Origin of the sequence: Sphingobium salicis subsp. salicis, from assembly GCF_049472635.1 — a bacterium.
Taxonomy (GTDB): Bacteria; Pseudomonadota; Alphaproteobacteria; order Sphingomonadales; family Sphingomonadaceae; genus Sphingobium; species Sphingobium yanoikuyae_A.
Map to the genome: position 1 here is coordinate 4027774 of NZ_JAYRCS010000001.1, position 57165 is coordinate 4084938.

Annotated in this window: 51 protein-coding genes (2 of these 51 cut by a window edge); 19 read left to right on the plus strand and 32 right to left on the minus strand. The window is 65.9% G+C overall.

Annotated elements, in window-relative coordinates; genetic code table 11:
* The 11 genes from VHN57_RS19505 to VHN57_RS19555 form a co-directional block, all read right to left on the minus strand.
* Nucleotides 1–1177, minus strand: the 5' portion of a protein-coding gene (locus VHN57_RS19505) for an aldehyde dehydrogenase family protein (protein ID WP_278986877.1). 239 nt of this gene lie to the left of the window's left edge; the window shows 1177 of its 1416 coding nt (coding positions 1–1177); the start codon lies at nucleotides 1175–1177; its stop codon lies off the left edge, out of view.
* 144 nt (nucleotides 1178–1321) lie between these two features.
* Nucleotides 1322–3106, minus strand: a complete 1785-nt coding sequence (locus VHN57_RS19510; RefSeq protein ID WP_004209074.1) for a thiamine pyrophosphate-binding protein — start codon at nucleotides 3104–3106, stop codon at nucleotides 1322–1324.
* Nucleotides 3103–4479 (minus strand): aromatic ring-hydroxylating oxygenase subunit alpha, encoded by a 1377-nt coding sequence (locus VHN57_RS19515; protein WP_278985748.1) that lies wholly within the window; start codon nucleotides 4477–4479, stop codon nucleotides 3103–3105. Before VHN57_RS19515 ends, VHN57_RS19510 begins: the two co-directional genes overlap by 4 nt.
* 167 nt (nucleotides 4480–4646) lie before the next feature.
* The gene (locus tag VHN57_RS19520) at nucleotides 4647–6476 is read right to left on the minus strand and encodes a flavin-containing monooxygenase (protein ID WP_278985747.1); all 1830 of its coding nucleotides are present in this window, start codon (nucleotides 6474–6476) and stop codon (nucleotides 4647–4649) included.
* A gap of 185 nt (nucleotides 6477–6661) precedes the next feature.
* On the minus strand, nucleotides 6662–6832 hold the full coding sequence (locus tag VHN57_RS19525; protein WP_155276487.1) for a hypothetical protein: 171 nt from the start codon (nucleotides 6830–6832) through the stop codon (nucleotides 6662–6664).
* A gap of 137 nt (nucleotides 6833–6969) precedes the next feature.
* A complete protein-coding gene (locus VHN57_RS19530; protein ID WP_278985746.1) occupies nucleotides 6970–7647 on the minus strand; it encodes an SDR family NAD(P)-dependent oxidoreductase in 678 nt (225 codons plus the stop codon).
* Between the two features lie 19 nt (nucleotides 7648–7666).
* Nucleotides 7667–9115 (minus strand): NAD-dependent succinate-semialdehyde dehydrogenase, encoded by a 1449-nt coding sequence (locus VHN57_RS19535; protein ID WP_278985745.1) that lies wholly within the window; start codon nucleotides 9113–9115, stop codon nucleotides 7667–7669.
* Between the two features lie 163 nt (nucleotides 9116–9278).
* A complete protein-coding gene (locus VHN57_RS19540) occupies nucleotides 9279–9827 on the minus strand; it encodes a nuclear transport factor 2 family protein (RefSeq protein ID WP_423284969.1) in 549 nt (182 codons plus the stop codon).
* A gap of 1 nt (nucleotide 9828) precedes the next feature.
* Nucleotides 9829–10707, minus strand: coding sequence for an SDR family NAD(P)-dependent oxidoreductase (locus VHN57_RS19545; RefSeq protein WP_278985742.1), 879 nt, complete (start codon nucleotides 10705–10707; stop codon nucleotides 9829–9831).
* Between the two features lie 11 nt (nucleotides 10708–10718).
* Nucleotides 10719–11258 carry a nuclear transport factor 2 family protein gene (locus tag VHN57_RS19550; RefSeq protein WP_278985741.1) on the minus strand — a complete coding sequence of 180 codons (540 nt, stop codon included), beginning with the start codon at nucleotides 11256–11258 and terminating at the stop codon, nucleotides 10719–10721.
* A gap of 112 nt (nucleotides 11259–11370) precedes the next feature.
* Nucleotides 11371–12006, minus strand: a complete 636-nt coding sequence (locus tag VHN57_RS19555; protein WP_278985740.1) for a TetR/AcrR family transcriptional regulator — start codon at nucleotides 12004–12006, stop codon at nucleotides 11371–11373.
* 83 nt (nucleotides 12007–12089) lie between these two features.
* Here VHN57_RS19555 and VHN57_RS19560 point away from each other — a divergent pair, with 83 nt between their 5' ends.
* Genes VHN57_RS19560 through VHN57_RS19585 form a run of 6 tightly spaced genes read left to right on the plus strand, consistent with a single transcriptional unit; the run spans nucleotide 12090 to nucleotide 18154 of the window.
* Nucleotides 12090–13214, plus strand: a complete 1125-nt coding sequence (locus VHN57_RS19560; RefSeq protein ID WP_278985739.1) for an acyl-CoA dehydrogenase family protein — start codon at nucleotides 12090–12092, stop codon at nucleotides 13212–13214.
* A 12-nt stretch (nucleotides 13215–13226) separates the two neighbouring features.
* A complete protein-coding gene (locus VHN57_RS19565; protein WP_010336219.1) occupies nucleotides 13227–14411 on the plus strand; it encodes an acetyl-CoA C-acyltransferase in 1185 nt (394 codons plus the stop codon).
* A 22-nt stretch (nucleotides 14412–14433) separates the two neighbouring features.
* Nucleotides 14434–15195: a 3-hydroxyacyl-CoA dehydrogenase gene (locus VHN57_RS19570; RefSeq protein ID WP_004209087.1), complete on the plus strand. Its 762-nt coding sequence runs from the start codon at nucleotides 14434–14436 to the stop codon at nucleotides 15193–15195.
* Nucleotides 15195–15989, plus strand: a complete 795-nt coding sequence (locus VHN57_RS19575) for an enoyl-CoA hydratase/isomerase family protein (RefSeq protein WP_278985738.1) — start codon at nucleotides 15195–15197, stop codon at nucleotides 15987–15989. Before VHN57_RS19570 ends, VHN57_RS19575 begins: the two co-directional genes overlap by 1 nt.
* Nucleotides 15990–15992: 3 nt before the next feature.
* A complete protein-coding gene (locus VHN57_RS19580) occupies nucleotides 15993–17156 on the plus strand; it encodes an acetyl-CoA C-acetyltransferase (RefSeq protein ID WP_278985737.1) in 1164 nt (387 codons plus the stop codon).
* The gene (locus VHN57_RS19585; protein ID WP_278985736.1) at nucleotides 17156–18154 is read left to right on the plus strand and encodes an NAD(P)H-dependent flavin oxidoreductase; all 999 of its coding nucleotides are present in this window, start codon (nucleotides 17156–17158) and stop codon (nucleotides 18152–18154) included. Before VHN57_RS19580 ends, VHN57_RS19585 begins: the two co-directional genes overlap by 1 nt.
* Nucleotides 18155–18187: 33 nt before the next feature.
* Here VHN57_RS19585 and VHN57_RS19590 read toward each other — a convergent pair whose 3' ends face one another.
* From VHN57_RS19590 to VHN57_RS19610, 5 genes are all read right to left on the minus strand, one after another.
* Nucleotides 18188–18535: a hypothetical protein gene (locus VHN57_RS19590; RefSeq protein ID WP_278985735.1), complete on the minus strand. Its 348-nt coding sequence runs from the start codon at nucleotides 18533–18535 to the stop codon at nucleotides 18188–18190.
* A 203-nt stretch (nucleotides 18536–18738) separates the two neighbouring features.
* Nucleotides 18739–20355 (minus strand): alpha-amylase family glycosyl hydrolase, encoded by a 1617-nt coding sequence (locus VHN57_RS19595; RefSeq protein WP_423284974.1) that lies wholly within the window; start codon nucleotides 20353–20355, stop codon nucleotides 18739–18741.
* A gap of 302 nt (nucleotides 20356–20657) precedes the next feature.
* Nucleotides 20658–22028: an efflux transporter outer membrane subunit gene (locus tag VHN57_RS19600; RefSeq protein WP_278986102.1), complete on the minus strand. Its 1371-nt coding sequence runs from the start codon at nucleotides 22026–22028 to the stop codon at nucleotides 20658–20660.
* Entirely contained in the window at nucleotides 22025–25186 is a 3162-nt protein-coding gene (locus VHN57_RS19605; RefSeq protein ID WP_423284976.1) for an efflux RND transporter permease subunit, read from the minus strand. The genes VHN57_RS19600 and VHN57_RS19605 overlap by 4 nt, the downstream gene beginning before the upstream one ends.
* A 10-nt stretch (nucleotides 25187–25196) precedes the next feature.
* Complete coding sequence (locus VHN57_RS19610; RefSeq protein WP_026109107.1) at nucleotides 25197–26330, minus strand: efflux RND transporter periplasmic adaptor subunit; 1134 nt, start codon at nucleotides 26328–26330, stop codon at nucleotides 25197–25199.
* A 197-nt stretch (nucleotides 26331–26527) separates the two neighbouring features.
* On the opposite strand from VHN57_RS19610, the gene VHN57_RS19615 reads away from it, so the two are divergent.
* Together VHN57_RS19615 and VHN57_RS19620 are read left to right on the plus strand one after the other, a co-directional pair.
* Nucleotides 26528–27256: a response regulator gene (locus tag VHN57_RS19615; protein ID WP_004209098.1), complete on the plus strand. Its 729-nt coding sequence runs from the start codon at nucleotides 26528–26530 to the stop codon at nucleotides 27254–27256.
* Nucleotides 27253–28623 carry an ATP-binding protein gene (locus tag VHN57_RS19620; RefSeq protein WP_017500811.1) on the plus strand — a complete coding sequence of 457 codons (1371 nt, stop codon included), beginning with the start codon at nucleotides 27253–27255 and terminating at the stop codon, nucleotides 28621–28623. The genes VHN57_RS19615 and VHN57_RS19620 overlap by 4 nt, the downstream gene beginning before the upstream one ends.
* Here VHN57_RS19620 and VHN57_RS19625 read toward each other — a convergent pair.
* Genes VHN57_RS19625 through VHN57_RS19640 form a run of 4 tightly spaced genes read right to left on the minus strand, consistent with a single transcriptional unit; the run spans nucleotide 28620 to nucleotide 32870 of the window.
* A complete protein-coding gene (locus tag VHN57_RS19625) occupies nucleotides 28620–28934 on the minus strand; it encodes a DUF3325 family protein (protein ID WP_017500810.1) in 315 nt (104 codons plus the stop codon). The two genes, VHN57_RS19620 and VHN57_RS19625, sit on opposite strands and share 4 nt — an antisense overlap.
* On the minus strand, nucleotides 28931–30445 hold the full coding sequence (locus VHN57_RS19630) for a PepSY-associated TM helix domain-containing protein (RefSeq protein ID WP_278986105.1): 1515 nt from the start codon (nucleotides 30443–30445) through the stop codon (nucleotides 28931–28933). The genes VHN57_RS19625 and VHN57_RS19630 overlap by 4 nt, the downstream gene beginning before the upstream one ends.
* Nucleotides 30442–30750: a ketohydroxyglutarate aldolase gene (locus VHN57_RS19635; protein ID WP_125989445.1), complete on the minus strand. Its 309-nt coding sequence runs from the start codon at nucleotides 30748–30750 to the stop codon at nucleotides 30442–30444. Before VHN57_RS19635 ends, VHN57_RS19630 begins: the two co-directional genes overlap by 4 nt.
* On the minus strand, nucleotides 30747–32870 hold the full coding sequence (locus tag VHN57_RS19640; protein ID WP_278986106.1) for a TonB-dependent siderophore receptor: 2124 nt from the start codon (nucleotides 32868–32870) through the stop codon (nucleotides 30747–30749). Before VHN57_RS19640 ends, VHN57_RS19635 begins: the two co-directional genes overlap by 4 nt.
* A 197-nt stretch (nucleotides 32871–33067) precedes the next feature.
* Between VHN57_RS19640 and VHN57_RS19645 the strand changes: the two genes are divergently transcribed.
* Nucleotides 33068–35461 (plus strand): membrane-bound PQQ-dependent dehydrogenase, glucose/quinate/shikimate family, encoded by a 2394-nt coding sequence (locus VHN57_RS19645; protein ID WP_278986107.1) that lies wholly within the window; start codon nucleotides 33068–33070, stop codon nucleotides 35459–35461.
* Between the two features lie 22 nt (nucleotides 35462–35483).
* On the opposite strand, the gene VHN57_RS19650 is transcribed toward VHN57_RS19645, so the two are convergent.
* Entirely contained in the window at nucleotides 35484–36653 is a 1170-nt protein-coding gene (locus VHN57_RS19650) for a TonB-dependent receptor domain-containing protein (RefSeq protein ID WP_278986109.1), read from the minus strand.
* A complete protein-coding gene (locus VHN57_RS19655; protein WP_423284981.1) occupies nucleotides 36650–37735 on the minus strand; it encodes an endonuclease/exonuclease/phosphatase family protein in 1086 nt (361 codons plus the stop codon). The genes VHN57_RS19650 and VHN57_RS19655 overlap by 4 nt, the downstream gene beginning before the upstream one ends.
* A gap of 198 nt (nucleotides 37736–37933) precedes the next feature.
* Here VHN57_RS19655 and VHN57_RS19660 point away from each other — a divergent pair, with 198 nt between their 5' ends.
* Nucleotides 37934–38704: a thioesterase family protein gene (locus VHN57_RS19660; RefSeq protein WP_278984709.1), complete on the plus strand. Its 771-nt coding sequence runs from the start codon at nucleotides 37934–37936 to the stop codon at nucleotides 38702–38704.
* On the opposite strand, the gene VHN57_RS19665 is transcribed toward VHN57_RS19660, so the two are convergent.
* Together VHN57_RS19665 and VHN57_RS19670 are read right to left on the minus strand one after the other, a co-directional pair.
* Nucleotides 38705–40039: an acetyl-CoA hydrolase/transferase family protein gene (locus tag VHN57_RS19665; RefSeq protein ID WP_278984712.1), complete on the minus strand. Its 1335-nt coding sequence runs from the start codon at nucleotides 40037–40039 to the stop codon at nucleotides 38705–38707.
* Nucleotides 40040–40168: 129 nt separating this feature from the next.
* A complete protein-coding gene (locus VHN57_RS19670; protein ID WP_423284984.1) occupies nucleotides 40169–41668 on the minus strand; it encodes a CoA-acylating methylmalonate-semialdehyde dehydrogenase in 1500 nt (499 codons plus the stop codon).
* Between the two features lie 154 nt (nucleotides 41669–41822).
* Here VHN57_RS19670 and VHN57_RS19675 point away from each other — a divergent pair, with 154 nt between their 5' ends.
* The 3 genes from VHN57_RS19675 to VHN57_RS19685 all read left to right on the plus strand — a co-directional run bounded on the left by VHN57_RS19675 (nucleotide 41823) and on the right by VHN57_RS19685 (nucleotide 44783).
* A complete protein-coding gene (locus VHN57_RS19675; RefSeq protein ID WP_278984716.1) occupies nucleotides 41823–43451 on the plus strand; it encodes an AMP-binding protein in 1629 nt (542 codons plus the stop codon).
* A 49-nt stretch (nucleotides 43452–43500) separates the two neighbouring features.
* Nucleotides 43501–43938: a c-type cytochrome gene (locus VHN57_RS19680; RefSeq protein ID WP_004209113.1), complete on the plus strand. Its 438-nt coding sequence runs from the start codon at nucleotides 43501–43503 to the stop codon at nucleotides 43936–43938.
* A 68-nt stretch (nucleotides 43939–44006) separates the two neighbouring features.
* Nucleotides 44007–44783 (plus strand): helix-turn-helix domain-containing protein, encoded by a 777-nt coding sequence (locus tag VHN57_RS19685; protein ID WP_423284986.1) that lies wholly within the window; start codon nucleotides 44007–44009, stop codon nucleotides 44781–44783.
* 30 nt (nucleotides 44784–44813) lie between these two features.
* Here VHN57_RS19685 and VHN57_RS19690 read toward each other — a convergent pair whose 3' ends face one another.
* Both VHN57_RS19690 and VHN57_RS19695 read right to left on the minus strand, forming a co-directional pair.
* Nucleotides 44814–45206: a group III truncated hemoglobin gene (locus VHN57_RS19690; RefSeq protein WP_278984721.1), complete on the minus strand. Its 393-nt coding sequence runs from the start codon at nucleotides 45204–45206 to the stop codon at nucleotides 44814–44816.
* A gap of 86 nt (nucleotides 45207–45292) precedes the next feature.
* Nucleotides 45293–46201: an SDR family NAD(P)-dependent oxidoreductase gene (locus VHN57_RS19695; protein ID WP_278984723.1), complete on the minus strand. Its 909-nt coding sequence runs from the start codon at nucleotides 46199–46201 to the stop codon at nucleotides 45293–45295.
* Between the two features lie 157 nt (nucleotides 46202–46358).
* Between VHN57_RS19695 and VHN57_RS19700 the strand changes: the two genes are divergently transcribed.
* On the plus strand, nucleotides 46359–47135 hold the full coding sequence (locus VHN57_RS19700) for an SDR family NAD(P)-dependent oxidoreductase (RefSeq protein WP_278984725.1): 777 nt from the start codon (nucleotides 46359–46361) through the stop codon (nucleotides 47133–47135).
* Nucleotides 47136–47172: 37 nt separating this feature from the next.
* Nucleotides 47173–47787 carry a glutathione S-transferase gene (locus VHN57_RS19705; protein ID WP_278984727.1) on the plus strand — a complete coding sequence of 205 codons (615 nt, stop codon included), beginning with the start codon at nucleotides 47173–47175 and terminating at the stop codon, nucleotides 47785–47787.
* On the opposite strand, the gene VHN57_RS19710 is transcribed toward VHN57_RS19705, so the two are convergent.
* Nucleotides 47784–48239 (minus strand): MarR family winged helix-turn-helix transcriptional regulator, encoded by a 456-nt coding sequence (locus VHN57_RS19710; RefSeq protein ID WP_278984729.1) that lies wholly within the window; start codon nucleotides 48237–48239, stop codon nucleotides 47784–47786. The genes VHN57_RS19705 and VHN57_RS19710 overlap by 4 nt on opposite strands.
* 82 nt (nucleotides 48240–48321) lie before the next feature.
* On the opposite strand from VHN57_RS19710, the gene VHN57_RS19715 reads away from it, so the two are divergent.
* The gene (locus tag VHN57_RS19715) at nucleotides 48322–49407 is read left to right on the plus strand and encodes an alpha/beta hydrolase fold domain-containing protein (protein ID WP_278984730.1); all 1086 of its coding nucleotides are present in this window, start codon (nucleotides 48322–48324) and stop codon (nucleotides 49405–49407) included.
* Here VHN57_RS19715 and VHN57_RS19720 read toward each other — a convergent pair.
* Entirely contained in the window at nucleotides 49404–50048 is a 645-nt protein-coding gene (locus VHN57_RS19720) for a TetR/AcrR family transcriptional regulator (protein WP_004209121.1), read from the minus strand. The genes VHN57_RS19715 and VHN57_RS19720 overlap by 4 nt on opposite strands.
* Nucleotides 50049–50154: 106 nt before the next feature.
* On the opposite strand from VHN57_RS19720, the gene VHN57_RS19725 reads away from it, so the two are divergent.
* From VHN57_RS19725 to VHN57_RS19735, 3 genes are all read left to right on the plus strand, one after another.
* On the plus strand, nucleotides 50155–50478 hold the full coding sequence (locus VHN57_RS19725) for a 2Fe-2S iron-sulfur cluster-binding protein (RefSeq protein ID WP_125999249.1): 324 nt from the start codon (nucleotides 50155–50157) through the stop codon (nucleotides 50476–50478).
* 11 nt (nucleotides 50479–50489) lie between these two features.
* Complete coding sequence (locus VHN57_RS19730) at nucleotides 50490–51710, plus strand: cytochrome P450 (protein WP_278984733.1); 1221 nt, start codon at nucleotides 50490–50492, stop codon at nucleotides 51708–51710.
* Nucleotides 51711–52237: 527 nt separating this feature from the next.
* Entirely contained in the window at nucleotides 52238–52966 is a 729-nt protein-coding gene (locus VHN57_RS19735) for a helix-turn-helix transcriptional regulator (RefSeq protein WP_278985695.1), read from the plus strand.
* Nucleotides 52967–53022: 56 nt separating this feature from the next.
* Here the strand turns inward: VHN57_RS19735 and VHN57_RS19740 are convergent, their stop codons facing one another.
* The 4 genes from VHN57_RS19740 to VHN57_RS19755 form a co-directional block, all read right to left on the minus strand.
* Nucleotides 53023–53586: a hypothetical protein gene (locus tag VHN57_RS19740; RefSeq protein WP_278985694.1), complete on the minus strand. Its 564-nt coding sequence runs from the start codon at nucleotides 53584–53586 to the stop codon at nucleotides 53023–53025.
* 77 nt (nucleotides 53587–53663) lie between these two features.
* The gene (locus VHN57_RS19745; protein WP_423284992.1) at nucleotides 53664–54152 is read right to left on the minus strand and encodes a hypothetical protein; all 489 of its coding nucleotides are present in this window, start codon (nucleotides 54150–54152) and stop codon (nucleotides 53664–53666) included.
* 92 nt (nucleotides 54153–54244) lie between these two features.
* Complete coding sequence (locus VHN57_RS19750) at nucleotides 54245–56293, minus strand: AAA family ATPase (protein WP_278985692.1); 2049 nt, start codon at nucleotides 56291–56293, stop codon at nucleotides 54245–54247.
* Between the two features lie 42 nt (nucleotides 56294–56335).
* Nucleotides 56336–57165, minus strand: the 3' portion of a protein-coding gene (locus VHN57_RS19755; RefSeq protein ID WP_278985691.1) for a hypothetical protein. The gene runs 193 nt beyond the window's last position; only the last 830 of its 1023 coding nucleotides appear in the window; its start codon lies off the right edge, out of view; it ends in the stop codon at nucleotides 56336–56338.

The following is a 57165-nucleotide window of genomic DNA, read 5'->3' on the forward strand; positions in this document are numbered from 1 at the left end:
GGTCGATATCGTCATAGCCGATGATCACCAACACGGGGCCGAAAATCTCCTCCCGCGCGATCACCATGTCGTTGGTGCCGACGAACACCGTCGGCTTCACGAACCAGCCCTTGTCGATCCCGTCCGGGCGACCGGCGCCACCGGCGATCAGGGTCGCGCCCTCGTCCAGGCCCTTGCGGATATAGTCCTGGATGATGTTGTACTGGCTCTTCGACACGACCGGACCCATGGCGACATTGCCGGTCGGATCACCGACCGTCACCGCGTCCGCCGCGCCCTTGGCCGCCGCGATCGCCTCGTCCATGCGCGACGCGGGCACCAGCAAGCGCGATCCCGCGCTGCAGGTCTGGCCCGAATTGCCCATCATGCCGCCGGTCGCGCCGGCGACATTGGCGGCCAGCGCGTCATCATCCAAGACGATGAAGGCGCTCTTGCCACCCAGTTCCAGCCCGACCCGCTTGATCGTGGTCGCCGCGTCCTTCTGAATCTGCACGCCAACCGGCTCCGACCCGGTGAAGGACACCATGTCGACATCCTCATGGGTGGAAAGCGCCGTGCCAATCACGCTGCCGCTGCCCTGCACCATGTTGAACACGCCCGCCGGCACGCCCGCTGTATCGAGAATCTCGGCCAGAATCTGGGCCGAGAAGGGCGCGAGTTGTGGCGGCTTCAGGATCATGGTGCAGCCGGTCGCCAGCGCCGGGAAAATCTTCACGCAGGTCTGGTTCATCGGCCAGTTCCACGGCGTGATGAGCGCGCAGACGCCGATCGGCTCGCGCGCGATCATGGTCGCGCCATGCGGCTCGTCGAACTTGAATTCGCGCAGCACCTCGATCGCGGTCTGCAGATGCCCCGCCCCCAGGCCGACATGGAAGCCATGGGCGAGCGAGGACGGCGCGCCCATTTCCTCGATGATCGCATCGCCCAGTTCGGTCTGGCGCCGCGCATATTCCGCCTGGATGGCGAGCAGCAGGTCGAGCCGCTGTTCGCGCGTGGTCTGCGACCAGTTGGCAAAGGCCTTGCGCGCAGCGGCGACCGCCTTGTTCACATCGGCAACGCCGCCGAGCGAAATGGTGCCGGCCACCGCCTCGGTCGCGGGGTTGATGACATCCGCGGTCTTCGGTTCGACCGGGGCGACCCATTGGCCGTCGATATAGAAGTTCCGATAGTCGCGCATGTCGATGTCCCATCCTCTCCAAAATCCTCCCCTTGAAGGGGAGGTGGCTGGCCAAAGGCCAGAGCGAGGGGTGTGTCCGCCGGGGAGACACCCCTCCACCGCCTGCGGCGGTCCTCCTCCCCTTATCCGGGGAAGAAGGGCATTTTACTGGGTGCCTTCGGCGTACCAGGTGCGGAATTCGGCATATTTCGGCATTTCTTCCGAATTGGCCTTGGGGTCGATCACGACATGGACGACGCCCGGCTTGCCGCTGGCATAGGCGCGCGCGATCGCCGGCTTGATGTCCTCTGCCCTGGTCACATATTCGCCGTGGCAGCCAAAGCCCTCGCCGATCTTGTCGAAGCGGACTTCCTTGCTCCAATGGGTGCCGGTTTCTTCCGTGCCCTGGCCGAAGGTGCGCTTGTAGACGCCCACTTCCAGGCCCCACTGATTATCCACGCCGACGACGCAGACCAGCGGCAGCTTGGTGCGCACCGCCACTTCCAGTTCGGCGATATGGAACATGAAGCTGCTGTCGGAAGTCAGCAACAGGCCCGGACGGCTGACGCCGGTGGCCGCCTTGTCCGCCAGCATCGCGCCGGTCGCATAGGGAATGCCGGTGCCGATATGGCCGAAATTCTGGTTCCAGATGACGTCGTTCGGCTTGCACTGCGAATAGGTCCACTGGAAGATCACGCCGGCACCGCCGTCGCGGATCAGGATGCCGTCCTTGGGGAAGGCCTCGGTCGCTTCCACCGCCAGACGGGCGGGATGGATCGGCAGGTCGCCGGTGCCATCGCTCTTGGTGCGCGATTCCGCGGCCAGTTCGTCCAGTTCCGCCTGGCCATCACGCATGAAGGCTTCCAGCATCGGCGCAGGCGCGCGCGGCGTGTCCTTCAGCGCCTCGACCAGCTGCGGCACGACACCGCGCAGGTCGCCGACCAGCGGCACGTCGATCGGGCGGTTGACGCCGATCGCGGCGGGATCCTGCTCGACATAGATCCACTTGCGGATCGCTTCATTCTTCATCCAGTAGCGCCATTTGCCGAAATGGACCGGCTCGCCCAGTTCGGTGCCCAGCGCCAGCACCAGATCCGATTCCGTGACCGCCTCGATCGACGCCTTGGAGAAGACATACTGGAAAGTGCGGTCTTCCAGCCCCTTGATATAGCTGGTGCCACCCGAGGTCTGGATCACCGGGCAGTTCATCAGGTCCGCCAGTTGCTTCACCGCCGCGCCCGAGCGCGAGGTGTGGACGGCATGGCCGACCAGCAGGATCGGGTTCTTGGCCGCGCGGATCAGGTCGGCCGCTTCCTTGACCCGGTCGATGTCGGCGCCCTGATTGACCAGGCGATAGCGATCCGGCGCCAGCGGCGCGGGCAGGTCCAGCTCCTCCAGGATGATGTGGCTGGGATATTCGATATAGACCGGGCCGGGGGTGCCGCCCATCGCCTTGCGAATGCCCTCGCGCACCACTTCGTCGGTCTGGTCGGCATATTCGATCGAGGCGGCATATTTGACGCTATTCTCGAACAAGGGCATCTGCTTGACGAACTGGATGCGGCCGCGACGGACGCGCTGTTCGGTGACGCGGGCGCGCTGGCCCGACAGGAAGATGACCGGCGAATTTTCGACCAGCGCGCACTGGATGGCGGGCGCCATATTGGCGATACCCGGCCCCAGCGTGCCGATGGCAACGGCGGGCTTGCCGGTGATGCGCGACGCGGCCTCGGCCATGAAGCCGGCAGCGGCCTCATGATGGGGCGCAACCACGGTCCAGCCGCGCCGTTCGGCCTCCAGGAACATGTGGACGAAATTCGGGTCGGGAATGCCGAACAGCGTGTTGATGCCTTCGGCCTCGAACAGGTCCAGCATCCGCTTGTAGACCGGCGTGCCCTTCTTGTCGGTGGCGTTCACGTTGACGGCGGGCTTGGGATCGTCATAGCTCATTTGAGTAACCTCGGTGCGCCCGTACCCATGTACGTGGCTAGGTTGCGGTGGAAATTGGTGATCTTGCGTTCCTGGTGGGGGTTGGGCAGCGGCCCGCGGAAGCCGCGCGACTTCATGCCCTTCTGCACCCACTCCATGTTCGAGAAATCCTGGGCGAGGACGGCGCCCCAGCCCTCGGCCGTGGCCTCCGTCTCTTCCCACTCGGTCGCCGGCACTTCGCCTTCGGGGAAGCGCTCGATCGCGTAGGATTCAAAGATGCACATGTCGGGATCGTCGCCATAGGGACGGGTGCGGTAGCAAAGGGCGAAGGTGATTCCCTGCAGCACCGACATGTTGGGAAAGACGTGCCAGGCAAGCCCCGCCTCGGCCATCACCTCGGGCGGGATTTCCGGCCAGATGACGCCGCGCGCGGCATCGTCCGCCTTGGCGGATTTCAGCCAATGGGCGATGACGTCGCCGGCCGCCGTGCCCTCGGGCAGTTCGTCGACCAGCCGGCTCGCCGCATTGACCAAATTCTCGGTCGAGGCGGCATAGTTCAATGTCTCGTAATTTTCGCGGATCAGCTCATAGGTGGAGCGGCGCGGATCGTCGCCCTTGCCGGCGCGGGTGACGCTGCTGCTCTGGCTCATCTGGAAGGCCGGGTCGCGCTGGTCGAAACCGCTCACCCCATGCAGGCCATAGGCCGCGCTGTATGCGTAATAATCGCCATAATCGAGCAGCTGGGTATGGGTGCCCGCGACATGATAAGGCTCCATGAAAGCCTCCAGCGCAGTCTTCCAATTGGCCGGATAGACCACCCATTTGCGCCATTTGTAGCGCATCTTGTCCATTTCGAAGTGGGACAGGATGCGACCGGCATCGCCCAGGAAATCGATCAGCGGCTCGGCATTGAGGTCCATGTGGATCCAGATCCAGCCGCCCCATGTGTCGATCTTAACGTCCGACAGGCGGGTGCATTCGGCATTGAGCGCGCCCTGCCAGTCCTGCGGGTCGAGAATATATGTGTTGTTGCCCTCGGTATCGAAGGTCCAGCCATGGAAGCCGCAGACGAAGCTGCGCCGGTTCTTGCCGCGCACCGAATGCACGTCCTTGGGCACATCGACCAGTTGGCGGCCGCGATGCGGACAGACATTGAAGAAGGCGCGCAATGTGTCGGGCGCGGTCCGCACGATGATGATCGACTCATCGCAAATGTCGTAGGTCATCCAGTCGCCGACATCGGGCAGTTCCTCGACCCGCGCCGCCATCTGCCAGACATGGGGCCACAACCTCTCCTTCTCCGCCAGGGCATAGTCCTTCGACAGGAACGCCTCGGTCGGATAGGTCAGCGGCTTGGCCAGCGCCTCCACATCGATATTGTCGATCTTGCTCATGGCATCCTCCTGCAACGTCCGCGTTGCCCGATGGGTACGGCCCGCGAGTCCGCTCGCCGGGTCCGCAAGGACAATATTTTCAACCTGCCTATCGCAACTGGCGGGAGCGTCCCAAGGGAAGAGCAGCGACCGCTACGAACCATCCCTGGGGCGATCCGGCCCATGGCTCAGGACCGCAATTCCATGCCGTCGAGATCACCCTTGGCGCGCCAGTCCTGCACCAGTTTCTGGAAGGCGCCCCAGCCCGGCCCATAGCTGCGGAACAGTGCCCAGGGCGCCTTCACCTGGCCCTCATTGGTGAAATAGCTGGGGGTGCATTCCTGCTGGAAGGCGGTCATGTCGATTTCCATTTCCTCGAAATGGCGGACATAATCCTCCTGCCCCTGCAGCGTGGTCTCGACCACCTTGGCGCCCTTATCCATCACCGCATGGATGATATGGGCGATATGCTCCGCCTGGCGGCCGAACTGTTCGGTCACGCTGGCGTTGAGGCCGCCCTGGATATAGCCGATGAAGAACTGGTTGGGGAAACCATGGGTCATGGTGCCGTGCAGGGTGCGCGGGCCATTGGCCCAATGATCATAGATGGACAGGCCATCGCGCCCCTCGACCGCGTCGATGCCCCAGCGGCGCTTCAGCTCGCTCGTCACCTCGAAGCCGCTGGCGAAGATGATGCAGTCGACCTCATATTCGACGCCGCCCGACACGAAGCCCTTCTCGGTGATCTTCTCCAGCCCCTTGCTGTCGGCGACGTCGATCAGCGTGACATTGGGACGGTTGAAGGTCGGGTAGAATTCGTTGCTCGACAGAGGTCGCTTGCAGAGGAAGCGATACCAGGGCTTCAGGGCCTCGGCCGTCGCCTTATCCTCGACCATCTCGTCGACGCGCGCGCGCAGCCGCTCCATCACGCGATAATCGACCACCTCGCGCTTGGCCATGAATTGCTCGATCGACATTTCCGGCCAACCCTCGGCCTCCAGTTCGGCCGACAGGTTGCGGGCGATCTCGGTCCAGATGTCGCAGATCAGGTCAGGCTCGCCCGGCGCGAAGGACTCCATTGCGGCGCGGTGGAAATTGGCCTGGCGATCAGCCTGCCAGCCGGGCTGGAGCGACGCCGCCCAGTCCGTATCGGTTGCCGGATTGGGCCGCTCGTCCACGGTCGATGGCGTGCGCTGGATGACATAGAGCTGCTTGGCGTAGCGGCCGAGATAGGGCACCGCCTGGATCGCGGTCGCGCCGGTGCCGATGATGGCAACCCGCTTGTCGGCCAGCTTGTCGAGCACCGGATTGGCATAGCTGCCGCCGCTATAATCATAGTCCCAGCGGGCGGTGTGGAAGATCTTGCCCTTGAAGCTGTTGATGCCGGCGATGCCGGGCAGCTTGGGCATGTTGAGCACGCCGCATCCCATCACCACAAAGCGAGCCAGCAGTTCGTCGCCCCGGCTGGTGCCGACGCGCCAGCGCTGGATCGCCTCGTCCCATTTCAGCGAGGTGATGAGGGTGTGGAACAATGCCTTGTCGGCGAAACCGAAGCTTTCGGCGATCTGGCGGCAATAGGCCTGGATCTCCGCGCCGTCGGCGAATTTCTTCGACGGCATGAAGCCGGTTTCTTCCAGCAGCGGCAGATAGCAATAGGCGTCATTGTCGCACTGGATGCCGGGATAGCGATTCCAGTACCAGACGCCGCCGAAGTCGCCGCCATGGTCAATGTTGCGGAAATTGGTGACGCCCTGTTTGGTCAGGTGATAGCCAGCGAGCAGGCCGGCAAAGCCCGCGCCCAGCACCACGACATCCAGTTCCTCGACGATCGGGTCACGTGCGACGACCGGCATATGCGGGTCGACGTCATAGCTGTGCGTCGTGTCGTCGGTGGTCGGCTGATATTGGCCTTCCCGGTCGGCGCGCATCCGCTTGTCGCGCTCGGCGCGATATTTCTCGCGCAGGGTCGGGATATCGAATGTGTCAGCCGCAGGCGTCTGCGTCGGCTTGCAGGTCATGACCTCTCCTGGGGATCGCTGTTCTCGCCATTTGTTAATCAACACATATGTTGACTTGCAATGGCGGAGCGGCGGGCCGGCGCTGTTAGCGCTGTGGCGATCCCTTGGCGGCCTTCTGGCCGCGGCGCTGCCCCGAAAATGGGCAGTCAGCGGGAGAGGTAGTCAGTCGTCAGCTGGCGCGCCGATCAGGCGGCGCGGGCCAGCTTTTCTTCCTTGGCGACCGGGAAGGTCACGACGTCGGCCGAAACCGGCTCGGCAGCGGGGGTCAGCGCGGCGATATAACGCTCGGCGGTGACGACGTCCCGGCGATAGGCGAAATAGAGCGAGATGAGCGAAAACATAAGAACCTCGGACAAGAATATTGCTGCGTCGCAGCATCGAGGTTCATCTGGTCCTCCCCGGCTTTTTTCGCAAATGCAAAGGCGCCAAGGCCAGTTGCACGAAACGCCATCGACCGGTTGCGCGCCTTGCAACGGCAACCGGTCGATCGCGATCAGACCCGGCCGGTGACCGGGATCAGCGCGCCGGTGATCGGCGCCGCAGCGGGCGACAGCAGGAAGGCGATCACTCCGCCCAGCGCCTCGGGCGAGACCCAGCGGCTGGCATCCGCGTCGGGCATGTCGGCGCGGTTGGCCGGCGTGTCGATGATGCTGGGCAGCACCGCATTCACGCGCACGCCCGCATCCTTCAGTTCTTCGGCCAGCGCTTCGGTCAGGCGTGCGACGCCCGCCTTGGACGCGGCATAGGCGCCCATGCCGGCGGCCGCCTTCACCGACGCCGCAGCGCCGATATTGACGATCGCGCCGCCGCCATCGCGCAGCAGCGGCAGCAAGGCGCGAGTCGCGATCAGCGCGGTGCGGACATTCATGCCATAGAGCCGGTCCCAGGTGGCGACCGATCCATCTTCCACCGTCTCCCAGCTGAAACCGCCGGCGATATTGACCAGCCCGTCGAGCCCGCCCAGCGCTTCGCCGATCTTCGCCGCCGCGCCGGCCACCGCCTGCTCGTCGGACAAGTCGATGCCACCCAGCGCCAGGTCGACGCTGTCGGCCGGCACATCGCCCAGATCGATACCCGCCACCGTCCAGCCGGCCGCGCGCAGCACCTGCACCGCCGCCCGGCCCAGCGCACCGGCCGCGCCGGTTACCGCCACCACTCCCGCCATCATCATCCCCTTTCGATAGTCTGCGTCAGATCCCGGACATGCACAGATATTTGATCTCGACATAGTCCTCGATGCCATGGCGCGATCCTTCGCGGCCCATGCCCGATTCCTTGATGCCACCGAACGGCGCGACCTCGGTCGAGATAAGGCCGGTGTTGATGCCGACCATGCCGACCTCCAGCGCCTCGCCCACGCGCCAGGCGCGCGACAGGTCGCGGGTGTAGAAATAGCCCGACAGGCCGACCTCGGTGGCGTTGGCCAGTGCGACCGCTTCCTCTTCCGTGTCGAACAGGAAGAGCGCGGCAAGCGGCCCGAACGTCTCCTCGTCGGCCAGCGTCATCTCCGGCGTGCAGCCGCTGATGATCGTCGGCTCGAAGAAGCTGTGGCCCAGTGCGTGGCGATGCCCACCGCTCACCAGCGTGCCGCCCTTGGCCAGCGCGTCGGCGACATGTTCCTCGACCTTCTCGACCGCCTTATCGTCGATCAGCGGCCCCTGGGTGACGCCCGCTTCCGTACCCGGCCCGACCTTCAGCTTGGCGACGGCGGCCTTCAGCTTCTCGGCAAAGGCCGGCGCGACGTCGCGCTGCACCAGGATGCGGTTGACGCAGACGCAGGTCTGGCCGCTGTTGCGATATTTGGACGCGATCGCGCCTTCGACGGCGGCATCCAGATCGGCATCGGCAAAGACGATGAAGGGCGCATTGCCGCCCAGTTCCATCGACAACTTCTTCATCGTCGGTGCGCATTGCGCCATCAGCGTCTTGCCGACCTCGGTCGATCCGGTGAAGCTCAGCTTGCGCACCAGCGGGTTGCCGGTCAGTTCCGCGCCGATCACCCGCGACGATCCGGTGACGACGTTGAACACGCCCCTGGGCACGCCCGCCCGTTCGGCCAACAAGGCCAGCGCCAGCGCGGTCAGCGGCGTCTGGGTCGCAGGCTTCAAGACCATGGTGCAGCCCGCCGCCAGCGCTGGTGCCGCCTTGCGCGTGATCATCGCGGCGGGGAAATTCCACGGCGTGATCGCGGCGACCACGCCGACCGGCTGCTTGATGACGACGATGCGGCTGTCGGCGCGGTGGCTGGGGATGATTTCGCCATAGATGCGCTTGGCCTCTTCCCCGAACCATTCGATGAAGCTGGCCGCATAGGCGATCTCGCCCTTGGCCTCGGTCAGCGCCTTGCCCTGCTCGCGGGTCAGGATCATCGCCAGGTCATCCTGATGCGCGATCAGCAGTTCGAACCAGCGGCGCAATATGCGCGATCGTTCGGCCGCCGTCTTCGCCTTCCACTCTGGCAGCGCCGCCTCGGCCGCCTCGATCGCCGCGCGCGTCCCCGCCTCGTCGATCGCGGGAATGCCGGCCAGCCGCTCGTCCGTCGCAGGATCGGTCACGTCGATGCTGGCAGTGCCGATCCACTGGCCGTCGACATAGCATTGTTCGCGCAGCAGGCTGGGGTCGGCAAGGGCTATGGTCATCGGATCACCTTCTTCGGCAGGATGTAGGGCAGCGGGCACAGGGCGCGCCCGTCGCTGCGTCCAACGCAGCATGGCCCCATTTCGATGCGAAGGTGGGATGCGCGGCAGGCGGCGTCAACGTGGACAGAATGTCCCCGCCCAAGGATCGACCCCGCGATGCGCGCTATTGGGGAATATGCAGCGCCCGCCGATTGACCAGCGGCCGCTGATAGGAAGGATCGCTCTTGTCCCGTGCCGGCGCGCCATTGGCATGCAGGTCCGCTATGTCACCAAAGGGAAGCGGCAGCGTCGGCACCAGTCCGGACCATTCGATCATGTTGGTGCGCAGCACAATCTTCCACTGGCCATCGCGCCGTTCCAGCCGGTCGAGATAGCGGCCCCCGGCGATCCAGTTGCTCTCGTCCCGGTTGCGGCCGACGAACAGATAATAGGTTTCGGCATGGGCGCTGTCGCCGTCGATATCGATCGTCATGTTGAGCAGATTATGATGGGTCGCCACCTGCCCGCCTTCATGCAGGGCACTGGCCCAGGCATAAAGCGCATCGGGCGCGCCGACGAAGCTGCCCGCCGCGACCGTGGCGTCATCATGAAAGGCCGACAGGAGCAGGTTGCGGTCGAACCGGTCCATGCCCCGGCTGAACCGGGTCAGGCAGTCGACAATATCCTGCCGGTCGAGCAGCGCATCGATCCGCGCCTGGCGATCCGCGGCCATCCTATGCCTCCGTCCGCGGGGCGATCGGCTGCCAGATCGGTGCGCCGCGCTCGGCCCGCAGCGACGGGATGGTCTTCCCGTCGACATCGGTGATGCCATAATCCTGCGCCAGTTCGGCGGTGATGAAGGTGCCCCCCGATCGCGCCATGATCGCCGGATCGGCCAGCAGCGCGGCGATCACCCGGCCGGGAAATTCGGGCGAGCAGCCGACCAGCGGATTGGTGACGGTCAGCGCCTTCATCGCCGGATTGGCGGCAATGTTGCGCTGTGCCCGCTCGGTCATGGTCAGCCCCTGCCATAGCGCGAGCGAGGCGACACCATAAGGCTGCAACTCGATCGCCATATCGCGCGCCATGCGGTCGACCGCCGACTTGGCAGTGCCGAACACGACGCCATAGGTATAGGTCACGCCGACATAGCCCGATATCGCGACGATCAGCCCCGAACCCTGCGGCACCATCATCTGCGCGGCATGGCGCGCCGCGACGAAATTGGAGCGCACGCCGACATCGACCATGTCCCAGTTGGACAAAGGCTTTTCCCAGAAGCTGCCCGGCACGGTCAGATCCTCGGGGATAGCAAAGGCATTGTTGACCAGCAGGTCGAGCCGCCCCTGCTCGCGCCGGACCTGGTCGAACAGGGCCGCCACCTGCGCATCATCGCCATGGTCGACCTGCACCGCAATGCCCCGGCCGCCGCGCGCATCGCATTGCGCCGCCGTCTCGCCGACCGTGCCGGGCAATTCATGGTCGCCCACATTGACCGTGCGCCCGGTGACATAGACGGTCGCGCCCTGCTCGGCGAGCGCCAGCGCCATTCCCTTGCCGATCCCCCGGCTCGCGCCGGTGACGATCGCGACCTTGCCGTCCAGCGGTTTCATGATCCTCTCCCTCAATCCGTCTCGCGCGCGAAGAAGCGCACGCTATGATCGCCGTTCGCGCGACCGGTGAAATGCGGCGCGCTGAACGCCATGCCCATCACGCCCTGGCTCCAGTCGGCAGACGCGCCGATATCCTGCACCCAGTCATAGAGCATGGTCCGCCGCGCGATCCGCCACTGGCCCTCGCGCCGTTCGAAAATGTCGAGATAGCGGCCGCCGATCATGACGTCGCGCTGCGCATCGCCCATGTCGATGCGATGATAGGATTGGACCTGGGTCTCGACCCGCGCCGTGTCGCCCTCCAGGTCGATGACGCTCTGCCCCAGCAGATGCTGGGTGCAGAGGATCGCATCGGCGCCGGGCACCACCCAGGCGAGATAGGCGTCGAAATCGCCGGCGAACACGCCATAGTCGGTGCTGCCATCCGGCCAGCAGCAGGCGCGGATCAGATCGGCGTCGCGCCGGTCCTCACCCCGCGCCAGCCGGGCGAGGCAATCGCGGATCGCCTCCCGGTCCAGCATCGCCTGCAAATGCGTGGCGGCAATCTCCATCCGGCCCTCTCCTTCGCGCCCGTCGCGGCGGGCTGTCTGTCCATGGGCCGGTCATAGGCGCGCGCCATGGCGCGTCGCTTGACCAATTCGGACAGGAAGGAAGCGGGCAGCCTCAGCCGCGCGGGGCGAGGCCGGCAATCAGCAGGTCGACCTGCGCCGCCGCGATCGCCTCAGCGCTCAGCGCGCCAGCGGGGTCGCGCCAACGCGCCGCCCAGTTGAGCGCACCGGCCAAAGTGAAGGCCGCCAGCTTCACGTCGACCGGGGCGATCGACTCGTCCGCCACCGCGTCGGCGATCAGCCCGCGCATGGCAAGGTCGATGTCGCGCTTGCGCGATCGGAACAGGATCGCGCCTTCGGCCGACAGGCATTCGTCGCCCGTCCGCACCACGCAGGCGCCGAAATCATCCATGATTACCGCGCCATAGCGGCGCAGGAAATAGGCAAGCCGGGCCAGGCCATTGCCTTCCCCCGCGCGCGCTTCGTCGGCCGCCGCACGCAGCATCTCCAGGCCGCGGGTGACACATTCGATCAGCACCTGCTCCTTGTTGCCCAGATAATGATAGATGGTCGGCTTGCTGATCCCCAGACTCGCGGCGACATCGTCCAGCGAGGTCGCATGGAAGCCGCGCGCATTGAACATGCGCACCGCCGCGCGCAGCACCGCCTCGCGCTTCTCCTCCCGCTCGCGCGCCTTCTCCTCCCGCGTGCGGAAGGGAGACGGGATCGCCACTGCGCTTTTCGCCGACACTCGCTGTTCCTCCATGCCGCCTGTTGACAAGAAATCGCAACAGGCGCAACCTACTCATGAGTATAGGAGAGACGCAAGGGTTTATGCTAACCGAAATCCAGAGCGCGATTCGCGACACCGTCCGGGTTTTCGCCCAGGCAACGATTCGCCCGCATTCGGCCCGGTTCGAGGCGGAGGGCGGCTATCCCCGTTCGCTGTTCGAGGAGATGGCGGGCCTTGGCCTCTGGGGCATGACCGCGCCCGAAGCCTATGGCGGCGCGGAGGCGGATTCGGTTTCCTACGCCCTCGCGCTGATGGAACTGGCCGCTGCCGACGGCGCCCTCTCCACCATCGTCTCGATCCAAAATTCGATCCTCGTCTCGGGCCTGCTCAAGGATGGCAGCGAGGCGCAGAAGGTCCGCTTCCTGCCCGATCTGATTGGCGGCCGCACCATCGGCGCCTTCGCCCTCACCGAAAGCGACGCCGGCTCCGACGCATCGGCCGTGCGCACCCGCGCGGTCAAGGTCGATGGCGGCTGGCGCATCAGCGGCGCCAAGCAGTTCATCACCTCCGGCAAGATCGGCGGACTGGTGATGATCATCGCCGTCACCGATCCCGACGCCGGCAAGAAAGGCCTGTCCGCCTTCATCGTGCCGACCGACCGGCCAGGCTATGCGGTCGACAAGGTCGAACACAAGATGGGCCAGGGCGCGTCGGACACCTGCGCGCTGCGGTTCGAGGACATGTTCGTCGAGGATGATCTGCTGATCGGCCAGCCGGGCCAGGGCTATCGCATCGCTTTGGCCAATCTGGAGACCGGCCGCATCGGCATCGCCGCCCAGTGCGTCGGCATGGCCCAGGCCGCGCTGGAGATCGCCGTCGCTTACGCCAAGGACCGCAAGACCTTCGGCAAGGCGATCATCGAGCATCAGGCGGTCGGCTTCCGCCTCGCCGACCTCGCCACCCGACTGGAGGCCGCGCGCCAGCTCGTCCTGTCCGCCGCCGCGATGAAGGACAGCGGCCAACCGGCCCTGACCCAGGCGTCGATGGCCAAGCTGTTCGCCTCCGAAGCGGCCGAGGCGGTGGTATCCGGCGCGATGCAGACGCTGGGTGGCTATGGCTATCTTGAAGAATTCGGAATCGCGAAAATCTACCGCGATGTCCGCGTGTGCCAGATTTACGAGGGCACGTCGGACATCCAGCGCATGGTCATTGCGCGCAGTCTTTGAAGGAGAATTAGGATGCAGGACGATCCGGTAGTCATTGCGAGCTATGCCCGCACCCCCATGGGCGGGTTCCAGGGCGCGCTCTCGGCGGTCAAGGCCACCGATCTTGGCGCGACGGCGGTCAAGGCCGCGGTCGAGCGGGCCGGCGTCGCCACTGACGCCATCGATCGTATCTATATGGGCTGCGTCCTGCCCGCCGGCCTTGGCCAGGCACCCGCGCGCCAGGCGGCGCTGGGCGCAGGCCTCGGCCTCAATACCGAAGCGACGACCGTCAACAAGATGTGCGGGTCGGGCATGCAGGCGGCGATCATGGCGCATGAGGCACTGGCGTCCGGCGCGGCCGATATCGTCATCGCCGGCGGCATGGAGAGCATGACCAACGCTCCCTATGCCCTGCCCAAGCATCGCAGCGGCGCCCGCATCGGCCATGACCGCATCATCGACACGATGATGATGGACGGGCTGGAGGATGCCTATGAACCCGGCAAGGCGATGGGCGTCTTCGCCGAAGAGGCCGTGCGCGACTATCAGTTCACCCGCACCGACCAGGATGATTATGCCATCCGCTCGCTCGACCGCGCCAATGCGGCGATCGGCAGCGGCGCCTTCGTCCGCGAGATCACGCCGGTCACCGTATCGGGCCGGGGCGGCGACACCGTCATCGATACCGACGAACAGCCCGGCAAGGCCCGGCCGGAAAAGATCCCCGGCCTCAAGCCCGCCTTCGTCAAGGATGGCACCATCACCGCCGCCAATGCCTCGTCCATTTCGGACGGCGCCGCCGCGCTGGTGATGACCCGCCAGAGCGTCGCGGAAAAGCAGGGCCTTAAAGTGGTGGCGAAGGTCGTCGCCACCGCCGCCCATGCCCATGAGCCCGCCAAGTTCACCACCGCGCCGGTGCCCGCGATGCGCAAGCTGCTGGCCAAGGCCGGCTGGTCGGTCGAGGATGTCGACCTGTTCGAGGTCAACGAAGCCTTTGCCGTGGTCGCGATGATCGCCGCCAAGGAACTGGGCATCCCGGCGGACAAGCTCAACGTCAATGGCGGCGCCACCGCGCTCGGCCATCCGATCGGCGCATCGGGTGCGCGCATCGTCGCCACCCTTTTGGGCGCGCTGGAAACGCGCGGCCTCAAGCGCGGCGTCGCCAGCCTCTGCATCGGCGGCGGCGAAGCCACTGCCATGGCCGTCGAACTCGTATAATTCTGCCGGGAGAGGACAGATAATGGATATCAAGGGACTGGCCGCCATCGTCACCGGTGGCGCCTCCGGCCTCGGCCGTGCCACCGCCACCATGCTCGCGGCGCAGGGTGCCAAGGTCGCGATCTTCGACCTCAATGAGGACGCCGGCAAGGCGGTCGCCGCCGAAATCGGCGGGCTTTATGTTGGCGTCAATGTTGCTGACGATGCCAGCGTCACCGCCGGGCTCGACACGGCGGAAGCCGCCCATGGCACCGCCCGCATCCTGGTCAATTGCGCCGGCATCGCCCCGGCCGTGAAGACGGTGGGCAAGGAAAATCTGCCCCATCCGCTCGACAGCTTCGCCAAGACGGTGACCGTCAACCTGATCGGCACCTTCAACATGATCTCCAAATTCGCTGCCCGCGCGGCGGCGGCCGAGGAGATGGACGGCGAACGTGGCGTCATCGTCAACACCGCCTCGGTCGCGGCCTATGACGGCCAGATCGGCCAGGCCGCCTATTCCGCGTCGAAGGGCGGCGTGGTCGGCATGACCCTGCCGATCGCCCGCGATCTCGCCCAGCACAAGATTCGCGTCATGACGATCGCGCCGGGCATCTTCCTGACCCCGATGCTGGAGGCCTTCCCCCAGCATGTGCAGGATGCGCTGGGCGCGCAGGTGCCCCATCCCAGCCGTCTGGGCAAGCCGGCCGAATATGCCCAGCTGGTCGAATCGATCGTCCGCAACCCGATGCTGAATGGCGAGGTGATCCGCCTCGACGGCGCCATCCGCATGGCGCCGCGCTGATGAGCGGGGCGGGCAGCGATGGCGTGACCCTGGCGATCGCCGACGGCATCGCCCGGATCACGCTCGACCGGCCAGCGGTCGGCAATGCGATCGATCTGCCGCTCGCCCGCGCGCTGCTCGACGCCGCGATCCGGTGCGAGGGCGATGCGGCGGTCCGCTGCGTCGTCCTCACCGGCAGCGGCAAGCTGTTCTGCGCGGGCGGCGATGTCGCGCTGATGGGCGGCGCGGGCGCGCAGCTCCCCACCGTCCTCACCGAACTCATCGCCACCTTCCACGCCGCCGTCACCCGCCTCGCCCGCATGGCCAAGCCGCTGGTGACTTTGGTCAACGGCCCGGCGGCGGGCGCCGGCTTCAGCCTCGCCATATTGGGCGATGTCGTGCTGGCCGCCCGCTCGGCCCATTATACCGCCGCCTATGGCGCGATCGGCCTGACCGCCGATGGCGGGCTAAGCTGGCTGCTGCCGCGCCTCGTTGGCCTGCGCCGCGCGCAGGAGATCATCCTCACCAACCGTCGCATCAAAAGCGAGGAGGCCGAAGCGATCGGCCTCGTCACCCGGCTGGTCGATGACGACGCGCTGGAGGCGGAAGGGCTGGCGCTTGCCGCCCGCCTTGCCGATGCGCCGACCGCAGCCTATGGCGCCGCCCGCACCCTGCTGCATGACAGTTTCGACACCGGTTTCGAGACCCAGCTCGACCGCGAACTCCGATCGATGGCGGTCGCCGGCGCCGGTGAGGCGCAGGAGGGGCTTGCCGCCCTGCTCGCCAAGCGTCCCCCCAATTTCAGAGGAGCCTGACCCATGGCCGAGGCCTATATTGTCGATGCCGTCCGCACCGCCGGCGGCCGCGCCCGCAAGGGCGGGCTGATCGACATCCATCCCGCCGATCTGGGCGCGACCATCCTCAACGCGCTGGTCGATCGTACCGGCATCGATCCCGCCGCGATCGAGGATGTGATCGTCGGCTGCGTCAGCCAGGCGGGCGAACAGAGCTTCGCCTTCGGCCGCAACCTCGTACTCGCCTCCAAGCTGCCCGACAGCGTGCCGGCCGTGACGATCGACCGGCAATGCGGCTCCTCGCAGCAGGCGCTCCATTTCGCGGCGCAGGCAATTATGTCCGGCACCCAGGATCTGGTGATTGCGGCGGGCGCCGAAAGCATGACCCGCGTGCCGATGGGCTCCAACTTCCAGCTCCACGCCGCCGCCGGCCTGGGCGACGGCCCCTGGCCCAAGAGCATCCAGAAACGCTATGGCGTCGCCGAATTCAGCCAGTTCCATGGCGCCCAGGCGATCGCCAACAAATATGGCTTCACCCGCGAGAATATGGACGCCTATGCGCTCGCCAGCCACGCCAAGGCGGCGGCCGCGATCGACAGCGGCGCCTTCAAGGCGGAGATCGTTCCCGTCCTGACGCCCGAAGGCTTGTTCGACACCGACGACGGGGTGCGCCGCGGCGGCACGATGGAGGCGATGGCCAGCGTCAAGACGCTGGAGGAAGGCGGCACCATCACCGCCGCCAATGCCAGCCAGATGACCGACGGCGCATCGGGCGTGCTGGTGGCGAGCGACGCGGCGATCAAGCGTTTCAACCTCACCCCGCTCGCCCGCATCGTCAACCTGACCGTCACGGCGGGCGATCCGGTCATCATGCTGGAGGAGCCGATCCCCGCCACCCGCAAGGCATTCGAACGATCGGGCCTGAAGCTCGACGATATCGACCTGTTCGAGGTGAATGAGGCCTTCGCCTCCATCCCCATGGCCTGGCTCAAGGCGATCGGTGCCGATCCGGCCAAGCTCAACGTCCATGGCGGCGCGATCGCGCTCGGCCACCCGCTCGGCGCATCGGGCACCAAGCTGATGAGCACGCTCGTTCATGCGCTCAAGGCGCGGGGCAAGCGCTATGGCCTGCAGACCATGTGCGAAGGCGGCGGCATCGCCAATGTGACGATCGTGGAGGCACTGTGATGGCTTTGAAGACGCGTTTCACCGAATTGTGCGGCATCGAGCATCCGATCGTGCAGGGCGGCATGATGTGGGTCGGCCGCGCCGAACTGGCCGCCGCCGTCTCCAATGCCGGGGGCCTGGGCATCCTGACCGCCCTCACCCAACCAACGCCCGACGATCTGCGCCGCGAGATCGACCGCTGCCGGACGATGACCGACAAGCCGTTCGGCGTGAACCTCACCATCCTGCCCTCGGTCAATCCGCCGCCCTATGCGGAGTATCGCCAGGCGATCATCGACAGCGGCGTGAAGATCGTCGAGACCGCCGGCCACAAGCCGCAGGAACATGTCGATGATTTCAAGGCGCATGGCATCATCGTCGTCCATAAATGCACCGCCGTCCGCCACGCCCTTTCAGCCGAACGGATGGGCGTCGACGCCATCTCGATCGACGGCTTCGAATGCGCCGGCCATCCGGGCGAGGACGATATTCCCGGTCTCATCCTGATCCCGGCGGCGGCCGATAAGCTCAGCATCCCGATGATCGCCAGCGGCGGTTTCGGCGACGGCCGCGGCCTCGCCGCCGCGCTGGCGCTGGGTGCCGAGGGCATCAACATGGGCACCCGCTTCTGCGCCACGGTCGAGGCGCCGATCCACCAGAATGTGAAGCAGTTCCTGGTCGACAATGACGAGCGCGGCACCAACCTCATCTTCCGCAAGTTCAAGAATACCGGTCGCGTCGCCAAGAACAGCGTGTCGGACGAGGTGGTCGAAATCTCACTGCGCGAAGGATCGGTCTTCCCCGACATCCAACCGCTGGTGTCCGGCGCCAAGGGCCGGGTCGCACTGGAAGCCGGCGATCTCGACGCGGGCCTGATCTGGGCCGGGCAGATTCAGGGCCTGATCCACGACATTCCGACCTGCCAGGATCTCATCACCCGCATCGTCGACGACGCCACCACCATCATCCAACGCCGCCTCGCCGGCTTCGTCACGCCGGAACTCGCGCCGGTAGGCTAAAGCGAAATTTGAGGGAGAGGCGGCTCCTCTCCCTCAATCATCATATCGGATGATTTCGGCAAAACGAGAGGTCGATGGATCGCGGCTTGTGTCCAGATCGACCGAGAGCAGGGTAGCGCCGCACTGTTTCGCGATCTGACCAACCTGCTCGATCAGGCTGGCTATATCTTCTGCGGATTCGGGCGCCCGCAATTTCGGGTAAAGGAAACCTCCATCGCCGTCGGCAAGATTGACGGCTTCCATCCGGGATAATGCCTCCGCCACCCGATCAAGTGTCGCCGGAGAACCCGAAAGATAGAAGGTCAACCATAAGTCGGGCACATCAAAACCCGCTTCTGCCCGCAGGACAACGACCCGTTCGATGATGTCGACGACGCTCATATTGAAGATCTAACCCGATTCACGAGCAGCAGCTATCGAAGATCGAGAAGCGCCTGTTTCACGATAAACGCCTAGCGCGTCGTCATGACCCGGATGTAACCCAAGCGTCGCGTCGGTGGGGCGTTGCCGGGGCATTTGCGGCGCATTCGGCCCTTTTTGCTGCATGACACTATATACTTTGCCCGGTGGAACGCAGGTGTGACCTAATCCTGTGCCAGCAGCAGCGCGGCATAGGGTGGCAATGCCATCCCCGGCGCCGCATCGCCGATCGCCGCGATGATCGCGCCGCACTCTTCCACTTCATCCGGCCAGGGCGCAGGCGTCGCCGACAGGTTGAAGATGCAGGTCAGCGCCTGATCCTCTGCCACCCGGCGGAAGGCCAGGCACTGGTCGTCGGCGCGCATGATATCCAGACGCCCATGGCGCAACGCCGGATTCGCCTTGCGCAGCGCGATCATCGCGCGGGTGAAGTGCAGCAGCGAGGCGGGGTCGCCCTCCTGCGCCGCCACCGCCCGCGCGACATTCTCCGCGCCCAATGGCAGCCAGGGCTCACCATCGGTAAAGCCTGCCTCCGCCGCATCGACCGACCAGGGCAGCGGCGTGCGCGCGCCGTCGCGCGACAGGGTCAGCGGCCAGTTGGCGATCGCTTCGGGATCCTGCAATTTCTCGAACGGGATATCGACCTGGGTGATGCCCAGTTCCTCGCCCTGATAGAGGATGACATTGCCGCGCAGCGCCATCAGCAGCAGCATCTTGAGCCGGGCGAAGGCGGGCTGATCCTCCGGCGCGCACCAACGCGACAAGGCGCGCGGCGCATCATGATTTTCGAACGCCCAACTGGGCCAGCCCATGCCCGGCTCATCCGGCCAGCGCGCCAGCGTATCCGCGATCAGGCCTGGGGTCAGCGCCGGGGCATAGAGGAAGTTGAAGCCATAGGCGCTGTTGAGATGGCCTTCGCCCGCCGTATAGGCCTTCATCTCCTGCTCGGCGAGGTCGCCGCCCACCTCCGCCACGGTAAAGATCGCGCCATAGCGATCGGTGAGGTCGCGGATGCGGGCGACGAAATCGACCACACCGGGATGCGACTGGCTGTAGCGGCGAATCTGATAGTCGAACGGCCGGGTGCGTGGCCCTTCCCCCTCGGGCGCGGGCGGATTGTCGCGCAATTCCGGGTCGTGCATCGCATGGTTGAGCGCATCGAGGCGAAAGCCGTCGACGCCCCGGTCCAGCCAGAATTGCATCGCGCCCAGCAGCGCATCTTGCACCGCGACATTGTGGACGTTGAGCTGCGGCTGGCTGGTCAGGAACTGGTGCATATAATATTGGCGCCGCCGCGCGTCCCAGGTCCAGGCCGGGCCGCCGAACACCGACTGCCAGTTGTTGGGCGGGGTGCCGTCCGCCCTGGGGTCGGCCCAGACGAACCAGTCCGCCTTGTCATTGTCCCGGTCCTGCCGGCTCTGCGCGAACCAGGGATGGAGGTCGGAACTATGGGCATAGACCTGGTCGATCGTGACCTTGATCCCGAGTTCATGCGCGCGCGCCACCAGCGCGTCGAAATCGGCGAGCGTGCCGAAGATCGGGTCCACCCCGCAATAATCGGCGATATCATAGCCGAAATCGCGCATCGGCGAGGGGAAGAAGGGCGAAATCCAGATCGCGTCCACGCCCAGCCGGGCGACATGCTCCAGCCGCGCGGTGATGCCCGGCAGGTCGCCAATGCCGTCACCGTTCGAATCCTGAAAGCTGCGAGGATAGATTTGATAGAGGACCGCGCCCTTCCACCAGGGCCGATCGCCTGCATCACGACTGTCGGGAGCCATTTGCGCCACCCCATGTCCCAAGCCTGCGGCGCATCATGCCGCAGCGCCAGTCTACACGGCGGCGCGCGCAGGTGAAGAACTATGTTGCGCCTGCGAAGAGATCAGGGCGTATGTCGGGATCGCGTCACGCTGGAGATCAGCTGGTTGATGACGCACTCATCCTGCGCGGCGGATGCACAGATGCCGCACAGCCAGTCCAGACACCGAGCCAGAAATGCCATGGCCCTCTCCTTCTTCTTTATGCCCGCAGAATAACAGGATTCGCGGGCATGGAAAAGCGGGAGAAGAGGGGCGATCGGCGCCTATTGGTCGGCGCCGATCACCCGGTAGAGCAGGATGCGATTCTGCACCGCCGCCAGCTCAGTCGCGATCGCCGACTGCTGCGCGCTGTAGAGCGACCGCTGGCTGGTCAGCGAATTGAGGAAGGTGTCGATGCCCGCCCGATAGCGCTGGTCCGCCAGCGCATAATAACGCTGGTTCGCCGTCACCAGCGCCTGCTGCGCCGCCTGCTGCCGGTCGATTGTCCCGGCCCGCGCCAGCCCGTCCGACACTTCCTGGAAGGCGGTCTGGATCGCCTTCTCATATTGCGCGACATAAAGGTCGCGCTGCGCCTTGCTATAGTCCAGATTGCCGCGCGCAGCCCCGCCAAAGATCGGCATGCTGGCCGATGGCGCCGCCGACCAGGCAAAGCCGCCATCGCTGAACAGCGAGGACAGGGCCGAGCTGGCCACGCCGATCGCCGTGGTCAGGCTGATCTTGGGGAACATCGCCGCGCGCGCCGCGCCAATATCGGCATTGGCGGCTTTGAGCTGATGTTCCGCCTGCAACACATCGGGTCGCTGCAACAGCACGTCGGAGGAGAGACCGGCAGGCACCTTCGCGGTCGACTGCAACAGGCTGTCGAGCGATTGCGGCAGCAGCGCATCCTCGACCGGCGCACCGACCAGCAGTTCCAGCGCGTTGCGGTCCTGCGCCACCTGGGTGAGATTCGCCTCGATGTCGGAGCGCGCCTGCTCCACCGTGGTTTCGGCCTGATGCACGTCCAGCTTGCCGGCCAGACCAGAAGTGTTGAGCGTCTGCGTCAGTTTCAGGCTGCGCTCGGCGCTGGCCAGCGTCTGGCGCGACAGGGCCAGCAATTCCTGGTCCGCCGCCATCGTCGCATAGGCGTTCGCCGTCTCGGCGATCAGGGTGATGCGGGTCGACCGCATCCCTTCCTGCGTCGCCAGATAGGATTCCAGTGCCGATCGGGTCAGATTCTTGACCCGGCCGAACAGGTCGATCTCGAACGCGCTGAAGCCGACATCGGCGCTATAGCTGTTCTGCCGATTGTCATTCTGGCGACTGAAGCTTGCCGCCGCATCGCCAGTGATTGTCGGCAGCTGCGCCGCCCGCTCGACCTTATATTGCGCCCGCGCCGACTGGACATTGGCCAGCGCCACCCGCAGGTCGCGATTATTGGCCAGCGCCCGCTCGATCACGGTCTTGAGCCGCGTATCACCGATCAGCGCGGTCCAGGGCAGGCCCGCAGGTTCGGCGCTGGCCGGGGCATAGGCCTCACCCGTCGGGAAGGCCGGCGCCACCGGCGTTTGCGGCCGGACATATTTGGGCGCCATGTCGCACCCGGCCAGCACCAGCGCCGACAGCGGCATCATCATCCACGCAGCGCGGGTCATGCGGGCACTCCGTCCACGGGCGGTTCCTGGGCCGGCGGCTCGCCACCCGGCTTCTTCTTGTCCATGCCGAACAGGCGGGCGATCGAGACGAAGAAGAGCGGCACGTAGAAGATCGCCAGCACCGTCGCCGTCACCATGCCGCCGACCACCGCCGTGCCGATCGCGACGCGGCTCTGCGCGCCAGCCCCAGTGGCGATGGCGAGCGGAATGACGCCCGCGATGAAGGCCAGGCTGGTCATCAGGATCGGACGGAAGCGCAGCCGCGCCGCCTCCAGCGCCGCTTCCAGCGCATTGCGGCCATTGCGATGCGCCAGTTCGGCAAACTCGACGATCAGGATCGCATTCTTCGCCGCCAGACCCATGGTGGTGAGCAGGCCGACCTGGAAGAAGATATTATTCTCCAGCCCGCGCAGCGTCACCGCCAGCACCGCACCGATCAGGCCGAGCGGAATGACCAGCAGCACCGACAGCGGGATCGACCAGCTTTCATAAAGGGCCGCGAGGCAGAGGAAGACCACCAGCACCGACAGGCCATAGAGCAGGGGTGCCTGTCCGCCGGACAATTGCTCCTGATAGCTGAGGCCGCTCCAGGCATAGCTGGTGCCGGCCGGCAGCTGCTTCTGCAGCGCCACCATCCGGTCCATCGCGTCACCCGAGCTGGCGCCCGGCGCCGACTGGCCCTGGATCTCGAAGGAGGACAGGCCGTTGAAGCGCTGCACGCTGCTCGGCCCCATCACCCAATGGCTGGTGGCAAAGGCGGAGAAGGGCACCATCTCGCCGGTCGTGCTCGACCGCACCATCCAGTTGTCGAGATCGCTCGGCAAGGCGCGATAGGGGGCGTCGGCCTGCATATAGACGCGCTTCACCCGGCCGCGATCGACGAAGTCGTTGACATAGGTGCTGCCCCAGGCGGAGCTGAGCACATCGTCGACATTGGCCTGGGTCAGGCCCAGCACGGTCAGCTTCTCGGTATCGATGTCGATCTTGAGCTGCGGCGTGTCCTCCAGCGAGGCCGCCCGCACCCCGGCCAGCACCGGATCCTGCTGCGCGGACGCGATCAGCTGGTTGCGCAGCTCCAGGAAGCGCTCACGGCTGAGGCCGCCGCTGTTCAGCAGTTCGAAGGTAAAGCCGTTGGACTGGCCCAGGCCGCGGATTGCCGGCGGCGTCATCGCCAGCACCTTGGCATCGCGGATCGCGCCCAGCTGCTTGGTCGCCCGGTTGGCGATCGTGCCGGCCTCGTTCGTCTTGCCCTTGCGGTCGTCCCATGGCGCCAGGTTGATGAAGCCCTGGCCGACATTCTCGCCCTGCCCCTGGAAACTGAAGCCGGTCATGATGAAGGCGAAGGCGACATTGTCCTTCTCGTCATTCAGGAAATAGCTCTGTACCTGGTCGATCGCCGCATTGGTACGGCTCGACTTGGCGCCGGACGGCAGTGTGACCTGCACCATCACCTGGCCCTGATCCTCGACCGGCAGGAAGCTGGTGGGCAGGCGCATGAACAGCACGACCAATATACCCAACACCACCACATAGAGGCCCCAGAATATGCCCCGCTTGCCGATCACGCCCTGGGTGCGGCGGACATAGCCATTGGTCAGCCGCTCGAACCAGCGGTTGAACTTGCCGAACCAGCCCTTCTCGCGATGCGCCTTGTCGATCGGCTTCAGGATGGTGGCGCACAGGGCCGGCGACAGGATCAATGCGACCACGACCGACAACAGCATCGACGACACGATCGTGATCGAGAATTGGCGATAGATGACACCGGTCGATCCGCCGAAGAAGGCCATGGGCAGCAACACCGCCGACAGCACCAGTGCGATGCCGACCAGCGCGCTGCCAATCTCCATCATCGACTTGATCGTGGCGTCGCGGGGCGACAGCCCCTCTTCCTCCATGATGCGCTCGACATTCTCCACCACGACGATCGCGTCGTCGACCAGCAGGCCGATCGACAGCACCATGCCGAACAGGGTCAGCGTGTTGATCGAATAGCCGAACAGGGCAAGGATGCCGAAGGTGCCGAGCAGCACGACCGGCACCGCGATCGCGGGCACCAGCGTCGCGCGCCAGCTCTGCAGGAAGACGAACATCACGATCACGACCAGCACGACCGCCTCGATCAGCGTCTGCACGACTTCCTCGACCGACAGCTTGATGAAGGGCGTGGTGTCGCGCGGATAGACGATCTTGTAGCCGTGCGGCAGGTTGCCGCCCAGTTCGGCGACGCGCGCCTTCACCAGCTCGGCGGTCTTGAGCGCGTCGGCGCCCGGCGCCAGCTGCAACGCCATGCCTGATGCCGGATGGCCGTTGAGGCGCGCGCTGGTGGTATAGCTTTCATTGCCCAGCTCGACGCGGGCCACGTCGGACAGGTGGACGACCGACCCGTCGCTCTGCGTCTTCACCACGATATTGCGGAACTGGTCCGGCGTTTCGAGGCGCGCGCGCGCCGTGACGGTGGCGTTGATCTGCTGGTTCGCCGGTGCCGGATCGGCACCAATCTGGCCGGCCGACACTTCGATATTCTGCGCCTTGATCGCCGTTTCGACGTCCGACGGCATCAGCTTGACCGCGGCCAGCTTATAGGGGTCCAGCCAGATGCGCATCGCATATTGCGACCCGAAGATCTGGGTCGCGCCGATGCCGTCGATACGGGCGATCGAATCCTGGAAATTATTGACCAGATAGTCGGCAATGTCCGCCTGGGTGGCATTGTCGGTCTCGTCATAGAGACCCACCAGCATCAGGAAGTCGGTCTGCTGCTTGGTGACCGACAGGCCCTGCTGCTGCACGGCGTTGGGCAGGCGGCTCAGCGCCTGCTGCACCCGGTTCTGCACCTGCACCTGCGCGGTGTCGGGGTCGGTGCCCTTCTGGAAGGTGACGGTGATGCGCGACTGCCCCGTCGATGTCGACGAGGATGAGAAATACATGAGCCCGTCGATGCCGGTCAGCTGCTGTTCGATGACCTGGGTGACGCTGGTCTCGACCGTTTCGGCCGACGCGCCCGGATAGGTGGCGCTGATGCCGACGCCCGGCGGCGCGATGTCGGGATATTGGGCGACCGGCAGCGACAGCATGCCGCCCAGGCCCGCCAGCATGATGCCAATGGCGATGACCCAGGCAAAGATCGGCCGGTCGATGAAAAAGCGGCTCAGCACCGGGCCTCTCCTACTTCTTCGCCGCGACGGCGACGGGCTTTACCTTGTCGTCGGGCTGGACCTTGTCGGTGCCCTCGACGATCAGCCGGTCGCCGGCCTTCAGGCCTGCGGTGATCAGCCATTTGTCGCCGATCGCCTGCGCGGCGGTGACGGTGCGGCGCTCGACCTTGTTGTCCTTGGTCACGACCAGCGCGGTCGCATTGCCCTTGGCGTCGCGGGCGATGCCCTGCTGCGGCGCCAGGATCGCGCCGGGCACGACCGACTGGGGCGCCACGACGCGCACGAACATGCCGGGCAGCAACATGCCGTCAGGATTGGGGAAGCGTGCGCGCAGCGTCACCGTGCCGCTGTCGACATCGACGATCGGCTCGGCAAATTCGATTCGCCCTTCCAGCGGATATTCACTGCCGTCGTCCAGCTTCAGCCGGATCGTCGCGCTGGCCGGCAGCGTCTTGCCCGCCGCCAGCGATCGCCGCAGCTGCAGCAGCTGGCTGCTCGACTGGGTGACGTCGACATAGATGGGATCAAGCTGCTGGATCGTCGTCAGCGGATCGGTCTGGCTGGCGGTCACCAGCGCGCCGGGGGTGAAGAGGGTCCGGCCGATCCGGCCGCTGATCGGCGCGCGCACCTGGGTGAAGGTCAGGTTGACATTGGCGGTATCGAGCGAGGCGCGCGCCTGACCCACGGCGGCCGCTGCCTGGCGCGCCGTCGCGATCACATCGTCGCGGTCCTGCGCGCTCACCGCCTCGGTATCGCCCAGGCCGCGATAGCGCTGCGCCTTGGCCTGTGCCGCCACCGCCGTCGCCTGCGCACTGACCAGCGCCGCCTGCGCCTCGTCGCGCGACGCACGATAGAGCCGTTCGTCAATCTGGTAGAGCGGCTGGCCGGCCGTCACCATCGATCCTTCGGTGAACAGCCTTTTCTGGATCACGCCGGTGATCTGCGGCCGGACTTCCGACTGCATGGTCGACACGGTGCGCGCCGGCAATTCGGACGAGACGGTCACATTCTGTGCCGCCAGCGTCACCACGCCCACTTCCACAGGCCCTTTCTTTGGCGCCTTTTCCTGTCCGCAAGCGGTGATCAGGATGCATAATGCGATCGGTGCGACCCGGAGGCTCCGGAGCTCTGTGAAAATGGGCATGGCTTCACATCGTTACCGCCGGCAGGCAGCGCCGACGATCGCCTGATCGCGATTTGAGGCGTATCCTGCTAGACCAAGTTGATATCCTGACGCATCATCATGTCGCGTGACATCCGAACGCGTATCGCTTTGTATCGCCCTGTATCATCCCCGGTAGAGGCACAGACTTTTGCAATATCCGCCGCTAGAAGCGCAACATGGCTGACCTGTCCGATCCCCGCCGCAACAGCGTCATCGTCGTCGACGACGATGCCGATATTCGCGGTCTGATCGTCGATCAGTTGCGGCAGGAAAATTACGACCTGCTTTCTGCATCGAACCTCGCCGAACTGCGCCAGGCCCTGCGCGACCAGCCGGTCGACCTGATCGTGCTCGATCTCAACCTGCCCGATGGCGACGGCCTGTCGCTGTGCCGCGAGTTACGCGCCGAAGGATCGGGCATCCAGATCATCATGGTGACGGCGCGCGGCAGCGCGATCGACCGGGTGCTCGGGCTGGAACTGGGCGCCGACGATTATCTGACCAAGCCGTTTGAGCCGCGCGAGCTGCTGGTGCGCATCCGCAACCTGCTGCGCCGCCCCCGCGTCGAGGCCCCGGCACCCGCCGACCAGTCCCGCTATGCCGTCTTCGGTCCCTGGCGGCTCGATCTGCTGCAACGCCGGCTGATCGCCCCGGACGACCGGCTTGTCATGCTGTCCTCGGCCGAATTCCGCCTGCTCTCCCGCTTCATCGAGGAACCCAATGTCGTGCTCGCGCGTGAGACGTTGCTGCCCGAGCGGCGCGCCACCGCCGCCTTCGACCGCACCATCGACCTGCAGGTCAGCCGCCTGCGACAAAAGCTGGCCGGCGCCACCGGCGGCGCCGACCTGATCCTGACCGTCCGCGGCGAAGGCTATGTCCTCGCCAGCCCGGTGCGCTACGAATGATCGGCCAGCCGGTGCAGCGCGTGCGGGATTTCTTCCGCTCGATGGCGGGGCATATCTTCGTGCTGCTGACCGTCGGCATCTCGCTTTCGGCCATCCTCGCGCTCGCCGTGTCGGAACAGGGGCGGCGTCATGATTTCGAACGCGTCCGCCGCCAGCGTGTGCTGGCCAGCGCCTTCGACGTCGCCGACCGGCTGCGCCGCGATCCGGTGCGGGTTCAGCAGATGCTGGAAAATCACGGCATTGTCGGCGCTTCCATCGCCCCTGACGGCATCTCCATCAACGAGCCCGATCCCGATCTCGAAGCCGCGCTCGCCCGGCGTTTCGGGCCCCGCGCCCAGCCGGAGGCGGGACAGGTGCCCTTCGGCCTCTGTTTCCCGGACAAGGATGCCGGGCGCAGCCGCGCCGCCGGCCTGATCGATGCGCCCCGGCCCGATTGCTGGATCGTGCGCATGACCGACGCGACCGGCCAGCGCCGCGGCATGGCGCTCACCTTCCCGCGCCTCGCCCGGCCGCCCAGTTCGCTGTTCAGCCCGGCCTATCTGGTCGTCATCCTGCTCTCGGCCGCCGGTCTCTCGATCCTGATCGGCCGGATCGCCGCCAAGCCGCTGCGCCGCCTGTCCCAGGCCGCCGAGGCCTTTTCCGTGTCGCGCGACCCGGAGGAGATTCCCGAGCGCGGGCCGGAGGAGGTGCGCGCCGCCCTCTCCACCTTCAACCTGATGCAGCGCCGCGTCCGCGCCGGCTTCACCGAACGGACCCAGTTGCTGGCGGCGATCAGCCATGATCTCCAGACCCCGCTCACCCGGCTGCGGCTGCGGCTGGAACTGGTCGAGAATGAGGAACTGCGCGCCCGCCTGCTGCAGGATCATGAGGCGATGCAGCGGCTGGTGCGCGAAGGGCTCGACCTTGCCGCCAGCACCGAGACGCATGAGGAATGGTCGGTGATCGACCTTGATTCCCTGCTCGCCAGCATGGCCGAGGATGCGCAAGAGCTGGGCGCCCCGGTCCAGTTCGCCGCCGGCTGCGGCGCGTCGGTCCGGGTCAAGCCCAATGCGCTGACCCGCTGCATGAGCAATCTGGTCGACAATGCCGTAAAATATGGCGGATGCGCGGAGATCAGCTGCCTGCGCACGCCCGGCCATGTCACGATCGAGATACGCGACCATGGCCCCGGCATCCCGCCGCAGGATCTGGACCAGATGTTCGAACCCTTTACCCGCGGCGCCAGCAGCCAGCCAGGCGGCCGCCACGGCACCGGCATCGGCCTCACCATCGCGCGATCGCTGGGTCTCAGCTTCGGTGCGATCGTCGCATTGCGCAACGCGCCCGATGGCGGCCTGATCGCCAGTATCGAGATGAAGGCGGCCTAAACCGCGCCGACCACCATCAGCGCCAATGCCAGCAGCAGCCCGCCGCGCGCCAGCCGGGGACCATAGGTCAACGCGAGCAGCACCGCCCCCGCCATCAGCGGCAGCAGCCCGCACCAGGTGACGATGCCGATCCCGTCGGCGCCGGCCAGGATCGCACCGAGCAGCGACAGGGCAATCGCGCTCCAGCCGAGCAGCGGCAGATGCCGGGCCAGCCCATGGCGCTGCCAGGGGCCGAGCAGCGCCGGCCCATGCCGCGTCATCGCCGCCGCCAATGCGAAGAAGCCGATATAGAGCAGTCCCGCGACGATCATGCCGGCTGCTCCCGCATCCGCCGACGCGCCGGAGTCGGCGCATTGCGCCGTCGCACCTGCCGACGCACGATCAGCGCCAGCGCGCCGGCCATGGCCAGGAACAGGAGATTGCCGGCCAGCAGGACCGGTTCGGTCGACCAGACCGGCCCCAGCACCGCCGCCAACGCGCAGGCGAAGGCGAGCAGCCCCATCATCAGCGGCCAGCCAATGGCCGGACGCAGCGTCAGCCCGGCCAGCACGGCCGCGGCCGCCGTCCACAAGGCCACGGACACTTCCGCTTCGGGGCGCCCCGCCATGCCGATCGGCAACAGGCGATTGGCGATGAAATAGGCCACGGCGCCCAGCGGCACGCCGGTGATCACGCCGACATTCAGCCGTTCGAGGATGCGATTGCCGATCGAGAGCGGCTGGCGCTCGCGCCGCTTGGCGATCCACAGCACCATGCCGGTCGAGATCGCCAGCGTCAGCATCGCCCCGCCCAGCACATAGAGCCAGCGCGTCGCCATCGGTGCGAAGCGGGCCATGTGCAGGCCATAGGCGACCTGATAGGTCCGCATCGCCGGCCGCCGCTCGACCCAGCTCTTGAGCAGCCGACCCGTCGCGCCGTCGAAGCTCGCCTGCCCCCGCATATAGCCGATCGAGTCGGCATCGGACTGGTAGACGGTGACGACCGATGCCGCGTCGCCGGGATTGAACACATAGACGCGGCCGACATGGCCGCCGCCAAATGCGCGCTCGGCCGCTGTCAGCATCGGTGCGATCGGCGCCAGCGACGCGGGCTTGCCGGCCGCCGGACGGGTCACCGAACCCGGCGCCAGCGCCTCGTACATCTCCATCACCTTGTCACCATAGCCGGCACTGATCGGCCAGGGCATGTTGAGCGACGCCAGCGTCAGCAGCCCGGTGAAGGTGATCATCAGGTGGAAGGGCATGGCCAGCACGCCGGTCGCATTATGCCCGTCGAGCCAGGACCGCTGGCCCTTGGCCGGGCGGAAGGTGAAGAAGTCCTTGAAGATGCGCTTGTGCGCGATGATGCCGGTGACCAGCGCGACCAGCATGACCATCGCCGCCAGCGAGGCGAGCAGCCGGCCCCAGGGATAGGGAATCTCCAGCTCGAAATGGAGGCGATAGAAAAATTCGCCGCCCAGCGTCTCGCGCGCGACGGGCGCGCCGGTCACCGGATCTAGCGCGCGATACAGATAGTCGCTGCCCTGGTCATAGGATGCCTCGACCGTATTGGCCCGGCCGTCAGGCGCGGTCAGATACCAGCCGGTGGAACCGGGCGCATGTTTCGACAGCCAGCCGGTCGCCGCGACGATCGCGCTCTTGCTATCCGCCTGCGCCGTCACCTCGGGCCGCATCCAGCGGCCGATCTCCGGCTTGAAGACGCTGAGCGTCCCGGCCAGGCACATGATGAACAGCACATAGCCCAGCAACAGCCCGGTCCAGCCGTGCAGCCAGGCCATCGCCTGCCGCACGCCATCCCGCACCATCGCCGATGCCCCGCTCATGCGAAGCCTCCGCTGGTCCAGACCAGTCCGGCCAGCAGTGCGGAAAGAACTATCACGCCGCCCAGGGCGACCCAGGGTCCGCGCGCCAGAAAGGCCCAGACGCTGACCGCTGGGGCGAACAGATAGGAGAACATGGTCGCAACCGTCACCGCCTCCAGCCGGCCCATCGGCAGGGTGCGGGCGAGCAGCATCGCCGCCAGCGCCGCCACCGCATAGGCGCCCACTGTGCCCGCCAGCGTGCGCAGCGCGACATTGCCGCGATAACGCCAGCCGCTACGGGCACGCAGAGCCGCCGCCTTCGTCAATAGTCGACGCTCAAGGTGAACACCGCCGTGCGCGGCGCGGCATAGAAGGCCTGGCCCCACATCAGACTACCCAGATATTTGGTGTTGGTGACATTCTTCACGTTCACGCTCGCCCGCAGATGATCGACCACCCGGATACCCGCCATCAGGTCGAGCACGGCATAGCTCTTCTGCTTAACGACCACATCGCCCATGTAAACATCGCCGTCATAGACATCGGTCAGCGTCGTCTTGATCGCATTCTGCCAGCGCATCTGCGCGCCCAGCTTCAGGTCATTGAGCTGCGGCACCTGATAGGTGGTGGCCAGTTTCAGCGACTTGGTCGGCAGCCAGGTGCGGGTGTCGTTGCCCTCGTCATCCTCGATATCATATTGGGTATAGCCACCGCTCAGCGTCCACTGGTCGGTGATCTTGCCCGCTACTTCCAGCTCGAAGCCGGTCGAGGTGGTATCGACGCCGGCATAATAACTGCCGCCGGCCTTGCCCGGTCCATCCTCGCCAAAGGTGCCGGCATAATCGGCCAGCCCCTTCTGCTTGGCGCGGAACACGGTGGCGGTGGCATAGAGGCGATCGCCGAACCAGCTGCTCTTGATGCCGCCCTCGATGCTGGTGCCCTTGGCCGGGTCCAGCTTGCGATTATTGGCGTCGACCTCCGCTTGCGGGTTATAGATGTCGGTATAGCTGGCATAAAGGGTGACGTTGGGCATCACGTCATAGAGCAGGCCGAGATAGGGGCTGATCTTGTGGTCGTCGCGCGCCTGATCGGTGCCATAGGAATAGCCGGACGACTTGATCCACATCGCGCTGGCGCCGATCACGCCCTTCAACTGGTCGGTGAAGTTGAGATGCGCCGCGCCATAGAGGCGGGTCAGCTCGTCGCTATATTTGGCGGCCAGATATTCGCCCGGATAGTCCGGCTCGGTCACCTGCGCGCTGCCCCAGTCATAGACCGACGGATAGACCAGCGCCGTGTCCTCGGCGAAATTCTCCCACTCCTTGGCATTGGACTTGGCGTAGGAGAGGCCGAGCACCAGCTTGTGCTCGCGGCCGAACAGGCTGAACGGGCCGGTGGCGCTGAAATCGCCCAGATATTGCTTATAGTCGGACGGGTAGATGCCCGCCATGCCATAGACGCCCTCGCCGGTTTCCTTGTCGGGATAGCCATAGGCATAGAGCAGCTTCGCATTCTCCTGGAAGCGCTTGTAGGTGAACATCCCGCTCAGCGTCCATTGGCCCATCGTATAGACCAGTTCGCCAAAGCTATTCTGGTCCTTCGTGTTCCAATAGGTCCAGTCGGCCGAGGTGGTGGCAGAGCGGGCATAGTCGATCCGGGTGCCGTCGGTGAAGACCAGCGGCATCGCCCCCCACATCACGCCGTCGGCGTCATTTTCCTGGCGCGTGTAACCGACCGTCGCCTTGAGATCGGGCGTCACCTGCCAGGCGAGGATCGCGCCAAAAACGTCGCGATTGATATGGTTATAGTCGAGATGCGTGTCGCGATCCTCATGCGCATAGATAAAGCGCGCCGACACCGTGTCGGTCACCGGGACATTGACGTCGCCCTCGACCCGCCACAGGTCGCGCGAACCGAGCTGGGCCGTGCCCTTGACCTGGAACTCGTCGAGCGGCCGCTTGCGGACATAATTGATCGTCGCCGACGGATTGCCGATGCCGGTCATGATCGCATTGGCGCCGCGCACCGCCTCGACATTCTCGAACAGGGCAGTGTCGAGGTCGCCGAACTGGATACCCCAGGCGAGCGGCAGGCCGACGCCATCGACCTGGAATTTGGACACGTCGAAACCGCGCGAGTTGAAATAGGTGCGGTCCGTCTCGACCCGCTCAACATTGATACCGATCGTCTGGTCGAGCAGGTCGTTGACATTGGTGATCGCGAAATCCTCGATCCGTTCGCGATTGATGATCGTCACCGACTGCGGCGTCTCGCGCACCGACAGCGACAGGGCGGTGGCGGAACTGGACGGCTGGTTGGCCGCGGTCACGACGATCCGCGACGCGTCCTCTGCGGCATTGTCCGCTTCTGCCGCGCGGGCGACATGCGGCATCACGACAAGGGCAAAGCTGCTGCTCAACAGGAGGTGGCGCAAGGACAGACGCATTTTGTTTTCCCCGATGGCTCTCTATCTGCGCCGCGCGTTAGGCATGTCCAGAATGCGAGTCAAACGCATTAGCATTGCATGCGCGCTACAATCGCGCCACGAATATGAAATTTTGTTCATGTCTGGAACGAAGCTGGTCGGTTTCTCCTTTGTAAACCGGCACCTGCCCGTGCCTCCTGCCCAGGGAGTATCCGACCATGACAAACGCACCGCCCCGCCGATCGATCGCCGCCCTGATATTGGGCATCGTCTTCGGCCTTATCGGGCTGGTGCTGACCGGCGGCGGCGCCTGGCTGCTGATCTCGGGCGGCTCGCCTTATTATCTGGTCACCGGCATCGCCCTGATCGTCGCGGGCGTGCTGCTGGCACGCGGGCGCAAGGCGGGCGGCTGGCTCTACATTGTCATCTTCGCTGTCACTTTGCTCTGGGCCTATTGGGAAGTGGGCCTTGATCCCTGGGCACTGGTGCCGCGCGTCGTCGCCCCGCTGGTCCTCCTGATCGCGCTGCAACTGGTCTGGCCGACGCTCGACCGCAGCGCCGGTCGCTGGCGTCGTGCATGGGTCGGGGTGGCTGTCACTTTCGCTGTCGCGATCGGCTTTTTCTGGAGCATCGCCAGCAACTTCATCCCGCCGGTGCTGCAGGGTCTGCCCGACGCCCGCTATGCCATGGCCGATCCCTCGATCGGCACCACCGGCGCCGACTGGCCGGCCTATGGCGGCACCAACAGCGCCCGGCGCTACTCGCCGCTCGTCCAGATCACCCCGGCCAATGTAGGTAACCTCAAACGCGCCTGGATGATCCACACCGGCGACCTGCCGGCCTCGGCTCAGATCCGCAACACCTATGGCGCGGAAAACACGCCGCTCAAGATCGGCGACACCCTCTATGTCTGCACCCCCAAGAGCATGGTGATCGCGCTGGATCCCGCCACCGGCAAGCAGAAATGGCGCTTCGATCCCAAGGTCTCGGACGAGGCCATTCCATACACCGCCGCCTGTCGCGGGGTCAGCTATTATGCCGTGCCCGGCGCCGCGGCCGACGCGCCCTGCGCCCAGCGCATCATCCTGGGCACGCTCGATGCGCGGATCATGGCGTTGGATGCCCGCACCGGCCAGCAGTGCCGCGACTTCGGCAGCAATGGCCAGGTCCGCATCACCGACGGCATGGGCCAGGTCCCTCCGGGCTATGTCTCCATCACCTCACCGCCGACCATCGTGCGCGGCGTCATCGTCACCGGCCATCAGGTGCTGGACGGGCAGGATCGCTGGGCGCCGTCCGGCGTGATCCAGGCCTATGACGCGGTCACCGGCAAGATGCGCTGGGCCTGGGACATGATGCACCCGGAACGCAGCGGTCCGCCGCCGGCCGGCCAGACCTATACCCGCGGCACCCCAAACATGTGGACGATCGCCTCGGGCGACGAGCAGCTTGGCCTCGTCTATCTGCCGATGGGCAACAGCGCCGCCGATTATTACAGCAGCCTGCGCCGGCCGGAGGAAAATCGCTACGCCACCTCGCTGGTCGCGATCGACGTGATGACCGGCAAGCCGCGCTGGAATTTCCAGGCAGTGCGCAAGGATGTGTGGGACTATGATTTCGGCGCCCAGGCGACCCTGATCGATTTCCCGACGGCGCGGGGTCCGGTGCCGGCGATGCTGCTGCCCAGCAAGCAGGGAGACATCTATGTGCTCGACCGCCGCACCGGCCGACCGCTGACCCCGATCGGTGATATCAAGGCACCGCAGATCGGCGTGGAGCCGGAGCAGCGCGCCGCGACCCAGCGCATCTCACTCTACCATACGCTGCGCAAGCCCGACCTCACCGAAAAGGACATGTGGGGCATGTCGCCGATCGACCAGATGATCTGCCGCATCCAGTTCCGCCGGGCGAGCTACAAGGGCTTCTTCACCCCGCCCGAGGCCAACAAGCGCTCGATCGAATATCCCGGCTATAATGGCGGCACCGACTGGGGCGGCATCGCCGTCGATCCGGCACGCGGGGTGATCATCGCCAATTATAACGACATGCCCAACTATGTCCGGCTGGTGCCCCGCAAGGAAGCCAACAAGAAGGGCTGGGCGCCGCGCGACCAGGCGCGCGGCGAGATTGGCGGGGCGGAAGGCGCGGGCGATCCGCAGGCGCACACCCCCTATGCGATCGACGTCAATGCCGGCTGGCGCCTGCCCTTCACTGGCCTGCTGTGCAAGCAGCCCCCCTATGGCGGGATCCGCGCGATCGACATCGCCACCGGCAAGACCATCTGGGATCGCCCCTTCGGCACGGCACGGACCAATGGGCCGTTCGGCATCCCCTCGATGCTTCCGCTGACGATCGGCACGCCCAATAATGGCGGGTCGGTGGTAACGGCCGGCGGGCTGATCTTCGTCGCCGCCGCGACCGACAATCTGATCCGCGCGATCGACCTCAAGACCGGCAAGACTTTGTGGCAGGATGTGCTGCCCGCCGGTGGTCAGGCGACGCCGATGACCTACAGCCAGAATGGCAAGCAATATCTGGTCATCATGGCCGGCGGTCATCATTTCATGCAGACGCCAGTGGGCGACGAGCTGATTGCCTACGCCCTGAACTGACGGGCCTTGCCGCCGCTCCCGCCTACAGGGCGAGGGCGGCGGTCAGCATCAGTGCCTGCACCTGATCCTCCGGCCGCGCCGCGCCGGTGGCTTCGGCGCGTAGGAGCCGGCTGCTCGCCAGTTGGTCGGGGTCGGTCAGGTGCAGGCCGATGCGCATCGGCCGGCGCCCGGCCAACGCATAATCGACGCCGGCCTCCAGCCGCAGGCCACCATCATCCTGCATCAGCGCCGGCGCGCTGCTCTGCGCGGCAGCAACCCGGCAGCGCCATGGGCCCTGCGCCCACAGTCCTTCCAGCATCAGTTGCTGCTCCTGCACGCGGCCGCCCTGCTCCTGGCGCAGTCGCGCCACATGGTAGCGCGCCGACAGGCTGAGCGCGGACGTCAGCCGATGCTCCGCCCGCATCGCCAGCCCCCGCACATGTGCCGATCCGCGATTGACCGGCAGATAGCCGTCCTCGACAAAGGCCAGCCGGTCCTCGATCTCGCCGTCAAAGGCATCGACCGCCAATGTCAGGTCCGGTGCCACCATCCAGTCGCTGCCCAGCCGCATGCGGCTGTCGCGTTCCGGCCGCAAACCGGCCTGCAATGTGCGGAACGCCTCCCGCGTCAGCCCCAGCGCACCCGACAGGCCGACCCCGGCATAGGCCTCTATCGTCTCGCGATAATCCGCGCGCAGGGTGACGCCGGGCGCGGCGTCATAGGCCAGCCGCCCCGTCGGCAAGAACAGGTCGCGGCTCTTGATTGCGTCGCTGCCATAGAGCGCGGTCACATTGGCCCCGCGATTGTTGAGCTTGGCCCCCTGCCAGCCCAGCTCAGCCTGCAAGCCGTCCGCCAGTGGCAGGCTGCCATGGGCGTCGACCAGCATCAGACTGCTGCGCGGCTGGGCATCGCCGGACAGGTCGGTGGGCAGCGGCACCCCGCCGATCCGACGAGCCGGCATCGCCACCATTCGGTTGCGCTTGCGCTGGACGGCGATGCCGATCGCCGCCGGCTCGGCCGGCGATGGCGCCAGTTCGATCGCATAGATGCGCGCCGGCTTCGCTGCACCGTCCAGCGGCCCGGGCAGCAGGGAAAAACGCAAGGGCCGTTTCAGCACAAAGCCGCCATGATCGGGGGTAATCGTCTGCGCCGATGCCGGGACCGCGAACGCCAGGGCTGCCAGCGACACCACCATCCAGCGGATCATCGTCATGACGCCACCTGCGCCAACTGGAGAGCGGCTCCGGCGCGACGTTCGGGTTCATAGGCGATCATGTAACCGAAATGGTCGGAAAGCGGCGCGCCCTCCACTTCCGTACCAAAGGGCACGGCCGCGTGGATGGCCCGCATCGGCCGACCACGATCGTCGCGCGCGAACAGCCAATCCTTGCCGCGCGCGCTCGCCTGTTCGAGATCCCGGTGCGTGCCGGCATCGGATGGCAGGCTGTCCGCCAAAACCCGCCGCGCGCCGCCCAGATGCGCCGCGACAAAACCCATGCCGGCCCGTGCCCAATGGGTGAAGAAGGCGTGGATGCGGTTGCGATCGCCGCCGATATTGAGGTCGCCGCCCAGGATCATCGGCTGTCCGGCGGGAACATGGGCGCGCACGAAGTCGGCCAGCAGCCCGGCCTGCCGATTAAACGCCCGCTGCGACCGGGCGATCGCCACGCCTGCCGCCTTGCGCGCGTTGAGATGGGTGTTAACGATGCTGACTGGCCGGTCGAAGCCCGGCACCGCCAGATGAGCGATCAGCACGCCCTTGTTCGCCAGGCAATCGAAGCCGGCACAGGCGAAATCGGGAAAGGCCATGCGGTCGATGCCGGCGATCGGATAATCGGACAGGATCAGCAGACCGCTGTTCAGCTGCTTGGGTGCTGTCTCGCCCCGGTCCCAGCGCGCCGCCTGCACATAGGCGCGGTCATCCGATCCCGCCGCAATCGCCGTGCGCAACCCGATGTCCGGCCCGGTCGCGACATGGGCATAGCCCGCACGGCGCGCCAGTTGCGCGACCTGTGGCGAAAAGGCTTCCTGCAGCAGGACGATATGCGGCTGGCGCCCGGCCCGGCGCAGCGCCGCCAGCCGATCGGCGATGCGGCCCAGTGCCTCGTCCCGGCCAAGGGCGATCGGCCAGGGCAGGCCCATCACATTATAGGTCATCACCGACAGCGGCCTATCCGGCTGTGGCGCAGTCGCCGCCAGCCCGGCAGTATCGCTCCGCCGACTTTCGCCCTGCGATCCCGTGGCGGCCAACACCGCCAGGCTCGCGACCAATATGGCACGCAAAGGCTTCGCCATCCCTCATTCCCCTGCCTCCTCCCTAGCGGGCGCATGAGTCACGCTCGTGTCGTTCGCGCGGCAGTGGGGTTAAATTTTGAAGGCGGCGATCGTCATCCGACCGACGCCGGACTGTCATCATCGCCGTCAGCTTGCGGGCGGACGGTTCCAGCTGATAGGGGAACTCAGACCCGCCCAGACGGCAATGAAGAGGACCCCATGGCCTATTTCCGGCGGCTTGATGCCCGCCATTTCACCCCGACGGAACTGGTCGGCGGCGCCTGGAACGTGACGGAACAGCATGTTGCCCCCGCGATCGGCCTGCTGGCCCATGCGATCGAGGTCGATGCCAAATCCCGCCGGCCCGATCCGCTGCGACTGGGCCGCCTGTCCTATGATATCCTGGGCACCATCCCGCTCGATACGGTTGAAATCGACGTCAGCGTCATCCGTCCCGGCCGCACCATCGAACTGGTCGAAGCGCGGCTCAGCCATGGCGGCCGACCCGCAATCCTGCTGCGCGCCTGGCTGGCCCAGACCTACGACACCAGCGCGATCGCCGGCGGCGGCTTTGATCCCGTTCCCGGCCCGGAAACCATGGCGCCATGGGACGGCACCGGCGAATGGCCCGGCGGCTTCATCGCCAGCATCGATGCCCGCCGCCAATATGTCGCGCCGGGCCGCGCCATTGGCTGGATCCGCACGCCCCATGCGCTGATCGAGGATGAGGCAGTATCGCCGCTCGCCCGCGCCATGGGGCTGGTCGATACCGCCAATGGCCTGGCGCCTCTGGTATCGACCGCCGACGCCGCCTTTCCCAATCTCGACCTCACCGCCCATATCTTCCGCGCGCCGGTCGGTGAATGGCTGGGCTGCGACGTTACCGTCTCGTTCGGCGCCGACGGCATCGGCCTTACCCACAGCATCCTGCATGATCGGGACGGCGCCATCGGCACCGTTTCGCAATGGCTGACAATCCGTCCGCGCTGATCAGCCGGCAAACAACCCGGCGTCGAATGCTGCGCGCTCCAGTTGCTCCCGGAAATCGGGATGGGCGATGGCGATCAAGGCCTTGGCTCGCTCGCCCACCGACTTGCCCTTCAGGTCCGCCAGGCCATATTCGGTGACGATCAGATGCGTGTCCATGCGCGGCGTCGTCACCGGCCCGTCCAGACGCGGGGTGATGCGGGAAATCGTGCCCTTCGCCGCGGTCGAGTGGCAGGCGATGATCGATCGTCCACCACGCGAAGCATAGGCGCCGCGCACGAAATCCACCTGTCCGCCGGTGCCGCTAAACTGTTGCCCGTTGACGAATTCGGAATTGCACGCGCCGTGGAAATCGACCTGCAGTGTCGCGTTCACCGACACCATATTGTCGTTGCGCGCGATCAGGAACGGGTTGTTCACATAATCGACCGGATGTGCCTCGACCGCCGGATTATCGTGCAGGAAATCATACAGCGCCTGGTCGCCAAGCGCGAAGGTGTAGATCGCCTTGCCGGCATGGATCTGCTTGCGGCTATTGTCGACCACACCCGACTGCATCAGCCCGGCCAGGCCCGTGGTCATCATCTCGGTATGGATGCCCAGATGCCGATGATTGGCAAGGCCGGCGCACACCGCCTCGGGCAGCGCGCCAATCCCCATCTGCAGGCAGTCGCCATCGCGGATCAGACCGGCGACGGTGGCGCCGATCGCATCGTCGACCGCCGTGCGGGTGATGGCCGGCAGAGTCGGCAGCGCGACATCATGCTCGACCAGCGCCGTCACCGCCGACAGGGGGATCATGCAATCGCCCCGCACATAGGGCATATGCGCATTCACCTCCAGGATGATCCGGGTGCCCGGCTTGCGCGCCACCGCCAGCGCATAGTCGACATCGGTTCCCAGGCTGAAATTGCCGTCCGCATCCATCGGCGCGACCGTCGCAATCAGCGTGTCGACGCCGACATGCTCGACCATGGCGCGCGGCACCTGGCTGAAATGGCAGGGCAGGAAATCGACCATCGGCAGATGCGCGTCGCCATGCTGGCGATCCAGCATCCGTTCAACGCCGCCATGGAACAGGCTCATCGGCGTGATCCGGTCGCGCAGCGCGAAGTCGAATACGTTGGCCCCGGCGATCCCGGTGCAGAGCATATAATAGATGCGCAGATCAGCGACAGAAGCGGACCGGGCGCGTTCGGCAAGGGCGGCAAGCAGGGCGGGCGGCTGACCGGTGCCCAAAGCCATGCAGATCTTCGCGCCCGACGGGATCAGCGCCGCCGCCTCCTGCGCCGAACGCCGTGTCTGCTGATATAATGCCTGGTCGCCCTTTGGGGTCATGGATCGCCTCTCTCCTGTGGTCGATCCCTAACTTATAGCGGCCGGCGCGCGTTTCACCACGCGGCAAAAGGACCAAGGGCGGGTCCGGTTGCCCGGCCCGCCCTTGCCTTCTCCCCCTCAGGAGACGCGTCAGCCCATTGTAGGGATGACGAAGCTCTGATCCAGCACCGCGCCGCCGCTCGGCCAGCGCTGGGTGACGGTCTTGACCCGCGTGTAGAACCGCACGCCGTCCATGCCATATTGGTTCATGTCGCCAAAGCCCGAGCGCTTCCAGCCGCCGAAGCTGTGATAGCTGACCGGCACCGGGATCGGCACGTTGATCCCGACCATGCCGACCTCGACATTGGCGCAGAAGCGGCGCGCGAAATCGCCATTGCGGGTGAAGAGCGCGACGCCGTTGCCATATTGATGCCTGGTCGGATAGCCGATCGCTTCCTCGAAGGTCTCGGCGCGGACCATCTGCAGGACGGGCCCGAAAATCTCTTCCTGATAGCTTTTCATCTGCGGCGTTACGCGGTCGAGCAGGGTCGGGGCGAGGAAGAAGCCATCCTCATAGCCCTGCAGCGCGAAGCCACGACCGTCGATCACCAGTTCGGCCCCTTCATCGACCGCCATCTGGATATAATTTTCGATCCGCGCCTTGTGCGCGGCGCTGACCACCGGGCCATAATGGGCATCGGGATCGCTCGGCACGCCGACGCGCAGCCCGGCGATACCTGCTTCCAGCTTGGCGCGCAGCGCCACCGCCGTCTGCTCGCCCACCGGCACCACCACCGGCAGCGCCATGCAACGCTCGCCCGCCGAACCATAGGCCGCGCCCAGGATATCGGCGACCGCCTGATCCAGATCGGCGTCGGGCATGACGATGCCGTGATTCTTGGCGCCACCCATGCACTGCATCCGCTTGCCGTTCGATGCACCCCGGCCATAGACATATTGGGCGATGTCGGACGAGCCGACGAAGCTGACCGCCTTGATTGCGGGATGATCGAGGATCGCGTCCACCACCTGCTTGTCGCCATGGACGACGTTCAGGATGCCGGCCGGCAATCCCGCCTCCATCGCCAGTTCGGCCAGGCGCACCGGGACAGAGGGATTGCGCTCGCTGGGCTTCAGGATGAAGGCATTGCCGCAGGCGATCGCCGGCGCGAACATCCACATCGGAATCATCGCCGGGAAATTGAACGGCGTGATCCCCGCCGCGATGCCGATCGGCTGGCGCAACGAATAGACGTCGATGCCCGGACCTGCCCCCTCAGTATACTCGCCCTTCAGCAGATGCGGGATGCCACAGGCAAATTCGACAACGTCGAGGCCGCGCTGGATATCGCCCTTGGCATCGGAATGGACCTTGCCATGCTCGGCCGACAGCAGTTCGGCCAGCTCGTCCATATGCTGTTCGATCAGCGCCTTGAGGTTGAACATCACGCGGGCGCGGCGCTGCGGGTTCATCGCCGCCCAGGCGGGTTGGGCAGCCTGGGCATTGGCGACCGCTTCATCCAGTTCGCTGGGCGCCGACAGGCGGACCTGCGCCTGCACCTGGCCGGTGGCGGGGTTGAAGATGTCGCCCAGGCGCGTCGACGCCGATGCGCGATGCTGCCCCCCGATGAAATTGTCGACTATGCGCATGCTGCCCTCTCGAAACGGATCGTGTCGGCCATAAAGGAGGATCGAAGGGGTCGGAACCGGCTGGCCGATTTGATCGCGGGGACGGTGGATCGGCGCTGCGCTTGCCCGGCTGGCGCTTCTTTCGCATGGCTCGTCCATCGACAGCGGAGCGAGCATGGCCGGGACAGGAGCAGGACGGCGGATCACCGCCGCAGGATGGGACATACGCTGGGACGCCGATCAGGCAGCGCAGGCCTATGCCGATGGCTGGTGGCGATCGGACACCGCCGCCGATGCGTTGGCGAACGCCGCCCGCGACACGCCCGACCGCATCCTGCTGATCGACGGCGATCATTGCCTGACAGCTGCGGGCCTGCACGATCAGGCCCAGCGACTGGCGCAGGCGCTGCTGGCGCGCTTCCCGGTCGGCAGCGTCATATCCTTCATGCTGCCCAACTGGCAGGAGGCGGCCGTCATCTACATGGGCGTGACACTCGCCGGCATGGTCGCCAACCCGATCCTGCCGTCGCTGCGCGACCATGACCTGCGTTTCATCCTGGCGGATGTGGACAGCCGGATGATTTTTGTGCCGCACAGCTTTCGTGGCCATGATTATGGCGCGATGCTGGAACGGGTGGCGGCGGAGATGGAGAGGCCGCCGGAAATCGTCATCGTCCGGGCGGAAGATGGCAAAGTTAGCGCTTATGACGCCCTGTTGACTTCGGCCCCGGCCGGCCGGCCGCTGCCCGCGCTGGATGCCGACGAGGTGCGCATGGTGATGTATACCAGCGGCACCACCGGCCGGCCCAAGGGGGTGATGCACAGCCATAATTCGATCAATGCGCTGATCCGCCAGATCGGCCGCCACTGGCTGGTCGAGCCGGGCGACCGCTTCCTGGTACCGTCGCCGATCAGCCATATTGGCGGGTCGATCTATGCGTTCGAGACGCCGCTGCTGCTGGGCACGACGGCGATCCTGATGGAGCAGTGGAATCCGGACGATGCGGTGCGGATCATGGCCGAGGCCGATTGCACCCATATGGCCGGGGCCACCCCCTTCCTGCAGCATCTGCTGGCGGCGGCGCGCGCGGCGGAGACGCGGCTGCCCGCGCTCAAATTGTTCATCTGTGGCGGGGCGTCGGTGCCGCCGGCGCTGATCCGCGAGGCGGCCGGCTATTTCGAGCAGGCGGTGGTCAGCCGCGTCTATGGATCGACCGAATTGCCGGTCACGACCGTCGGCGTGATCGACCGGGCCGATGTCGCCCATGCCGCCGAGACCGACGGCCGCCCCGGCATCGCCACCGTCCGCATCGCGGAGGATGGCGAGATCCGCGCGCGCGGGCCGCAGATGATGGTCGGCTATATCCACAAGGCGGATGAGGCCGCGAGCTTCGATCCGGAAGGCTATTATCGCAGCGGCGACCAGGGCGCCTGGGTCGATGGCGACCATCTGGTGGTGACCGGCCGGATCAAGGATCTGATCATCCGCAATGGCGAGAATATCGCGCCCAAGGAGATCGAGGATCTGCTGGTCGGCCATGACGCCATTGCCGAGATCGCGATCGTCGGCGTCCCCGATGCGCGCACCGGCGAGCGGGCGGTGGCGGTGATCGTGCCGCGCCCCGGCGCCACGCCCGACGTCGCCGCGCTGGCCACGCATCTGGCCGGCCATGGCGTTGCCCGCTTCAAATATCCCGAGGCGGTGGCGCTGTGGGACGCCCTGCCCAAGAATGACGCCGGCAAGGTGCTGAAGCAGCAGATCCGCGCCCGGCTGGTGGAAGAGGCCGCGCCGGCGGCGTCGTAGGACAATTGGTCCGCTGGCCGCGCGCCCGCCGATCGGGCATGGGCGCGCCATGTTGCGTCCCGCCTCCGCCGCCCTGTTACTGACCCTGAGCCTGATCGGCTGTGCCGACGATCGCCGCGCCGAGCGGTTGAAGGCCGCCGGCCCCAATCCGACACTGGAAAAGCTGATGACGGTGGCCGACGCCAAGGCCGGCGCCCGCCTGTTCGGCACCTGCGCCGCCTGCCACACCAGCAGCGCTGGCGGACCCGACACCGGCGGCCCCAATCTGCACGGCATTTACGGCCAGCCGATCGGCCAGCACAGCGCCCGGTTCGGCTATACCGCCGCGTTGCGTGCCAAGGGCGGCGTTTGGGACGACAAGGCGCTCGACGCCTGGATCGCCAATCCGCAGCGCTTCGTACCCGGCACCAAGATGCAGTTCAGCGGCATCCCCGACCCGCTCGCGCGCGCCGACCTGATCGCCTATCTGCGCAGCCTGTCGGACTGAGCGGCCCCGCCGAAGATACGAATTTTTTGGGGTAGCTGGCGCGCCGGGGGCTTCGTACATCTGGCGCCATGACCAGCGGGATGACAGACGGCCTTTGGGCGCTGACCGAGAAGGAAAAGCAGACGCTGCGCCTGATGGTCCGGGGCCATGACGCGAAATCGATCGCGCGCAGCCTGGACCTGTCGGTCCATACCATCAACGAACGGCTGCGCGACGCGCGGCGCAAGATGGCAGTGTCGAGCAGCCGCGAGGCCGCCCGCCTGTTGCTGGAAGCCGAAGGCACGCCCGACACGGCGCCCCCCGATTTTCTGGGGGACAGGCTATTGGGGGCAGACGCAGCCCCGGTCGAAGCGGATCAGGACGAGGCGCCGGTCGTCGGCGTGGGGCCGGCCGATCGCCGGCGCCCGATCCTGCCTGGAGTGCTTCTCATGACTTTTGTCCTTGGCCTGCTGGCCCTCGCCGCCCTGCCCGATGCCACCCCCACACCACAAGCGATGCCGGCCGCCGCCCAGGCGCATAATGCCGAGGTCGTCGATGCGGCGCGCCAATGGCTGGCGCTGATCGACCAGGACAAATGGGCCGAAAGCTATCGCGGCACCGGCAGCGCTTTGCAGAAGCTCAACACGGTGCAGGTCTGGACGGAGGTGTCGCAGACGATGCGTGGCCGGTTCGGCGCCCTCCAGTCGCGCAGCCTGCTGAGCCAGGAGGAACTGCCGGCCCCGCCCCATGGCTATGAAGTGGTGAAGTTCCGCGCCAGCTACGCCAACCAGGCACAGGCGATCGAGACGGTGACGCTGGATCGCGAAAATGGCGCCTGGCGCGTGGTCGGCGTGACGATCGAATAAGGCGGACAGGGGCGCGTATCCGCGCGCCCTTCATGCCCCCGCGGCCGGCGGCGCCCCGAGCCGAAAGAACAGCGCGAGTTGCAGGCTTTCCGCGATCCGCTGCGCCTTGTCCTGCAAGGCGGCGGCTGCCGCCGGAACCATGACGGCATCGGTCGTCTGCGACCAGAGATTCAGCCAATGGTCGAACAACTCGGGCGTGATCCGGTCGCGATGCGCCATATGCACCGGGACGGGCTGTCCCTTGTAACGGCCCGACGACAGCATCACCGACGACCAGAAATCGACCAGCCGGTCGATATGCGCCGGCCAGTCGTCCACGGCGTCGTTGAAAATCGGACCAAGCCGGTCGTCCGCGCGGACGTGGGCATAGAAGCTTTCGACCAGCTGGCGCAGGCTGGCCTCGTCGATCCGTTCCGCCTTCATGGGTTCCGACTCCGCACGGGGATGCCCGATCCATAGCGCATCGACCGCCAGGATTCGACCGGCCGGATACAGCCGGAACGCGGCCTTTATTCCCCCGCCACGGCGCGGCCGAAGCTGTAGCGGATATGGTCGACATGGCCCTCCAGCCCGAAGACCAGCGGGTCCTGGCTGTCCATGATCGCGTCGATCCGGGCGCCGACATCCTCCGGCGTCCAACTGGGCTGATAGACGCCCTTGCTTTCGGCGATGAAGGCGCGGGCAACGCGCCCGGCGATCGACACCAGCATCTCACCGGTGACCGAGCAGCTTTCATGCGCCAGCCAGGCGACGACCGGCGAGACCAGTTCCGGCCCCATCGGCGGATATTGGGAGATATCGAGCCCCTCGGCCATGCGGGTGACGGCGCCGGGCACGATGATGTTGGATTTGACCCCTTCGGCCTCCCCCTCCAGCGCGAGCACATTGTTGAGGCCAATCATGCCCGATTTGGACATGCCATAATTGACGCAATCGCGATTGCCATAGAGGCCGCCGATCGAGCTGGTGAGGATGATGCGGCCATAGCGGGCCTTGCACATATGCGGGAAGGCGGCGCGCGCGACATGGAAGGCGCCGCGCAGATGGACGTCGAGCACGGCGTCGAAATCCTCCTGGCTGAGCGCCTGCATCGAGCCGTAGCGGACATTGCCGGCATTGTGGATCAACCCGTCGATCCGGCCATAATGGTCGAGCGCCGCCTCTATGATGGCGCGGCCGCCCTCCGGCGTGGCGACGCTGTCGGTCGAGACGATCGCGTCGCCACCCTGCGCCTGGATCGCGGCGACCACTTCGGCCGCCGGGCCGGCATCGATCCCCTCGCCGCGCACGGCGCTGCCCGGATCATTGACCATGACCCTGGCCCCGCGTGCGCCCAGCAGTTCCGCATAGGCGCGGCCAAGCCCCCGCCCGGCACCGGTGATGACGATGACGCGATCGTCGTAGCGCAGTTCGGACATGAGCGGGCCTTTCGCTGGATTATGCAGATGATGGCGCAGGGGTGACGCGGCGCGCGCGCGGGTTCAAGCCGGGGCGGCGAGGCATCGCCACGGCGGTTCGCCGATGCCCGGCGAAGCGGATAAGAGCGGGGGCAGGACAGAGTAGAGGACAGGATAGATGCAGGTAGCGATCATCACCGGGGCGGGCAGCGGCATCGGGCTCTGCACGGCGAAGATGCTGCATGACGCCGGCATGGCGATCGTCGGCGTCGGCCGCGATCCGGCCAAGCTGGCGACGCTGGAGAGCGCAATCGGCGATCCGGCGCGGGTCGCCACCCTGTCCATCGATGTGACGCAGGATGATGCGCCCGCGCGGATCGTGCAGCTGGCGCTCGACCGGTTCGGCCGGATCGACTTCCTGGTCAACAATGCCGGCGCGGGCAGCCCCAAGCCGCTGCACGAAACCGACGACGCCACGCTGGACGGGTTCCTGGACCTGATGCTGCGCGCGCCCTTCCGCCTGGCGCGCGAGGCGATCGTCCATATGGGCGCGGGCTGTGGCATCGTGAACGTCACCTCCACCTATGCGGTGATCGGCGGGCGGCGCGGCGGCGCCTATTCGGCGGCCAAGGGCGGGCTGGACGCGCTGACCAAGCATATCGCCTGCGACTATGGGCCGCAGGGCATCCGCGCCAATTGCGTCGCGCCGGGCGTCACCATGACCGACATGGTGCGCCACCGCTTCGAGGACGAGATGTTCAAGCGGGTGAATGTGGAGACCACCCCCTTCCCGCGGCTGGGCGAGGTAGAGGATGTGGCCAGCACCATCGCCTTCCTCTGTTCACCCGGCGCCGCCTTCATCAACGGCCAGACGATCGTCGTGGATGGCGGCTGGACCTCGACCAAATATCTCTCGCCGCGCGCGCTGACGACGACATGGGTCGAGGCGGAGTAAGGCTACTCTTTGGCCTTGGCCGCGGTTAAGGCGGGCCATGGCTGATGTCCCGATCCTCTATTCCTTCCGCCGCTGTCCCTATGCGATGCGCGCGCGGCTGGCGTTGCTGGTGAGCGGACAGGCGGTGGCGCATCGCGAAATCCTGCTGCGCGCCAAGCCGGCGGCGATGCTGGCCGCCTCGCCCAAGGGGACGGTGCCGGTGCTGGTCCTGCCCGACGGCCGGGTGATCGACGAGAGCCTGGAGATCATGCGCTGGGCGCTGGGGCAGCATGATCCAGAGGCGTGGCTGGCGGGTGACGACGCGGCGCTGATCGCGACCAATGACGGGCCGTTCAAGCGGCATCTGGATCGCTACAAATATGCCGAGCGCCATGGCAGCGACCCGATCGCGCATCGGACCGAGGCGGCCGGGCTACTCGACGCGCTGGAGGCACGGTTGCGGGATCAGGCCCAGCTTTGCGGCGCGCGGCGGACATTGGCCGACATGGCGATCTTTCCCTTCGTGCGGCAGTTTGCGGCGGTCGAACCGGACTGGTTTGCCGCGCAGCCCTGGGCCGCGTTGCGCGGCTGGCTGGCCGGGCATCTGGAGTCCGAGCTGTTCGCCAGCGCGATGGTGCGCCACCCGCTATGGGTGGAGGCGGAGGCCGGCTAGTCCGGGCCGCAACAGGCGTCGAGGCAGATCTGGCGCAACAGGGCGATGACGTCACGGCGCTGTTCGATCGGGATGGAGCGACCGATCCGCGCCTCATGCGCGTCGAACGCCGCGCAGACCCGGCCGTGCAGCGCCTGCCCCTCCGCCGTCAGCGTCAGCGGAATGGCGCGCCCCTTGCCCGCGCCCTTTTCCAACAGGCCAGACAGCGCCAGCTTGTTGATGAGCGGCACCAGATTGGCCGGCTGGGCGCGCAGCGCGCGGGCAATGTCGCTCTGGCTGCACCCCGGATTGGCGCCGATCAGGCGCAGCAAGGTCGCTTCGCCCGGATTGAGGCCAAGCGGCGCCAGCGCCTCGCCCAGCGCGCCGGTGACTGCCGCCGCCGTGCGGCGCAGATGGAAGCCCAGCATCGCGTCGAGCGGGTCGGTGAAGGCGCTGTCGGGATCGATCGTCACCGCGCCGGTCTAGCCCCCTTGCCGCGCCGGCTCAAGTCGATATGTTATATATCATAATATAAGATGGAGAGGAGCGATGTTCATGACGATGCGATTCGCCTTGCCGTTTGTCCTGCTGGCCCTGGCCGGGACGGCACCGGCCCAGACGCCACAGTCCGATAGCCCGCCGGCTTCCGGCACGATCGAGCCGGATGGCACGGTCCATGTTCCCGGCTTTCGCCTGCCGCCCTCCATCTATCTGAGCGAGGCGGCGAAGAAAGCGCTGCCGCGCACGCCGACCGATCCCGAAGAGCCGATGATGCGCGCGGTCGCCGCCGGGCAGGCCGGTGCGCTGCGCCAGCGCATGCCGCAACTGGTCGCGCCGCGCATCGATGCGCTGAAGGCAATGTACAAGGTGACGACGCGCGAGGAACAGATCGCCGGCATAGCGGCCGTTCGTGCGACCCCGGCGGCTGGCGTCGCACCGGGCAACCGCAGGAAGATATTGCTCAACCTGCCGGGCGGCGGCTTCGTCATGGGCGTGGCCGGCGGCACCGGCATGATGGAATCGATCCCGCTCGCGGGGCTGGCCGGGGTGGAGATCCTCTCCATCACCTACCGCCAGGCGCCAGAGACGGTCTGGCCCGCCGCGACCGAGGATGTGACCAAGGTCTATCGCGAACTGCTCAAGACCTACCAGCCGCAGGATATCGGCATCTTCGGCTGTTCGGCCGGGGGACTGCTGACGGCCGAGGCGATCGCCTGGTTCATCCATGAGAAGCTGCCGCTGCCCGGTGCGATCGGCATTTTCTGCGCCTCGGGCGATGCGCGCTGGGGCGGCGACAGCCAGAGCTTTGCCCGGCCCTTCCAGGCGCTGCCGCCGCGCGACGATGTCCGCGCCTATTTCAAGGGTGTCGATCGCAGCGATCCGCTGGTGTCTCCGGCGCTGGCGCCGGCCACGCTGAAACTGTTTCCGCCGACGCTGCTGATCACCGGCACCCGCGCCTTCGAAATGAGCGCGACCGTCAATACCCATCGCGAACTGATCAAGGCCGGGGTCGATGCCGACCTGCATATGTGGGATGGGCTGGGCCATGCCTTTTTCTACGATCCCGCCCTGCCGGAATCGCGCGAGGCCTTCGACGTAATGACCGCCTTCTTCCGCGATCGGCTGAAGCTGGCGCGCTAGGCCGCGATCGCCCGGCGGCAAAATTCCCATATCTCGACCGCCAGTTCGGATCGGCGCTGGCGGTCGGGAATGGCGGCCTCCTCGGCAAGCAACTGGCTGTGGACGGTGGTCGAGACGAGGTTATAGACGAGCAGCGCCATCCACGATGGCGGTCCTGCGCGGACCTGCCCCTCGGCCATGCCGTCGGACAGGATCGTGGCAATTAGGTCGATGAGCGGGCTCACCGCCTTTTGCAGTTCGACCGGACGCGCCTCCGCCAGGCGCAGATGCTCACGGCTGAGCGCCGCGCTCCGGCGCTGGCCGCCTTGCCAATCGCCATCAATGGCTGCACGACCGATGACAATGGCCGTCACGATATGATGCAAGCGCGCCAGCGGGTCCGGCAGGTCACGCACCTGTTCGCCGAACTGTTCCGCTGCGCGGCGGAGCGTATGGGCAAACACCGCCAGGACCAGATCGTCCTTGCCCGCAAAGCGATCGTACAGCGCCCGACGGGCGAGCCCGGTGCGCTGCAATACGGCACGGATCGTCAGCCCTTCCAGCCCTTCCTCGTCGAGCAGATCATAGGCGGCGGCGACGATCTGCTGGTTGCGATCGTCCAGTTCCGTGATCGCGTCGTCGGTCTGCGGCACCCGGTACATGGTCGGCGATCCTCTCTGCAATAATCGCTTTCCATCTAGCAGCCCGCGACTATAGTGCCAGCCTTGAGAACAATGTTCTCATCACGAAGATATATGGGAGAGTGCGATGGCGACGGTCCTCTTTGTCGAGGCCAGCGGTGCGGAGCATCGGATCGATGTGCCGACGGGCGAGAATCTGATGCGCGCGGCGCTCAACGAGGGGCTCGACGGCATGGTCGGCGAATGCGGCGGCGGCCTCGCCTGCGCGACCTGCCATTGCTATGTCGAGGAGGATTGGGCCGACCGGCTGCCCGCGCCTGCGCAGACCGAGCTGGACATGCTCGAATGCACCGCCAGTGAGCGTCGCCCGAGCAGCCGCCTTGGCTGCCAGATCGTCGTCAGCGACGCGCTCGACGGGCTGGTCGTCCATCTGCCCGCCGCGCAATATTGAGGAGCCGGATCATGGCAACCACTCAAGCGACGCCGGTGATGGACATTCCGGCCCATGTCCCGCCCGAACTGGTGCGCGAGATCGGCCTGACCACCGGCCCGGAATTTCTCGCCGCGCCCCACGCCTTCATGGCGAAACTGCACGAGACGCATCCGCCGATCTTCTACAGCGTCAATCCGCTGATCGGGAACAGCTGGTGTACGATCAAGCATGAGGATGCCTTCTTCGCGTTGCGCCACCCGGAATATTTCACCACCGCCGGGGCCACCCCCTTCCCGCGCGATCCCAATAATTATTTCCATTTCATTCCGCTGGAGATCGATCCGCCGCATCATCGCAAATATCGCGCGATCCTCGATTCGACCTTTTCGCCGCAAAGCGTGTTGCGGCTTGAAGCCTATATGCGTCGCCTGACCAACGACCTGATCGACAGCTTCATCGATGCCGGCGAAGTGGAATTCACCACCGCCTTCGGCCGACCGCTGCCGGTGTCGATCTTCCTCGACCTGATGGGCCTGCCGCAGGAGATGCGCGATACCTTCGTCGGCTGGGCGGTCGACCTGCTTCATTCGCAGGATCGCATGACCGCCGGCCTCGCCATGCGCGGGATCGAAGCCTATCTGGCGCAGGTGATCGTCGAGAAGACGGCGAGGCCCGATGACGGCGTCATCAGTACGATCATCCAGGCGCGGCCCGGCGGCGAACCGCTGAGCGAGCGGGAGATTTTCGGCTTCACCTTCTTCCTGTTCATCGCCGGGCTCGACACGGTGTTCGCGACGCTCAACAATATCTGGCTATGGCTGGCGGAAAATCCCGATCGGCGGCGCGAGATCATCGCCCATCCCGACCAGATCAATGCCCAGGTGGAGGAATTGCTGCGGGTCTTTTCCGTCACCTTTTCCGGCCGGACTCTTACCCAGGATCTGGAAATGCGTGGGGTGCAGATGAAGAAGGGCGACAAGTTCAACAGCATCCTGCCCGCCTGCAACTATGACCCGGACGTCTTTCCCGATCCGACCCGTGTGGACTTCAACCGGCCACGCAAGCCGATTCTGGCCTTTGCCGGCGGGGTGCATAGCTGCATTGGTGCGCATTTGGCGCGTCTGGAGGTGAAGGTTGCGTTGCAGGAGTGGCTGCGGCGCATTCCTGACTTTGCGGTTCGGTCTGATGCGGAGATCAGCTACTGGCCTGGCGGAGTGGTTGGTCCCAGGTCGCTTCCGCTTTTTTGGTAGGGCGCGGCCACAAAAAAGCCGCCTTGGGGAGATCCGAGGCGGCGTGTGCGTGTGTTGTGTTGGTTGCGGGAGCCGAGTTCCACCGCTGTAGAACCCGTTTCACACTGACAAATCATCATATCGTGTCACTTTTGGATCAGTGTAAATCCACTCGTAGCGTATTGCCATTGCTCTGCTGAATGATTGCTCCAGCAGATAATAAATGACTGCTTTATCCAGTCCGCACGACATATAAAACACGACCATTTTCGTCACCACTGAAACGAGAAAAAATGACTTTACGAATGGCAAAACTGGATCGTGTCATGTTGTTGATTCACGCGCTGTCCGAAAGCAGCGAGGGCATGACCCTCGATGAAATGGCCGCCTATCTCGGTGTTAATCGTCGTACAGCGGAACGAATGCGAGACATCGTAGCACTGCATTTTGATCTAGATGAGCGACAAGATGAACGTCACAAACGATTTATCATTCGAGACAGTCTCCGCCGAGTATACACTAGGCCTACCGCCGCGGAAGTCGCCGCCTTGCAGGCCGAAGTGCTGGCGCATCAGAGTGCGGGGCGCGACGTGCGCGCCGCGCCGCTGGCCGCCCTGCTTGCCAAGGTGCGAGGCGCGCTAGACGACCGGGAAAAGCGGCGCATGGACCCGGACCTGGATGCGCTGACCCGGGCGCAGCAGATGATCGCCGCACCCGGCCCGCGCGCGCCGGTTCCCCCCGGCGTGCTGGACGTGATGCAGGGCGCGATCATGGCCGGGCAATGCGTGGAATTCGACTATGCCGCCCATCCGCGCACCGAACCGAAATGGCGCCGCGTCATTCCTTATGGCCTGGTGCATGGGCCGCTCAGCTATCTGATCGGCAAGATGCCCGACCGGGAACCGACCTATTTCCGTCTCGACCGCATCACCAATGCGCGGATCAGCGACCGGCCCGGCTGTGCGCCGGAGGATTGGGACATCAGCGCCTGGCTGTCGACCAGCTTCGGCGTCTGGCGCGAAGACCCCTATGACATCCGGCTGCGGATATTGCCCGAAGGGGTCGACCGGGCGCGCGGCTGGCGCTTCCATGCGACGCAAAGCGTGGAGGAACTGCCCGATGGTGGCCTGTGCATCCGTTTCCGCGCGGGCGGCCTGCGCGAACTGACCGACCATCTGTTCAGCTGGGCGGGCGAACTGGTGATCGAGGAGCCTGCCGCGCTGGTCACCATGATGCGCGAGCGGGCGGCGCTGGCATCGAGGATGGTCGCCGCCTAATACGGTCGTTCTTGGCGGCATCCGTCCGGATGTGGAAACGGCCGGATGCCAGCGGGTCAGTTCCCCTTGCGATAATGGCCTGCGGCCATCTCATAGGCATCTTCGGCTTCTTCCCCCTGCCTGATGAGCGCGATGATGTCGTCACGGCATGCACTGACCTGCTTGTCGAACGCCGCGCCATGCACCTTGGCATAATCCCACATCATCTGGATCGCTTCCTTCTCCGTTCGTTTCACGCGCGGTGCGATCATCTTCTTCCAGATTTCGGACTGTTCCTGGAAGGCGTCCTCGACACTGGACCAGTTAAAGCCATAAGCCTCCGTACACAGCGTTTCAAAATCGCCCTCAAAGGCGAAGCCCGGTCGTCCGCTGGCCTTGTTCACGCCCAGCGCGGCCAGCACCGGGAGATTTCTAGGCGCGGTGAATTCCCGGCGGATCACATCCAGTCGACGCCCGACGCCACGGTGATGGCAGCGCGCCGCATAATCATTGTCAGGATGCAACCGGCGCACGGTATCGGCGATATTCTCATAATTGTCGGTCACGCCACGCTGGGCCAGCTCCACCAGGATGGGGTAGAAGAGAATCGCCAGTTCAACATCGGTCTTGGTCAGGGGCATGTTGTCTCCTTTGAGGTTTAGGCTGTGTCATCAAGATAGGAAAGATTTGAAAATAAAGGCTGAATCGCCAGACTGCTTCAATCCAGATCCCAGTCCCGGTCGGCGACCACGTCTGCCAGCGTCCATGTCACGCGAGGATTGGGGCCGCCCGCGCCGCGAAAGCTGGGGTAGACGGTGAAATGCGTGCGGAAACCGGGCTTGAGGTCCAGCGTGAGCAGGTCGCGACTCTCCGCCACCGGCACGCAGCGCCCGATCGGATTGTCAGGCGAAGCGCATTCGTAGAGCCGTCCCTTCAGTACGGCGCTTTCCAGCGCCTCGCTTCCCCGGTTCTGCACCCATCCCCCGACGCTGTAGAGTTGCTGCGCCGCGCCCATGTCGGACTGTGCCTCTTCCCGGTCTAGCCGCCACTCGACCGCCTGGTCGCCGGGCGGCAGTTGATGTTCGCTCATCCAGTCCTGCGCCGCCAAGGCGGCCAGCCACAGCATCAGCGCATAGACCGCCCAACGGAAGGGCGCGACCTGCATCATCAGGGCAAAGGCGATGCCCGCACCGATCCACCCGAGCATATCATTGTCCCTGTCGTTCACATCGTCTCCCACATGGTTGCCGTGGGAAAAACATGCCGCTTCTATGCGACAGAAACGGACGTATTTTTGCGTCAGGCCATGCCGTCCGGGCAAAAGCCCATTCGCCCCCGTTCCGGCCCGCGCGCATCACGCTCCGCCAGCAACCAGTCGTACAGCATAGCAGGGCGCGCCTCGCCCAGCAGCCGCGCACGATGCGCCACCACCGCGAAATCGCCGGGCGTCAGCCCGTCCGCCAGCGGTTCGGGCATTGCCTTGTCGAAATAGCGCGCGAACAGGGTCGCCGCCTGCTGCCGCGGCAGGCTCTGGAAGGAAACGCGCAAGGTGAAGCGCCGCTGCGTCGCCGGGTCCATCCGGTCGATCAGGTTGGTCGTCGCGATGAAGGGCGCGCGCAATGCCTCCATGCTCCGCAACATCTCATTGACCATGCCGCATTCCCAACTGCGTGTCGTGCCCTGTCGATCGAACAGGAAGCTGTCCGCTTCGTCGAGCAGCAGCAGCGTCCCCGTTTCGCCGCAACGGCGGAAGGCGGCGCAGATGCGGGCTTCCGTCTCACCGACATAGGGCGACAGGAGGTCGCTGGCGCGCACTGCCTCCACATCGATCCCCAGCCGCGCGCCAAGGTGGCGGGCAAAGGCCGACTTGCCGGTGCCCGACGGACCGGACAGCAGGAGGCTCCAGCCCCGTTCGGGTGCGCAAGAGAGGCGCTGAGCCAGCGCGTCCAGATCCGTGTCGGCATGGGACAGGGCCGGATCATAGGGACCGGACGGCCCGGTTTCAGGGGGCAGATGCTTGCCCAGAGCCGTCAGGATGCTTTCCCCCGCACGTTGCACGCCATCAAGGCCGCTGCCGGTCAGGCTGCCGACACTGGCTGCGCCCGCCAGCACGGCCGGGGCGGCGGGCAAAGCGGACAGACGGGTGATCGCATGATCGTCCAGCGCCAGCCCTGCGGCGTCGGCATGACGCCGCAACACCCGTTCGCGCACGGCGCGCGTGGGCAGGTCGAAACGCAACGCCAGCGTCATGCGCCGCACAATGCTTTCGCCCATGCCCCGCGCATCATTGGTGAGCCAGATGATCGCCGCGCCCGGATTTTCGACCAGTTGGTTCATCCAATATTTGGACAGGCTGTTGCGGTTGCGCGCCGTCTCCCACCCCGGCAGGAACAGGTCGTCGGCCTCATCGACGATGATGAGGCGGCGCGCGCCGGGCGGCGTCATGCCGCGCAACATGTTGAGATGCGCCAGCCGTTCGCTCCGATGCGGCTCCCCGCCTTCCTCGTCCATCGCCCCGGCGATGACCGCCTGCCAGCCGAGCCGGTCGGCCAGCACCCGCGCAAATTCGCTCTTGCCGGTGCCGGGCGCACCATGCAGCAGCAGGCTGACCCCCTGTTCCGCCCGCCGGGCGCCGTCCAGCAGGTCGAACGCCAGATCGCACAGCGGCCCCAGATGCGCGAAATCATCCCATTGCAGGGTCGATGGCGGCGCCACCGGCATCAGCAGCGCGGACAGGCGATCCGGGTCGCTGCCCTGCGCCCGCGCGATCCGCTTGAGCAGGCGGCCCGCATTGAAATCGCCATCACCGGCATCCTCGATCAAGCCGGACCGCAACAGCCGGCTGCCCGGCTCCAGCCGGTTTTCGATGTCGATCGCCGACACATCGCCCAGCAGCCCTAGGATCGGCACGGTCAGGGGGTGACCGCCCATCGGCGCCGCCTGCGCCAGCGCGCGCCAGCTTTCAAACAGGGCATTGCGTGCGAACACCGCCAGCAAAGCGCCATCGCGCGCGTCCAGCTTCAGGCGGTCCCCCAGCCAGGTGATGCGTGCATCCAGTTCGGTCGGCGCGGGCGCTGCGCCGGGTGGCTGTGCCAGCGTCCGCAGGAGCGCCGGATAATCGGCCGGGTTATCGGGGGGCACCCCCTCGCCCGGATCGATGCCCATCAACGCGCCGCGCTCCACAAGGAAACGGAACAGGTCCGGCCCGGCAAAGCGTAGCTGCTGGTCGGAAAGGCGATGGGTGAGACTGGCAAAGGCATGGCGCAGATGCGCGCCTTCCTGTGGAGCGAGGCCCAGGGAGGGCGGACCGGCGCGACGCCGGCGGCGGAGTTGAAAGGGTATAGCCACGCCGCCCTTAAGCGGCATGGCTACGTCAGATCTGGTCGCAGATCAGGCAAGCGCCAGATGAGCGGGGGAATGCCCACCTTGGCCACATGCCCCCTTCTTGCGTCCCTTGGCCTTGGGTGCGACCGGCGGCAACGGCGCCAGACCATGCCGGGCGCGGACGATATTTGCGAAGTCGTTTCGCCTTGCGCTCGTGTCACCCGACGCCCGGCGGTGGTGGCCATCCGCCTTGCTGAGATAATGGAAATCCCCACTCCCGATCAGCCAGAGTGCCCGATCGAGACTACGCGGCCAGATATTCGCCGCATTGGCCCAACCGATCAGTTCGCGAAAAGCACGCTCGACCTCTTTCGTACCGATTATGCTGCCGGTCAGGCCCAGGATATGCGTGTCCGGCTTCACAAAGGATTGCAGGCCGATATCCTTGAGGAAATTGAGGCTGAGCGCGGGGCCCATATAAGTCAGTTTTTCAGCACCCCGGCGGGATGCGATCACCTGCGCCATGGCCCAGGCAGCATCAGCATCAATGGCACCAAGCCTCTCCTGTTCGATCTGCGATGCCACCCAATCTGCCGGTGCGGGGTAGCGCCTTTCCAGATCAGCGAGCCAACCAAGCCCGTCAGCAAAACCCTTGACGCATTCCTGCCATGGGCGGCTATTTGGATTGGCGCCCGATTTGAAGGCATGTCGTGCGTGCAGGCGATTGGCTATCGCGCTGACACCATCATGCATGTCTTCACGCCCGCCCATCCGCGCCAGAGCGCTGGCCAGATCGGAAACATTGAACAGGATGGCGCGTGAAATTTTCCTTCGCAGCTTTTCCGGAACAACCGACTTTCGACCGCTGAAATTGGCGATGTTGAAGACATAGACGT

Bases quoted from the DNA above. Each gene is read 5' to 3' on its own strand.
- VHN57_RS19560 (WP_278985739.1), top strand. From the start codon at position 12,090: ATGCTAACCGAAATCCAGAGCGCGATTCGCGACACCGTCCGGGTTTTC.
- VHN57_RS19625 (WP_017500810.1), bottom strand. From the start codon at position 28,934: ATGATCGTCGCGGGACTGCTCTATATCGGCTTCTTCGCATTGGCGGCG.
- VHN57_RS19575 (WP_278985738.1), top strand. From the start codon at position 15,195: ATGAGCGGGGCGGGCAGCGATGGCGTGACCCTGGCGATCGCCGACGGC.
- VHN57_RS19690 (WP_278984721.1), bottom strand. From the start codon at position 45,206: ATGAAGGCGGAACGGATCGACGAGGCCAGCCTGCGCCAGCTGGTCGAA.
- VHN57_RS19730 (WP_278984733.1), top strand. From the start codon at position 50,490: ATGGCAACCACTCAAGCGACGCCGGTGATGGACATTCCGGCCCATGTC.
- VHN57_RS19570 (WP_004209087.1), top strand. From the start codon at position 14,434: ATGGATATCAAGGGACTGGCCGCCATCGTCACCGGTGGCGCCTCCGGC.
- VHN57_RS19520 (WP_278985747.1), bottom strand. From the start codon at position 6,476: ATGACCTGCAAGCCGACGCAGACGCCTGCGGCTGACACATTCGATATC.
- VHN57_RS19595 (WP_423284974.1), bottom strand. From the start codon at position 20,355: ATGGCTCCCGACAGTCGTGATGCAGGCGATCGGCCCTGGTGGAAGGGC.
- VHN57_RS19615 (WP_004209098.1), top strand. From the start codon at position 26,528: ATGGCTGACCTGTCCGATCCCCGCCGCAACAGCGTCATCGTCGTCGAC.
- VHN57_RS19740 (WP_278985694.1), bottom strand. From the start codon at position 53,586: ATGCCCCTGACCAAGACCGATGTTGAACTGGCGATTCTCTTCTACCCC.
- VHN57_RS19645 (WP_278986107.1), top strand. From the start codon at position 33,068: ATGACAAACGCACCGCCCCGCCGATCGATCGCCGCCCTGATATTGGGC.
- VHN57_RS19590 (WP_278985735.1), bottom strand. From the start codon at position 18,535: ATGAGCGTCGTCGACATCATCGAACGGGTCGTTGTCCTGCGGGCAGAA.
- VHN57_RS19515 (WP_278985748.1), bottom strand. From the start codon at position 4,479: ATGAGCAAGATCGACAATATCGATGTGGAGGCGCTGGCCAAGCCGCTG.
- VHN57_RS19675 (WP_278984716.1), top strand. From the start codon at position 41,823: ATGGCCGGGACAGGAGCAGGACGGCGGATCACCGCCGCAGGATGGGAC.
- VHN57_RS19665 (WP_278984712.1), bottom strand. From the start codon at position 40,039: ATGACCCCAAAGGGCGACCAGGCATTATATCAGCAGACACGGCGTTCG.
- VHN57_RS19510 (WP_004209074.1), bottom strand. From the start codon at position 3,106: ATGAGCTATGACGATCCCAAGCCCGCCGTCAACGTGAACGCCACCGAC.
- VHN57_RS19530 (WP_278985746.1), bottom strand. From the start codon at position 7,647: ATGATGATGGCGGGAGTGGTGGCGGTAACCGGCGCGGCCGGTGCGCTG.
- VHN57_RS19650 (WP_278986109.1), bottom strand. From the start codon at position 36,653: ATGACGATGATCCGCTGGATGGTGGTGTCGCTGGCAGCCCTGGCGTTC.
- VHN57_RS19545 (WP_278985742.1), bottom strand. From the start codon at position 10,707: ATGAAACCGCTGGACGGCAAGGTCGCGATCGTCACCGGCGCGAGCCGG.
- VHN57_RS19630 (WP_278986105.1), bottom strand. From the start codon at position 30,445: ATGAGCGGGGCATCGGCGATGGTGCGGGATGGCGTGCGGCAGGCGATG.
- VHN57_RS19695 (WP_278984723.1), bottom strand. From the start codon at position 46,201: ATGTCCGAACTGCGCTACGACGATCGCGTCATCGTCATCACCGGTGCC.
- VHN57_RS19535 (WP_278985745.1), bottom strand. From the start codon at position 9,115: ATGACCATAGCCCTTGCCGACCCCAGCCTGCTGCGCGAACAATGCTAT.
- VHN57_RS19700 (WP_278984725.1), top strand. From the start codon at position 46,359: ATGCAGGTAGCGATCATCACCGGGGCGGGCAGCGGCATCGGGCTCTGC.
- VHN57_RS19745 (WP_423284992.1), bottom strand. From the start codon at position 54,152: ATGCTCGGGTGGATCGGTGCGGGCATCGCCTTTGCCCTGATGATGCAG.
- VHN57_RS19540 (WP_423284969.1), bottom strand. From the start codon at position 9,827: ATGGCCGCGGATCGCCAGGCGCGGATCGATGCGCTGCTCGACCGGCAG.
- VHN57_RS19685 (WP_423284986.1), top strand. From the start codon at position 44,007: ATGACCAGCGGGATGACAGACGGCCTTTGGGCGCTGACCGAGAAGGAA.
- VHN57_RS19720 (WP_004209121.1), bottom strand. From the start codon at position 50,048: ATGTACCGGGTGCCGCAGACCGACGACGCGATCACGGAACTGGACGAT.
- VHN57_RS19660 (WP_278984709.1), top strand. From the start codon at position 37,934: ATGGCCTATTTCCGGCGGCTTGATGCCCGCCATTTCACCCCGACGGAA.
- VHN57_RS19585 (WP_278985736.1), top strand. From the start codon at position 17,156: ATGGCTTTGAAGACGCGTTTCACCGAATTGTGCGGCATCGAGCATCCG.
- VHN57_RS19680 (WP_004209113.1), top strand. From the start codon at position 43,501: ATGTTGCGTCCCGCCTCCGCCGCCCTGTTACTGACCCTGAGCCTGATC.
- VHN57_RS19610 (WP_026109107.1), bottom strand. From the start codon at position 26,330: ATGCCCATTTTCACAGAGCTCCGGAGCCTCCGGGTCGCACCGATCGCA.
- VHN57_RS19670 (WP_423284984.1), bottom strand. From the start codon at position 41,668: ATGCGCATAGTCGACAATTTCATCGGGGGGCAGCATCGCGCATCGGCG.
- VHN57_RS19600 (WP_278986102.1), bottom strand. From the start codon at position 22,028: ATGACCCGCGCTGCGTGGATGATGATGCCGCTGTCGGCGCTGGTGCTG.
- VHN57_RS19620 (WP_017500811.1), top strand. From the start codon at position 27,253: ATGATCGGCCAGCCGGTGCAGCGCGTGCGGGATTTCTTCCGCTCGATG.
- VHN57_RS19580 (WP_278985737.1), top strand. From the start codon at position 15,993: ATGGCCGAGGCCTATATTGTCGATGCCGTCCGCACCGCCGGCGGCCGC.
- VHN57_RS19655 (WP_423284981.1), bottom strand. From the start codon at position 37,735: ATGGCGAAGCCTTTGCGTGCCATATTGGTCGCGAGCCTGGCGGTGTTG.
- VHN57_RS19715 (WP_278984730.1), top strand. From the start codon at position 48,322: ATGACGATGCGATTCGCCTTGCCGTTTGTCCTGCTGGCCCTGGCCGGG.
- VHN57_RS19565 (WP_010336219.1), top strand. From the start codon at position 13,227: ATGCAGGACGATCCGGTAGTCATTGCGAGCTATGCCCGCACCCCCATG.
- VHN57_RS19725 (WP_125999249.1), top strand. From the start codon at position 50,155: ATGGCGACGGTCCTCTTTGTCGAGGCCAGCGGTGCGGAGCATCGGATC.
- VHN57_RS19705 (WP_278984727.1), top strand. From the start codon at position 47,173: ATGGCTGATGTCCCGATCCTCTATTCCTTCCGCCGCTGTCCCTATGCG.
- VHN57_RS19550 (WP_278985741.1), bottom strand. From the start codon at position 11,258: ATGGAGATTGCCGCCACGCATTTGCAGGCGATGCTGGACCGGGAGGCG.
- VHN57_RS19640 (WP_278986106.1), bottom strand. From the start codon at position 32,870: ATGCGTCTGTCCTTGCGCCACCTCCTGTTGAGCAGCAGCTTTGCCCTT.